Consider the following 48901-nt stretch of genomic DNA (forward strand, 5'->3'; position numbering starts at 1 on the left):
GCGGGGTGGAGCAGCTTGGTAGCTCGTCGGGCTCATAACCCGAAGGTCGTCGGTTCAAATCCGGCCCCCGCAACCAAATACAAGACGATAGATTGAGTACTTATTTAGTATACAATTGTTAAGTCGTCTACGGATGCGCCGCTTGATTCAACGCCTGCTTCTCGCAACCAATCACATCGCTCTTTTCATAATGCTGCGAAGCATGAATCCCCAAAAGCTAAACTTTTATCCGCATCATATGATGTCGGACGATTTCGTTTGTGTTTAAAACACGATATGAATCGGCTGACGTACAAGTATGATGAGGCCTCGCGTGTTTTATCTACTTTAATTAACAGAGTTATCCACATACGTCGTTCTGTGGATAAGTTGGTTGATAAAGTGTTTTTAGCTTGACTTTTTATGATGGGGAAGAAAGATCTTTTCTCTAAAATGAAGTGGAAACAACAAAGAAATACCAATTAACTCTTTGTTATATAAAGAAAAAATAAGTTTTTTGTCGGATCGAGTACGTTAAAATACGATCATTAACTGGTGTTTTTTTGATCCTAGTCATTTCTCCGAGCTGTGTTTAACTTTTTTCTGCTAGCTTGTTTTTCTTGAATCTCAAATTTTTTTCCACATTACAAAATTGAGAACAAGGTCATGAATTGAACATGCAAAAGTACTTTCAATCTCTTGCATATAGACTACGCTCTATGCGTCTCTCGGCAGTCCCTTCTCGACTATCCTTATTAAGCGTTGCTTTTTCGTCTCTATAGATGAATTACTCTCAGTGGGGAGTTGATTCAGTTGCTCTGTCAAAGCCCATTTAATGTGCTCATCAAGTAATTTATTTTCACCTTGCCGACTTTCCAGCGCATCTATGATTCGCTGACTATATTCTGCATTACCAAGTGCGACAGCGATGTTACGTAGCCACTGTATATGACCAATACGACGGATAGCGGAGCCTTCCATATTTTTTAGAAAAGTCGCTTCATCCCAGTTAAACATGTCGACGAGGTCAGGGTTTTTGAAACTGTCACGACGGTGGAAATCATCTTGCTCCGTTATGTCGGCGTAGCGGTTCCATGGGCAAACCAATTGACAGTCGTCACAACCATAAATGCGGTTACCCATTGGCTTTCGAAACTCTTCAGGAATCACGCCATCGAACTCGATGGTGAGATAAGAGATACAACGCCTGGCATCGACAACTTTGTCTTCAACGATGGCTTGTGTTGGACATGATGTAATGCATGCTTTGCATTTACCGCACTGATCAACGCTTGGCTCATCTACGGGTAGTGGTAAGTCGATAAGTAGTTCACCTAAAAAGAACCACGATCCACAGTCTTGATCTAAAATCAGGGAATGTTTCCCGGTCCAACCTAAGCCCGCTTTTTGGGCGAGAGGTCGCTCTAATATTGGTGCGGAATCAACGAAAGGTCGGTAACCATATTGACCAACCTCTTGTTCAATAAGTTTGCCGAGCTTATTTAGCTGCTTTCTGACGAGCTTGTGATAATCGCGCCCTAGTGCGTAGCGGCTAATATAGGCATGACTTTTATTCGCGAGGTTCGAAGCGAATTGAGCCTCTGGTGGCAGATAGTCCATCCGGACGCTGATAACACGAACGGTTCCCGGGAGTAGCTCATGGGGTCTAGCACGCATCATACCGTGACGAGCCATCCAATCCATTGAGCCGTGATAGCCTGCATCAAGCCATTTTTGTAGTGCTGCTTCATGTTCACTCAGATCAACGTCGCAGATCCCAACTTTTTGGAAGCCGAGTTCTTTTCCCCAAACTTTGATTTGTTGTGCGAGTTGTTCGTAGTTCATGTTAACCACCGGAATAAAGGGGGGCGGATCTTAACGGATCTCTGGCTTTGGTGCTACCCAGTTAGGTACGTTTTTGATGTTGTGAATACTGCTTATTGAAGTCATTTGCATATATTCTAAATCTAGGTCGATACTAAGATGATTAAGATACCGTTTATTGGATACTTTTTTCGCACATATGACATTTGAAAGCTTGTCTCTCAAAACCAACACGGTTTACTATTCCTGTTCTTTTGATTTTTATATAGTCAACGATCATTAGTTAGAGAAGCATCAATGAGCACGAAACAATTCAATTTAAAAGATGAGCATGAAACGGTTGCACTAGGCACCGCTTTGGCTCAGCTTTGTTCCCAGCAAACCACAATTTATCTGCATGGTGATTTGGGTGCAGGTAAAACAACCTTTAGTCGTGGTTTTGTCCGTGCTCTTGGTCATCAAGGTAACGTGAAAAGTCCAACTTATACTCTAGTCGAACCGTACCAGTTGGATCAGTGGCAAGTATATCACTTCGACCTTTATCGTCTTGCGGATCCTGAAGAGCTTGAGTTTATGGGGATTCGAGACTATTTCACAGACGATGCGATTTGCTTGGTTGAATGGCCTGAAAAAGGGCATGGCTTACTGCCACAACCGGATCTTGATGTAAACATTCGCTACCAAGGTGAGCAACGTGTAGCCGAACTAACAGCTAATAATGATTATGGTGTGCAGTTACTCAGTCGATTGGAGCTATGTTGAGTTTTTCAAATTTTAGAGTAGTGGCGACGTTTGTCGCCACTTTTCTCCTTCTCATCCCCAATTTAGCATTTGCTAACGTCGTTAAGAGTTTTCGAGTTTGGCCTTCACCTGATGAAACACGTGTTGTCATCGATTTAGGCTCGGAAGCTGACTATTCCTATTTCTCTTTATCAGGGCCGGATCGCCTTGTCGTGGATTTAAAAAGCACGACGATGCAGGCCAAACTGCCTGTTACTGTTACGGATAGCCCTGTTTTAAAACTGGTACGAAAAAGCTCGCCTCCAGAGAAGGGCACTTATCGTTTGGTGTTTGAACTAAAAAAGAGCGTTCAAGCGGAATTATTTAAATTAAGCCCAACACCAGGTGGGCAGTATGGTCACCGCTTGGTGATTGATTTACCGCACGGTAAGAAGGCATCGACCTCTAAACCGAGTAAGCCAGCGGCGGCCAGCAAAGACATGAGTTCAGTTCAACGAGCTCAAGAAGTGTTAATTGTTATCGACCCTGGTCACGGTGGGGAAGACCCTGGCTCTATTGGCCCTTCACGTCGTAAGTACGAGAAAGATGCGGTATTGAGTATCTCAAGAAAAATTGCTGCTCAGCTCGATGCGACTCCTGGTATTAAAACGCGCATGACTCGTACGGGAGATTATTTTGTAAACTTAAACCGTCGTGTCGCGATTGCTCGTGAAAATGATGCGCACTTGCTGATTTCCATTCACGCAGATGCGTTTACTTCACCGAAGCCTCGCGGTGGATCGGTCTTCGTACTAAATACTCGTCGTGCAAATACCGAAATTGCTCGTTGGGTCGAGAACCATGAGAAACAGTCTGAGTTATTGGGCGGCTCGGGTAATGCGTTCTTCACGAAGACAAAAGATCGTAACGTGAACCAAACTTTGTTGGACTTGCAGTTTAGTCATTCACAAAAAGAAGGCTATAAACTGGCAACAGAAATCCTAGGTGAGATGGGACGTGTTGCGCACCTGCATAACACCAAACCGATCAACACCAGCCTTGCGGTTTTACGCTCTCCACAGATTCCGTCTGTGCTAGTGGAAACGGGCTTTATTTCTAACCCAACAGAAGAGCGTTTACTGTTTCAACGAGCGCACCAAGATAAGTTAGCTCAGGCTATCACTAAGGCGGTCGTCAAGTACTTAAAAGATAACCCACCAGAGGGTACGGTGTTCTCGCCTTCAGCGAAGCCAATGGTACATATTGTAAAGCGTGGCGAGTCATTATCGGTGATCGCGAACAAATATGGGCTTAGCTCTAAAGCGCTGATGTCGGCAAACAACTTGAAGTCGACAGGCTTGGCAATTGGTCAGAAGCTCAACATTCCTTCTGCTGGTACGATTAAAGTGCCAAGTAAACCGATTACTGTTGAGACAGAAACCATTACGCACAAGGTTAAGTCTGGTGAGTTCTTAGGTAAGATTGCGAATCACTATAAAGTGAAGGTTTCAGATATCCGCCGAGAGAATAACTTGAAGTCAGATACCTTGTGGGTAGGGCAAAAGTTGAAGATAACGGTCGCGGTAAAAGATAAACCGATTCGTAAGCACAAGGTTTCTCGGGGTGAGTTCCTTGGCAAAATAGCGTCCAAATACGGCGTTAGCGTATCGAGCATTCGTAAAGCGAATAACTTACGCTCTGATCAGCTAGCGGTTGGGCAAGTCCTGATCATTCCAAACAAGTAGGTGAGCTCCTAACTCATTATGACGATTAAAATTTTGCCAGCCAGACTTGCAAACCAAATCGCCGCAGGGGAAGTGGTCGAAAGACCTGCTTCTGTGATTAAAGAGCTGGTTGAAAATAGTCTTGATTCTGGCGCAACTCGAATCGATATCGATATCGAGAAAGGAGGCGCAAAGCTGATTCGTGTTCGTGATAACGGAAAAGGTATCGCGAAAGATGAACTCGGCTTAGCGCTCAGTCGTCATGCGACATCTAAGATACATACCTTAGATGATCTCGAAGCCATTATGAGTCTAGGTTTTCGCGGTGAAGCGTTAGCCAGTATTAGCTCAGTCTCGCGTTTGACGCTCACGTCGCGTCCTGCGGCACAAGAAGAAGCCTGGAGTGCCTACTCCGAAGGGCGTGATATGCAGGTGAAGCTTAAGCCAGCAGCGCACCCGATTGGCACTACCGTTGAGGTGTTGGACTTATTTTTTAATACTCCAGCGCGTCGCAAGTTTCTTCGTACGGAGAAAACCGAATTTGCTCATATTGATGAGTTATTGAAACGCATTGCGTTAAGCCGCTTTGATGTCACCATCAATGTGCGTCATAACGGCAAGATCATCCGTCAATATCGCGCGGCGAAAAATCAGCTTCAAACCGAAAAGCGTATTGCTGCTGTCTGCGGTAATGCGTTTGTGCGGCATATGCTCAGAATCGAGCTTGAGCATCAAGGGTTAAAGTTACATGGGTGGATTACCACACCAGAGGGAGCAAGGCAGCAAAGCGATTTACAATATTGCTATGTGAATGGCCGAATGATGCGTGACAAATTAATCAATCACGCGATTCGTCAAAGCTATGAAATGAGCTTAAAGCCAGATCAGTTTGCTGCGTATGTGCTCTTTATTGAGCTAGATCCGCACCAAGTAGATGTGAATGTTCACCCTGCTAAGCATGAAGTGCGTTTCCACCAAGCTCGTTTGGTGCATGATTTCATCTATCAAGCTTTGACGGATGCACTTTCACAAAGCGCTGTGATTGATAAACCACAGGTGAATGAATCGGCATTTCATCGCGTGGAACCGACTGAATCCGAAGAGATTGAGCATTCGCCAGAGCCTGAAAAAGTACAAGAGCCAGCATCTTCACCGGTGCCAGAGCGGGTTTATCAAGCGATAGAGAGTACACCGGCTTATCCTGGACGCAGTGATTATGAAGTGAAGCCTCGTAATAGCGGTCCTAGTGAGACCTCCGTGCGAGAGGCGCGCGTAGTGGAGTCATTCAAACGTAATGATTGGGTGGAATCCAAACCTGCACCAAAGCCAAGTCACAGTAAAGAGCGCCACGTAGAACCAGCGCCAACTAAACAAGAAGTACGCGCTTATCACGAGCTGTTGAAAACGCCAGAGTTTGAGGCTCAGGCAGTCACTCCAATAGCGCCCCAAACGATAACTTCGCACACATCAATGCCATCGATTACTGCATTAGGCAAAGCGCTGATGGTGGTCGATGAACAATTTGTTTTGATGAGCAGTGACAGTGGGGCCGCGTTAGTCTCGTTACCTAGAGCAGAATTTTATCGTGTAAAAGGCCAGCTCACTCCAAGCGATGGTGCACTTAAGGCACAACCTCTGCTTGTTCCTCTATCTATTAAGTTAGAGGCCGAATTAGTGAGACTGGCCCAAGATTATCAACAAGATTTGGCATTGCTTGGTATTCAATTGAAAGCGAGAAACGAGCACGCCTTAATGGTGATGGGCGTCCCAGCTCCGCTGCGTCAACAAAACTTACAAAATTTAGTACCAGATCTGTTATCTTACGCGCAATCTTGTGTGAACGAAGGTATAGCAGCGGCTCAGATGCTGTCTGAGTTGATAGATTGGCTCGCATTACAGGTCACGACAGTGAAGAGTCACTATACTTTTTCTGAAGCCATTCAAATTATTGCGGAACTTGAACAGCTAAGACATGGTCAATTGCCATTAGAAGATACAAAATTCGTATCCGCTGTTGATTTCTCTGCCACGATAGCCAAATTAAAACCATGACAGATAAACTACCTTTGGCGCTATTTTTAATGGGGCCAACTGCATCAGGCAAAACTGAGCTGGCGATTCGTCTTCGTCAAAAATTTCCGGTTGAGATCATCAGTGTTGATTCTGCTTTGATCTACAAAGGGATGGATATCGGTACGGCGAAACCGGATGAAAAAGAGCTAAGTTTGGCGCCTCATCGCTTGATAGATATTTTGGATCCAAGTGAATCTTACTCTGTCGCCGACTTTCGTCGAGATGCATTGAAAGCGATGGATGATATTGTTGCAGAAGGAAAAATTCCACTTCTTGTGGGTGGAACAATGCTGTATTACAAGGCGTTACTTGAAGGTTTATCACCACTTCCTGCTGCAAATCCTGAAATTCGTCAGCAAATTGAACAAGAGGCATTGACTAAAGGTTGGTCAGTGTTGCACGATGAACTCAAAGAGGTTGATCCTGTGTCAGCCGCGAGAATCCATCCCAATGATCCCCAACGTTTATCTCGGGCATTGGAAGTTTTTCGCATTTCAGGTAAAACTTTGACTGAATTGACTCAAACGAAAGGTGAAAGCCTACCATACCGAGTCAAGCAGTTTGCAATAGCTCCCAAGGATAGGGCAGAACTTCACCGTCGGATTGAACTCCGTTTCGAGAAGATGATGGAAGCGGGCTTTGAAGAAGAAATGAAAGCGTTACATTCGCGAAAAGATCTTCACCCCGATCTTCCTTCCATACGATGCGTCGGTTACCGACAGATGTGGGAGTATTTAGATGGGGAGTGTACACGTGACGAAGCGGTATTTCGTGGCGTATGCGCGACTCGTCAATTGGCCAAGCGTCAAATCACCTGGTTACGCAGCTGGGATGATTTAACTTGGTTGGATAGCGAGAACATTGAACAGGCATTAGAAACGATGTCGGAAGCAATAGCATCTGATTGACATAGCTGTGTATAATGTGATCGTTTTTGCGTGAACGCACTCTCAAAGGATCTGTTGTTGGCGGTTTTTATACTATGCTGCTAATTACTTAGAGTGCATTTTTGATTCGTTTAGCTCAGATGCAAAAGCCGTATCTTTTGCATTGCACCACTAGCTAAATAATTACAACTACAAATTAAATAAGGAAAATAAAAATGGCTAAGGGGCAATCTCTACAAGACCCATTTCTAAACGCGCTACGTCGTGAGCGTATCCCGGTATCTATCTACCTTGTGAATGGTATTAAACTACAAGGTCAGATCGAATCATTCGATCAATTTGTGATCCTGCTGAAGAATACTGTTAACCAAATGGTGTACAAGCACGCGATCTCAACAGTTGTGCCGGCTCGTCCAGTGAGCCATCACAGCGGTGAACGTCCACAAGGTGAGCGTCCACAAGAGAAATCTGAAGATTAATTCTTCATCGAGTATTTTTAAAATAAGGAGTTGATTGCTTGTTTGACCGTTATGAATCCGGTGAGCGAGCCGTACTTGTTCATATCAACTTCACGCAAGAAGGTGAATGGGAAGATCTGGCTGAGTTCGAAATGCTGGTTTCTTCTGCTGGGGTAGAGGCGCTACAAGTGGTAACTGGTAGTCGTCAATCCCCACACCCGAAATACTATGTCGGAGAGGGTAAGGCCCAAGAGATTGCTACAGCGGTACAATCAACTGGTGCCGAAATTGTGATTTTTAATCACGCCCTCTCTCCTGCCCAAGAACGTAACCTCGAAGCACTGTGCCAATGTCGAGTTCTCGACCGCACTGGTCTTATTCTCGATATCTTTGCTCAACGAGCTCGAACACACGAAGGTAAGCTACAGGTAGAGCTGGCTCAACTTCGTCATATCTCTACTCGTTTGATTCGTGGTTGGACACACCTTGAAAGGCAGAAAGGTGGTATCGGTTTACGTGGCCCGGGTGAAACCCAGCTGGAAACCGACCGTCGCTTATTGCGTGACAGAATCAAAGCCATCCTGCGACGCTTAGACAAAGTAGCGAAGCAGCGTGAACAAGGGCGCCGCGCCCGAAATCGAGCTGAAATCCCAACGGTTTCACTTGTGGGTTACACCAACGCGGGTAAGTCGACACTCTTCAACCGTATTACAGAAGCTGGCGTGTACGCGGCTGATCAATTATTTGCTACTTTGGACCCGACTTTACGTAAGATAGAGTTAGCAGATGTTGGTCCTGCCATCTTGGCAGACACGGTTGGTTTTATTCGACATTTGCCACACGACTTGGTTGCGGCCTTCAAGGCAACCTTGCAGGAAACGCAAGAAGCTGACATTTTGTTACATGTTGTTGATGCCAGTGATGAGCGTTTTCGTGAGAATATTCAAGCTGTTCATGAAGTACTAGAAGAGATCGACGCGCATGAAGTGCCGACTCTGGTTGTCATGAACAAAATCGACAATCTAGATTCGCAGAAACCACGTATAGAACGAGACGAGGAAGGCGTACCTCGCGCAGTTTGGGTTTCAGCAATGGATGGGTTGGGCATTGATGTCCTGTTTGAGGCTCTGACGGAACGTCTGGCGTCACAAATGGTCGAGCATCAGTTGCGAATTCCTCCACAGTATCAAGGACGATTCCGTAGTACCTTCTTCCAAATGAAGTGTATTCAACGTGAGGAATATGACCAGGATGGTAACTTGTTGATCGATATTCGAATGCAGCAAGTAGATTGGTCTAGACTTGAAAAAAGAGAAGGGGCAGTTTTGACTGGCTTTATAGTCACTTAAAGGACTGCTACAGTATAACGTCATATCAAATGATGGAGCTTTCTAATGGCGTGGAATGAGCCTGGAAATAACAACGGCAACAATGGCCGCGATAATGACCCTTGGGGTAATAATAATCGTGGTGGCCAGCGTCCTGGTGGCCGAGATCAAGGTCCGCCAGATTTAGATGAAGTGTTCAACAAACTGAGTCAAAAGCTGGGCGGCAAGTTTGGTAAAAAAGGCGGCGGTGGTTCTCCAATCGGCGGCGGTGGTGGTAGTGCAATTGGCTTTGGCGTGATTGCTCTGATTGCTGTTGCAGTTTGGTTCTTCGCTGGTTTTTACACCATCGGTGAAGCAGAGCGTGGTGTTGTACTGCGTTTAGGTAAATACGATCGTATCGTAGACCCAGGTCTTAACTGGCGTCCTCGCTTTATTGATGAGTACGAAGCGGTAAACGTACAAGCGATTCGTTCACTACGTGCATCTGGTCTAATGCTGACCAAAGATGAAAACGTTGTAACAGTTGCGATGGATGTTCAGTACCGAGTGACTGACCCATACAAATACTTGTACCGTGTAACCAATGCAGACGACAGCTTGCGTCAAGCAACGGATTCTGCACTACGTGCAGTAATTGGTGACTCATTGATGGATAGCATTCTAACCAGTGGTCGTCAGCAAATTCGTCAAACTACGCAAGAAACACTGAACCAAATCATTGATAGCTATGATATGGGTCTGGTACTTGTTGATGTGAACTTCCAGTCTGCTCGTCCACCAGAGCAAGTGAAAGATGCGTTTGATGATGCAATCGCAGCACGTGAGGATGAAGAGCGTTTCATTCGTGAAGCTGAAGCATACAAGAACGAAATCTTGCCTAAGGCAACGGGTCGTGCAGAGCGTTTGAAGAAAGAAGCACAAGGTTACAATGAGCGTGTCACTAACGAGGCTCTTGGTCAGGTAGCACAGTTCGAAAAACTACTACCAGAATACCAAGCAGCGCCTGGTGTAACGCGTGATCGTCTGTACATCGACGCAATGGAAGAGGTGTACTCAAGCACTTCGAAAGTGTTGATTGACTCGGAATCAAGCGGCAATCTTCTTTACCTTCCAATCGATAAGTTGGCGGGACAAGAGGGCAAAGCAGATACCAAACGTAAATCGAAGTCATCTTCAACCTATGATCAAATTCAACTTGAGTCTGATCGTACACAAGAAGACACTTCGAACACGCAGTCTCGTTCAACAGGTTCACGTCAAGGGAGATACTAAGAATGCGTAAGTTAATGATCCCTGTACTGGTAATCGCACTGGCATTAATGTTGATGTCTTTGTTTGTGATTCCTGAAGGTGAGCGCGGTATCGTGGTTCGATTTGGTCGTGTCTTGAAAGACAACAACGACATCACTCGAATTTACGAGCCTGGTCTGCATTTCAAGATGCCTTTGTTTGACCGTGTGAAACAACTTGATGCACGTATCCAAACAATGGATGGCCGTGCCGACCGTTTCGTAACGTCCGAGAAAAAAGACGTTATCATTGATACCTACGTGAAGTGGCGTATTGAAGATTTTGGTCGCTACTACCTCGCGACTGGCGGTGGTAACTCGCTAACGGCAGAGGCACTACTTGAGCGTAAAGTGACGGACGTGCTTCGTTCTGAAATCGGTGCTCGTGAAATCAAACAGATCGTATCTGGTCCACGTAACGATGATGTGCTACCAGAAGACGCAAGTGCCGATGTTGTCGCAACTGAAGCGGCTCGTGAGGCGCTTGAGATTGATGGTGAACGCGACCTAATCATGTCTGAAGTATTGAAAGACACGCGTGAAAGCGCAATGAAAGACTTGGGTGTTCGTGTCGTTGATTTCCGAATGAAGAAAATCAACCTGCCTGATGAAATCAGTGAGTCTATCTACCGTCGTATGCGTGCGGAGCGTGAGTCCGTTGCTCGTAAGCACCGTTCTCAAGGTCGTGAAAAAGCGGAAGTTATTCGTGCTCAAGCAGAACTAGAAGTAGCAACTATTCTAGCTGAAGCTGATAAAACTGCGCGTGTGACACGAGGTGAGGCGGATGCTGAAGCTGCGAAGATTTATGCTGAAGCGTACAACAAAGACCCTGAGTTCTTTAGCTTCCTACGCTCGCTACGTGCGTATGAGAAGTCCTTCAGCTCTAAGAGCGATATTCTGGTACTTGATCCGAAGAGTGAGTTCTTCCAATACATGAACCAGTCGAAGGGCAGCATGGAGAAATAATCTCCGCGTCTCATTGAAATAAAAGGCTCCTTAGGGAGCCTTTTTTGTATCTGATGCTAAGTGCTAGCTCATCATGATGGCGATTACGGCTCCAGCAACTACTAGGCAGCCACCGATGCGTCGTAGCTGATTGTTGGGTTGTTCACTTAATTGAGCCACCATATTCCGCCAACCGTTAGGAGCAATCAGTGGCCCAATGCCTTCCACGATCAAGACGAGCCCAATCGCCAACCATATGGATTCAGACATAGCGCTTTCCAGTCGAATAGAGAAAGCTAAATACTATCAGTGATATGCTGATTTCAAAATGAACAAAGCGGCAAGATGACATTCTGGTAGCAACTCTGTGAACAAAAAATGACTGCAAGAAGCGTGATTCGGTGCTAGAATCCATTTTTAACTAGCAATCAGACTTGGAAAGATGGGAAATAACGTAGTCGTTCTAGGCACCCAATGGGGTGACGAAGGTAAAGGTAAAATCGTAGACCTTTTAACTGAAGATGCAAAATACGTGGTACGCTACCAAGGCGGTCACAACGCAGGTCACACTCTCGTAATTGACGGTGAAAAAACCGTTCTTCACTTAATTCCATCAGGTATCCTTCGCGATAACGTAAAATGTGTTATCGGTAACGGTGTTGTACTATCACCTGAAGCTCTACTTAAAGAAATGAAGCCTCTTGAAGAGCGCGGTATTCCAGTACGCGAGCGTCTTTTCATTTCTGAAGCATGTCCGCTAATTCTTCCTTACCACGTTGCAATGGACCAAGCTCGCGAAATCGCTCGCGGTAAAAAAGCTATCGGTACTACTGGTCGTGGTATCGGTCCAGCATACGAAGATAAAGTTGCTCGTCGCGGTCTACGCGTTGGCGACCTATTCGATATGGCGACTTTCGCAGAGAAGCTAAAAGAAGTCATGGAGTTCCATAACTTCCAACTAGTTAACTTCTACAAAGCGGAGCCAGTAAGCTACGAAGAAGTACTTGAGCAAGCTAAAGGCTACGCTGAACTACTAACGTCAATGGTTATCGACGTAACTGACGAACTAGACGCAGCACGTAAGCGCGGCGACAAGATCATGTTCGAAGGTGCACAAGGTACACTACTTGATATCGACCACGGTACTTACCCGTACGTAACGTCTTCTAACACGACTGCTGGTGGTGTTGCTGCAGGTTCTGGTTTTGGTCCTCGTCACATCGGTTACATCTTGGGTATCGCAAAAGCGTACTGTACTCGCGTTGGTGCTGGTCCATTCCCGACTGAACTATACGACGGTTTAGATAAGCAAGATCCAATTGGTAAGCACTTAGGTGAAGTTGGCCACGAGTTCGGTGCGACAACTGGTCGTCTACGTCGTACAGGTTGGTTCGATGCTGTTGCTATGCGTCGTGCAATCCAAATCAACTCTGTATCTGGTTTCTGTCTAACTAAACTAGACGTACTAGATGGTCTAGAAGAGCTAAAAATCTGTACTGGTTACAAGATGGAAGATGGCTCTGTGCTAGAAGTTTCTCCGATGGCTGCTGAAGCATTCGAAAAAGCAACGCCAATCTACGAAACAATGCCTGGTTGGTCTGAGAACACATTTGGTGCTAAGTCACTAGATGCTCTACCACAAGCAGCTCTTGACTACATCAAGCGTATTGAAGAGCTAACTGGCGTTCCAGTAGACATCATCTCTACAGGTCCTGACCGTAACGAAACTATCATCAAAGTTCACCCATTCGAAGCTTAATTGATAGCCGTTAAAGATTGCAAAAGCCGACCTTCTGGTCGGCTTTTTTGTATCTGAACAAAAACAGCGTGACTCTCATATGGCAAGCTTTTGCCGCTGAGCCTAAATCAGAGGCAAAAATTGTCTAAAGCTTAGCTGTTTTTTGCCGATAAGGTTATCAAGCAGAGGAGATCCTTCACCGATCTTTGGTTTCTTAGATACCTTAAGGGTACGTTTATGAAGTTACGAACAGTGGCTGCTTCACTGTTGTTGACCTTGGTTGCTACCACAGTGAAAGCCAATGTTGCTGATGTGGGGACACCAGTTCCGATCTATACCGAAGCAGAGCTGATAAAGCTTATTGAGCAAAATAAGCACTTACAACGTGTGCGCGCTGATAACTGCCAGCTGGTGGAGGATATCGTAGCTCGTGCGACTCGAATTAACTTACCCGCTTATGAATTTCTGTACGGAGATATGTTGGCTTGGGGGGTGTGTGTCGAGCAAGATGTCGAACTGGGTCTTTACTACATCGAAAATGCAGCGCATCAGGGGTTACCTGCTGCACTAGAGCAGATTGGCCGATACTATTCGCGTGGCACTTTAGTACAGCAAGATAAAGAACGTGCAATTCCATATTTGCGAGAAGCTGCGTCAATGGGAAACCTAAACGCGCGTATTCATCTGGCCGAGTTGCTTTTACGTGATTATGGCAGTCCACTCGATTACGAAGATGCGTATCGTTGGTTATATAACTCTGTCACAGCAGATAAGCGGCAGCATAAGCGCATAACTGTATTGAGAAACGGCCTTGAACAGCGCATGCCACAAAACGTTATTGCTCGAGCTAAACGGCGAGACACCTTTTGGTAACGCTTCAATATTGCAAACAACTTCATACAACAAAGCCCACGTCACGTGGGCTTTGTTGTTTTCCCGATAGTTGGTAGCGCTTAAACCACTTTGTGTGGACCGAAGCATTCGTAATGGAATTGCTCTTCTGGTACGCCAAGTTCTAATAGCTGTTTCGCTACGTGCTGCATAAATCCTACAGGACCACAGAAGTATACCTGCACGTTATCTTGCTTTAATGCAGCTTCAATTTCATACAGATTGACAAAGCCCGTGAAGTGGAAGTCTTCACCTAGCTTGTCTTCTGCCGTTGGTTGGTTATACCAAACGAGCGCGTTCATATTTTCTTTTTCTGCAACGAGTTGGTTTACGTGTTGCTTGAAAGCATGCTGTTGGCCATTTTCGGTTGCATGAACCCAAGTTACAGGTGCTTGATGTGCTGAGAGACTTTCTAGCATTGACAGCGTTGGAGTAAGTCCCACACCAGCAGAAATTAGAACAACGGGTGTTTGTGGTTCGGCATCCATAAAGAAATCACCGGCAGGGGCTGCAAGCTGCACTTTTTCGCCAATGTTCAGGCTATCGTGCAGGTAGTTCGACACTTTTCCGCCTTCTTCACGTTTTACTGAGATACGGTAGGTGTTCTCTTGGACCGCAGAAGACAGGCTATATTGGCGAATTTCTTGGTTTTCTAACTGGTCACTGTTGATGTAGATGCCAAGGTATTGTCCCGGTTTATACGGCGCCACTTTTTGGCCATCGGTTGGCTTGAACACAAAGCTGCAAATGTGTTTGCTCTCAATCTTTTTATCGACTAATTCAAATTCGCGTAGACCGCGCCAGCCGCCTTCCAAAGCTTCATTTTGTTGGTAAATATGTTCTTCGCGCTGAATAAATACATTCGCAAGTACGCCGTAAGCCTCAGCCCAAGCATCCAACACCTCTTGACCTGGATTAAAAAGCTCATCGATTGTTGCAAGTAAATGCTTACCAACGATTTGGTACTGATCTTCTGTGATCAAAAAGCTCGTGTGCTTATGCGCAATTTTCTCTACTGCGCCAAGCAGAGCTGGCAAATTTTCAATATTGGCAGCATAGGCACAGATAGCGTTGAATAATGCTTCACGCTGATCGCCGTTACGCTGGTTACTCATGTTAAAAATATCTTTCAACTCAGGGTTATGAGTTAACATACGCTCGTAAAAGTGCGCGGTCAGTTTTGGTCCTGTTTCGGCGATGAGTGGTGCGGTCGCTTTGACGATCTCGATAGTTTGATTGCTGAGCATAAGGGCTTCCTACTTTAAGTTGTATTTATAATGCATGTTTAAAGTTGTATCTCAAATGTATCTTTCGATCAAGAAAAGATTTACACTTTTATCGATAGCTCAAGTTTGGGGTTTTAGCACCACCAGCGGGTTATTGAGTCGCACTTTGGGAGAGAATATGCAGTTAACTAGTTTCACTGATTATGCGTTGAGAACCTTAATTTTCTTGGCTTCGTTGCCGGAAGATGAGTTAACCAGCATTACCGAAGTGACGGATTTATTTGGTGTGTCACGTAACCATATGGTTAAAGTTATCAATCGGTTAGGGCAGTTGGGTTATGTCCATACCGTGCGCGGAAAAAACGGTGGTATCCGGCTGATGAAGCCAGCGTCTGAAATCACAGTCGGTGGTGTTGTGCGCGATTTAGAGCCGTTAGATTTAGTCAACTGTGGTGTGGATTTTTGCCATATTACCCCTGCTTGCCGCCTCAAAGATAAATTGGCGAAAGCAAAAAGTGCCTTCCTGGCGGAGTTGGATGATTGCACGATTGAATCCTTGCTCAGTGACAATTCTGAACTTTTGATCTTGCTGGCTCGTCCTTAACTCATTTGCATGCCTAGAGTCGATCTCGATCATTCTTTTTTCAAAGCAATTCTGTAGCTTATCGAGAGACTCAGATATACTAGCCATATACCTTCCTTGCTAGATAGGCGTGCCTATGTCAGACAATATTCCAAACGATCCTTTTGCAGATCGTGAATCCAAAAATTACGAAAATCCAATTCCAAGCCGAGAGTTTATCATCGAGTTTCTAGAGCAAGCGGGCGTTCCAATGAATCGTAACGACTTGTTTGAGGCACTAAAGCTTGAGGGCGAAGAGCAATACGAAGGGTTGCGTCGTCGGCTACGTGCGATGGAGCGAGATGGCCAACTGGTGTTTACCCGCCGTCAGTGCTATGCATTGCCTGAAAAACTTGAAATGGTGAAAGGTTACGTGATTGGTCATCGTGATGGCCATGGTTGGGTACGTCCAGAAGGCAGCGTCGGCAAGGATGATGATATTCTGTTACCGCACCATCAGATGAAGAACATCATCCACGGTGATTTTGTCTTAGTGCAACCGACAGACAACAGCAAGCGCGGCCGCCGTGAAGGACGTTTGGTGCGTGTGCTAGAGGAGCGCAATGATCAAATCGTTGGTCGTTTCTTCCTTGAATATGGATACTCCTATGTTGTCCCAGATGACTCGCGTATCAGCCAAGATATCCTGATCCCAAATGAGCACAAAGCGGGTGCACGCATGGGTAACGTAGTCGTAATTGAAATTACTGATCGTGGCTCACGCTCACGCGGCATGATGGGTAAAGTGGTTGAAGTCCTTGGTGAAAACATGGCACCAGGTATGGAAACACAAATTGCGATTCGTACACACCAAATCCCTCACGAATGGCCAGAAGCCGTCGATAAACAAATCGAAAACTTAGGCGAAGAAGTACCAGAAGAAGCGAAAGTTGGTCGTGTGGATCTACGTGATTTGCCACTAGTGACCATTGACGGCGAAGACGCACGAGACTTTGATGATGCCGTTTACTGTGAAAAGAACAAAGAAGGTGGTTGGCGTTTATGGGTAGCGATTGCTGACGTCAGTTACTACGTTCGTCCTGACTCTGCGTTGGACAAAGAAGCGATCAATCGTGGTAACTCAGTATATTTCCCGTCGCAAGTTGTGCCGATGTTGCCAGAAGTACTATCGAACGGCCTATGTTCGCTCAACCCGCAAGTAGATCGCTTGTGTATGGTGTGCGAAATGACCATTTCTGATACCGGTAAGCTGTCTGGTTACAAGCATTACGAGGCGGTGATGAACTCGCACGCTCGTCTCACATATAGCAAAGTGAGCGCGATTCTAGAAGGGGATGAAGAACTACGTGAGCGCTACCAGCCGCTTGTTTCTCATCTAGAAGAGTTGCACAAGATGTACAAAGTGCTGAAAGAAGCACGCGATCAACGCGGTGCAATCGAATTTGAAACCGTTGAAACCAAATTTATTTTCAATGCGGAACGTAAAATCGAAAGCATTGAGCCAGTAATTCGTAATGACGCGCATAAGATCATCGAAGAATGTATGATTTTAGCCAACATTGCTTCGGCATCGCTGGTAGAAAAAGCGAAAGAGCCCGCGCTTTATCGTATCCACGAATCTCCAGGTGAATTACGCCTGCAAGGTTTCCGTGACTTCTTAAGTGAACTTGGTCTTGAGCTAAAAGGTGGTTTAGAGCCTTCACCAACGGACTATGCTGATCTCGCACGTCAAATCTCCGGGCGTCAAGATCAAGAGTTGATTCAGACCATGCTGCTACGCTCAATGAAGCAAGCGGTATACAACGCAGATAACGCGGGGCACTTTGGGTTGGCATTGAAACGCTATGCGCACTTTACGTCGCCAATTCGTCGTTACCCTGACTTGTTACTTCACCGTGCAATCAAGTATCTGATTGCTAAAGAAGAAGGTCGTAATCAAGATCGCTGGACACCAACAGGTGGCTATCATTACTCGTTTGACGACATGGATTTTTACGGCGAACAATGTTCGATGACAGAGCGCCGTGCTGATGATGCAACACGTGATGTTGCGGATTGGCTGAAGTGTGAATATATGCAAGACCACGTCGGTGACGAACTAGACGGTGTTATTGCTAATGTCACTAGCTTTGGCTTCTTTGTACGTTTAACGGATTTGCACATCGATGGTTTGGTACATATTTCTACCCTTGCGAACGACTACTATCAATTTGACCCGATTGGTCAACGACTTATTGGTGAAAGTTTCGGTAACATCTACCGCTTAGGTGATGCAGTAAAAGTAAAAGTACTGGCTGTTAACCTCGATGATAAGCAAATTGACTTTGAATTGGTCGAAACAAGTCGTAAGCTACGCGGCGAAGGTAAGACTGCGAAGAAACGCGCAGCGGAAGCAAAACGCAAAGCGAAAGATAAAAAACGCGCTGCGACTCGCTCTTCATCGAAGGAAGGTGGCGCGGCTCGTGCAGTTCCTGCGATAGAGCCAACTAAACGCCCAGAAGAAACGGGCGCAACGAGTAAGCGTAATGGCCCAAAACGTGGTGACGCCGAAGGCAACGAGAAGCCTAAAGTGAAAAAAGCACGTAAAAAGAAGCCGCACAGTAAGCCGAAGAAAACCAAGCGCACTAAAAAAGAAGCGCAGTAGTAGGTTGAAGCGCCAACTTAGTTCAAACTTGGTTGGCGCAGGCAATACGACCAGAACAACAGGTTAAACAATGAGTAACGAATTTATCTACGGCATTCACGCAGTGAAGGCGGTATTGGAGCGCGAACCAGAGCGTTTTATCGAGGCGTACGTTTTAAAAGGTCGTCAAGATGATCGCCTAATGCCAATCCTAAATGATCTTCAGGTTTGTGGTGTTTCTATTCAGCAGATGACACGTAAAACCTTGGATGACAAAGCGCGCGGTGCAAATCACCAAGGCATCATCGCTCGTGTGAAACCAGCGAAGCAGCTGAATGAGAACGATATAGATGACATCCTGGCGCAGCACGAATCACCACTGCTATTAGTGTTAGACGGCGTGACCGATCCACACAATCTTGGTGCGTGTTTACGTAACGCAGATGCGGCAGGTGCTGCGGCGATCATCGTACCGAAAGATCGTTCTGCACCGATGAACGCAACCGTAAGCAAAGTGGCTTGTGGTGCAGCTGAAGTCGTGCCATTGATCCGAGTGACTAACTTGGCTCGTACTATGCGTACACTGCAAGAGCAAGGTATCTGGTTTGTTGGTACGGCGGGCGAAGCAACGCACGACATCTACCAAGCAAAACTGACTGGACCCCTTGCTATCGTAATGGGGGCAGAAGGTGACGGTATGCGTCGTCTGACTCGTGAAACCTGCGACGATTTGATTAAGATCCCAATGGCTGGTAGCGTTTCAAGCTTGAACGTATCTGTGGCATCCGGCATCTGTTTGTTTGAGGCAGTTCGTCAGCGTATTGCTGCAAAGTAACGACGAAACAAACAGTTACTGTCGAATCAGACATAATGATAAAAACAAAGGATGGGGTGCCATCCTTTGTCGTTTTCACCGATTTATAAATAAAAATCCTCAGGGAAGTTATGACTCAACAAGACATTAAATTCATCGCCTTCGATCTAGATGGCACTTTGCTTGATAGCGTGCCAGATCTAGCTGTCGCGGCAGACCAAGCAGTACAGGCGCTTGGCTTTCCATCGGTTTCAGAAGAACAAGTTCGTGATTACGTGGGTAACGGCGCAGACGTGCTTATTGGTCGCTCATTAAGCCAAAGCCTGACCATCAACCCGGAGCTGAGTGAAGAGCTTCGTGCTAAAGCGCGTGTATTGTTTGATGATTACTACGAGCAAAGCGGTCACAAGCTAAGTCATCTTTACCCAACGGTAAAAGAGACACTAGCAGAGCTGCACAAAGCGGGCTTTGTTATGGCGTTGGTGACCAACAAACCTTCAAAGTTTGTGCCTGACGTTTTGGAAAAGCACGACATCGCAAAATACTTCGTTGATGTCCTTGGCGGTGATGCATTCCCAGAGAAAAAACCAAACCCAGTAGCATTGAACTGGCTAATGGAAAAGCACCAAATCCAACCAAGTGAAATGCTGATGGTTGGCGACTCGAAAAACGATATTCTCGCAGCAAAGAATGCAGGCTGTGCCTCATTTGGTCTGACATATGGTTACAACCACGGTGAACCTATTTCAGCATCAAATCCAGATTTCGTCGCTGACAGTTTGGCAGAATTATTGGACGTTGTAGCGGTTTCTGCATAACGGCTACAAAAGAGCTTCCAAAATACTCGTTAATGAGTACACTGAGTAAACCGTGCACCTATTACTGCACGGTTTTTTTCATTTAATTAGATTAAGAAGTCAAAGGAATCATTCTAATGAGCAAACCCATTGTATTGAGTGGTGTTCAACCTTCAGGTGAACTAAGTATCGGTAACTACTTGGGTGCTCTACGTCAATGGCAGCAGATGCAAGACGATTATGATTGCCAATATTGTGTGGTAGACCTTCACGCGATTACGGTTCGTCAGGACCCTAAAGCGCTGCATGAAGCAACTCTAGACGCACTGGCAATTTGTCTGGCAGTTGGTGTTGACCCGAAGAAGAGCACGCTATTTGTTCAGTCACATGTACCAGAGCATGCTCAATTAGGTTGGCTTCTTAACTGCTACACTCAAATGGGTGAGCTGAGCCGTATGACTCAGTTTAAAGACAAATCGGCACGTTACGCGAATGACGTAAACGTCGGTCTATTTGACTACCCGGTGTTGATGGCGGCTGACATTTTGCTTTACGGTGCACACCAAGTACCTGTAGGCAGTGACCAGAAGCAACATCTAGAATTAGCGCGCGATATCGCAACGCGTTTCAACAATATTTACTCGCCAGAGCAGCCAATCTTCCAAGTTCCAGAGCCTTACATTCCGACAGTAAATGCGCGTGTAATGAGCCTTCAAGATGCAACGAAGAAGATGTCTAAATCTGATGACAACCGTAAGAACGTTATCACGCTGCTGGAAGAGCCTAAGTCGATCCTTAAGAAGATCAACAAAGCGCAAACCGATACCGAAACGCCACCAAGTATCCGTCATGATATCGAGAACAAGGCGGGCATTGCTAACCTAATGGGTCTGTACTCCGCGGCGACAGGCATGAGCTTCGAAGAGATTGAAGCGAAGTACCAAGGCGTAGAAATGTATGGCCCATTTAAGAAAGATGTTGGTGAGGCAGTTGTAGCAATGCTTGAGCCAATTCAAGCAGAATATCACCGTATTCGCGCTGATCGTGCTTACATGGACGAGGTAATGCAGCAAGGCGCTGAGAAAGCCTCGGCACGAGCGGCTGAAACGCTTAAGAAAGCATACGAAGCAGTAGGTTTTGTAGCTCGCCCATAGTTGCTAAGAACGAATACGAAAAAGCTCCACTTTGGTGGAGCTTTTTTTATGCCTGTATTACTGAAATGGTGTGTCTTTCATACAGCGTTCCATGTCGTAATATTCAACACGTCCTCGAGCCCCTAGAAAGGCAGACTTCACAACCATGCCTCTATCAATGAAGTAACTAAGCTGTACGCATGATATATCGTAGCTGAGTTCTTTAATTCTCGCTGGAATCCAGTAGGTTCCTGGCGTTCTTAGACGCTGAGTAAAGGTAATAACACCCTCGTCACTGACTTCTAGCTCTTCAATACCATCCAGTTCATTTTTGGCTGATTCGATGATGTCTTGATTCGCCGTAGGTTGAAGTGGCTCACTGGCGGTCAACTGACACCCCGCTATCAAGCCAAGTAGGGAGAGAGCTAGCACACTGCGTTGAATTTTTTTCATTTGTCGTTCCTGGGTTTACAGCTAATGAGATCTTATTGTCTCGCGCAGGTGTTATATCTTTTGTGTATGTTTTTGGCTAGTGAGTAATGAAAAGTTATTGAATAAATCATGAAAACTTTGAAGTATGAGGGGCCTGTATAAGAGAGAACGAAGCGAGTAATAGATTCTTGGGCTGAACAGTGATACAAGTGAAAATTAAAGCATTCTAAATTAGTGACTAATTATATTTTTTATTTGTAACGGAACGGTTGGGTTAATAAGCAACTCAACAAGTGATGTATTTTCTACTCCTTAACATGAAGTGAAAAAGTAAACTGAGTAATCAATCTAAATTCTGACTTGTTTATCAATAGCGCTCTGTATTTATTACAAAAAATGTTTGAATGGGATGCTCTGGCATATTTTCTTATATTCACATGTGATTCATTTCACGGCTTTAATTACTCATTCTTATTTATTTCATAAATAAACCTGATAGTAGACGCAAATGGCAGGCTCTAACCAGAGCTAAGTTTGCATTTACATAAATATCAGGTATGACAATGGACACGTTAATCAAACCCTCAATACTCGCATTAACCATCGCCAGTGCACTTAGTGCAAACGCGAACGCAGAGATTATTATTTCCCAATACGTAGAAGGCGGCGCTTATAATAAAGCGGTAGAGATCGCTAATACGGGTGATACTGCGGTGACACTCACTGGCTACGAGTTGGCGAAATCATCAAACGGTGGTGGTACTTGGGGTAGCACATTCGACCTTAGCCAAGTGACGCTACAAGCTAACCAAGTGTATGTACTGGCGCATGGTGACGCGAGCGATACCATCAAAGCTGTCTCGGATATCACAGATAAAAGCGTTGCGAACTTTAACGGTGACGACCCGATCGCACTGCTTAAAGATGGTGAAGTGCACGACATCATCGGTGTGATGGGTGACGTAGATTTTGGTAAAGACACCACATTAGTTCGTAACAGTGATGCACTAACCCCTTCTGCTACTTATGATGCATCTCAGTGGACGGCATTTGAGAAAGACAACATTGACGGCCTTGGTGAGCTAAATGCGACTGAGCCACCAGCACCATTCGCTTGTGAAGTCGACGGTCAGCAACCTAACTTCACTACCATCCAAGATATTCAAGGTGAAGGCGATACGTCTCCATTCATTGATGGTTACCCATACATTACTGACGAAGATCATTTCGTAACGGGTGTCGTGACTGCTGTTACCACTGGCCTAACCAAAGGTTTCTACCTACAAGCATTAGAAAGCGACAACAACGACAAGACCTCAGAAGGCTTGTTCATTCATACTGACGCGGCAGACACGGAGCTAAAAGCTGGTGACGTTGTTTGTGTTAAAGGTAAAGTTCAAGAGTACTACAGCAATACTCAGCTAGCTTCTGATGCTAACAGCTATGTGAAAACAGGCACATCGGATATTCCTCGAGTTACCGATCTTGTTATCAAAGAAGGTGAAACACTACGTGATGCGCTAGAGCGTCATGAAGGCATGCAAGTTGAACTAACTTCGGCAAGTGACCTGTTTGTAACTCGCAACTTCTCTTACGACTACGATTCACGTCGTAACAACATGATGTTGTCTCATGAAGCGCCATTGTTTAAGCCGACTCAATTGCACGCAGCAGAGAGCGATGCAGCCGTTGAGCTAGCAAAAGACAACGCAGCGAACCGCGTATACCTAGAATCTGATGGCAAAGCACCAAACGGCCAAATCCCTTACTACCCAGATTTTGCGAAAGATGCAGACCAAGATGGCTCTTCTGAGCAGCACATTCGCCTTGGTTCGCGAGTAGAAGGTCTGCAGGGCGTGGTGGCTTACAGCTACAATGAATACCGCCTGATTGCGACCAATGAAGTCGATAACACCAACTTCGTGACTTCAGATGAAGGCTTCGACGTGGCTCGTAAAGATGCTCCAGCGATTGCGGACTCAGATTTGCGTATCGCCAGCTTCAACGTACTGAACTACTTCAACTCTGTGGCTGACAGTGGCCATGAAAACCCAACTGGACAAAACCGTGGTGCGACTAACCTAGATGAGTTCCTGATCCAACAAGCGAAAATCGTTGCGGCGATGAACAAGATGGACGCTGACATCATTGGTTTGATGGAAGTGGAAAACAACGGCTTTGGTGATGGCAGTGCTATCCAAAACTTAGTTGATGCCCTAAATGCTGAGATTGATGACGCTGAAGATCATTACACGTATGTCGAAATCGAAGAGCAAGACAAATACCAAGACGAATACTTTGGCAGTGATGCGATCATGGTGGCGATTTTATATCGTGCTAACGCAGTAACGCCAAAAGACGCTGCAAAAGTGATCATCACGCCAGAGCAGCACATTGCAGAAAACACAATTACTCGTAAAGAGGGCACAGAAAGTAACCCTGCTTACGATAAGTACCAACGCCACAGTCTACTTCAGACCTTTACGGTGAAAGAGACGGGTGAAGATTTGTCTATTGTCGTAAACCACTTTAAGTCGAAAGGCTCTGAGTGTATTGAAGAGTGGATTGCTGGTGTAGAAGATTCTGAGCCAGCGGATCTGCAAGGCAACTGTAACAACTTCCGCGTTTCTGCTGCGCACGCAGTGGGTGAAGCGTTGAAAGAGGTGAAAGGCGATGTATTGCTCATGGGCGACCTCAATGCTTATGGCATGGAAGACCCACTTCTGACACTGACTGATTACTCGAAAGAGAAATACGGCCGTGACATTTATACTGCTGCTTACACAACCATTGGTGATGGTGAACTTCAAGTAGAGAAGACCAAAATTGAAAAAGGTTACGGTCTGCACAACTTAAACACGTTGCTGCACGGCACTGATACGTTTTCTTACACCTATTCGGGCGAGCTGGGTAATTTGGACCACGCATTGGCAAGCAGCAGCCTAGCGCAAAAAGTGGTAGCAATTGAAGATTGGCACATCAACTCACTAGAGAGTAACTTGTTCGAATACAGCAGCAAGTACACAGGTGATATGCCGAAGTACAAAGATGCGTTCTCTGCCTCTGACCACGATCCAGTGATCATCGCGATTGATTTACCAGATGATGACATCGATTTACCGAAAGCAGGTGACAACTTAGCCGTCGATGTCCGTTTACCACCAACGGCGGTTGTGGGCGATATTGTTACGGTGAACTTAACGCCATCCACACAAGCGGCTGCGGCAAGCAGCGATACGAAAGCTTACTCGGCTAGCCAAACTTTAGTTCAAGCTGATATTGATGCGCGTAGCGTGAATATTGAGTTTGAACAAACGCCAGAGCAAGGTAATTATCAGTTAGAAGAGAAAGTGACTGACTCGACAGGTAATATCGTGAAGTTTAGCTCTGTTCGTGATGTTTCAATGACGCAAACTGAAGCTGGAACAGAAGGGTCGAAGGATTCAGATGGTGGTTCGTTTGGTTTTGGTGCTCTATTTGCGCTGCTAGGTCTCGGCTTATTCCGTCGTCGCCGCTAAGCGAATTTACTTCCTGACAAACAGTTCCTAAATAGCTGTAAAGACCAAAGGCCAGCCTATGCTGGCCTTTTTATTCAGCAAAAACTTGCCTTTCTTGCTTGGTATAGCAAAATACCGCCCTTGATTGTCACGAACGTGGCGATTCACTACGTAAGCATTGCCAAAACGGATTGGAGCAACCGACCCTTTATGTTGTTGATCATCGATAACTACGACTCTTTTACCTACAACCTTTACCAATACTTCTGCGAGCTTGGTGCAGACGTAAAGGTGGTGCGTAACGATGAAATCAATATCCAAGGCATTGAGGCGCTCAACCCAACTCATTTGGTGATCTCGCCAGGGCCATGTACGCCGAACGAAGCAGGTATTTCACTGAAAGCGATAGAACACTTCGCTGGTAAGCTTCCAATATTGGGTGTTTGCCTTGGCCATCAAGCGATAGCGCAAGTGTTTGGGGGTGAAGTGGTACGTGCACGACAAGTGATGCACGGTAAGACCTCACCGATTCGTCATAACGGTCGTAGTGTGTTTAAAAATCTGAATAACCCACTCACGGTAACCCGTTATCACTCTCTTGTGGTGAAAAACGGTACTTTACCCGACGTGTTTGAACTGACTGCATGGACAGAACTGCCGGACGGAAGCATGGATGAAATAATGGGTTACCAACATAAAGCCTTGCCAATTGATGCGGTGCAGTTCCACCCAGAATCAATCAAAACTGAGCAAGGTCACGAGTTGCTTGCGAACTTTTTAGCACGCAAAGCGATCTGATCGCGATCACTTTTCTTAACAAATCATTCATCTTTTTGCTGAGGTGAGCGGATTGCAAAACTATGCGATTCTCTCGAGTCTCTTTGTCTATTCATGTCTTTTTAAACCTTCTATCCCCTGTATTACATAACATTTATAAAAAATCACTTCTCTATTTTACTTTCTTGATGCATAAATAGTCATAAGCAGTGATTAATGGAAGTTGCTTTCGAGAACGAAAAGAATAAATCACTATTGAAATGGTTAATTAAATGTAAATACAATGCCGCAATAGCTTAAATGCAAAACATTATTTGCTGGCAAAGAGAGCCGGTTAAATTCGCTTATCTGCTACGCATGCGGTATCAAGAAGGAATGTGCAATGACAACGGAAATTAAAGTAGAGCGCGGTTTATTCGATGAGGTAATGGTACCTTGCTATAACCCGATGGAAATGATCCCTGTTAAAGGTGAAGGTTCACGTGTTTGGGATCAGGAAGGTAATGAATACATCGACTTTGCTGGTGGTATTGCAGTGAGCTGTCTTGGCCATTGTCATCCAGTAATGGTAAACGCACTAACAGAGCAAGCTAACAAGCTTTGGCACTTAAGTAACGTTATGACGAACGAACCAGCCCTTCGTCTGGCGAAAAAGCTAACAGAAGTGAGTTTTGCTGAGCGTGTGTTCTTTGCTAACTCTGGCGCAGAAGCAAACGAAGCCGCTTTGAAGCTGGCACGTCGTTATGCAGCAGACGTTTATGGCACTGAGAAATCTGAAATCATTGCATTCAAACAAGGTTTCCACGGTCGTACATTCTTTACCGTAACGGTTGGTGGCCAAGCGGCATACTCTGACGGCTTCGGTCCTAAGCCAGGCGACGTGACACACCTTCCTTACAACGATATCGAAGCTTTACAAGCGCACATGTCTGATCGTACTTGTGCGGTCATGATGGAGCCACTACAAGGTGAAGGCGGCATCGTGCCACCAACGCCTGAGTTCGCTCAAGCGGTTCGCGAGCTGTGTGACAAACACAACGCCTTACTGATCTTCGATGAAGTGCAAACTGGTAATGGCCGTACAGGTAACTTCTACGCTTACCAAGGTTTAGGTATCACGCCAGATATTCTAAGTACTGCGAAATCACTTGGTGGCGGTTTCCCAATCGGTGCAATGCTAACGACAGCAAAATTGGCAGAGCACATGAAAGTGGGCACTCACGGTTCTACATATGGCGGTAACCCACTAGCGTGTGCGGTTGCAGAAGCGGTTGTAAATGAAGTTACTAAGCCCGAGGTGTTGGCTGGTGTGCTAGAACGCGAAGCAATGTTCCGTGAAGGTCTAGAGAAGATCAACGCGAAGTACAACATCTTCTCAGAAGTGCGCGGTCAAGGCCTATTACTTGGCGCTGCACTAAATGAAGAATGGCAAGGCCGTGCGCGTGACGTGCTGGTTGCTGCAGGTAAACAAGGTCTCATGGTATTGGTTGCGGGTGCCAATGTCGTACGTTTCACACCATCACTCGTTATCACACAACAAGAAATTGAAGAAGGCTTGGCGAAACTGGATAAAGCGATCGCGACTTTAGTTTAAGCGCGATATCAGTTTAAACGTCAACGCAGACACCCCCGTCAAGGATCTCTGATAGGGGGAATTGTTCCTACAATATAGTTAGGATCTTCTTGCATCTGGAGGGAGTATTGATGCTAGTAGTTCGCCCTATCGCGATGTCGGATTACGACGCACTGCACACTTGTGCGGTGGAGTCTGGTCACGGATTTACATCTCTACCGGTTAACGAAGAACTGTTAACCAATCGAATCAAACATTCAGAGTACAGCTTTGGTAAGCCAGATGTGGCAGAACCAGGCGATGAAGGCTACCTGATGGTTGGCTTTGACTCTGAAACGGGTGAGGTTGCGGGTACCACCGGAATCGAAGCATCTATCGGCTGGGATGTCCCATTTTACTCATATCACATTAGTAAAGTCGTGCACTCGTCGCCAAAGCTTGGCGTTAACAACGTCGTTAAACTGCTTACTTTTGGTAATAACTACACGGGTAACAGCGAAATTTGTACCTTGTTCTTGCGTGAGAAATTCCGCCAAGGTCTGAATGGTCGTCTAATGTCGAAGTGTCGTTTCCTAATGATGGCAGAGCACCCAGAGCGCTTCTCTGAAACGATCTTTGCGGAGATGCGTGGCGTTTCAGACGACGAGGGTAATTCACCATTCTGGCAATGGCTTCAAGAGCATTTCTTCTCTATCGATTTCACGCTTGCAGATTACCTGACAGGTATCGGCAAGAAAGGCTTTATCGCCGACTTGATGCCGAAACTGCCTATTTACATCAACCTGCTCAGCCCAGAAGCGCAAGCCGTGATTGGTCAAGTACATGATAACACGCGTCCAGCGCTGAAGCTGCTTGAGCGTGAAGGTTTTACCAACCGAGGCTACGTCGACATCTTCGATGGTGGCCCAACGGTTGAGTGTGATCTGCGTAATATTGAGTCGGTACGTCATTCATTCCGCGCGCAAGTCAAAATCTCTGAACATTCCAGCACACAAGACTTCTTGATGTGTAATTCATCTTTCGAGAACTTCCGTGCGACAGTCACTAAGGCGGCGTATGACGCAGAGACACAGAGCGTAATGATCGCACCAGACGTTGCGGATGCACTTTCGGTTGAAGAAGGGGATTTCGTTCGCCTTCTTCCGCAGTAACAGACGACAGAATTTAAGGATAGAAACAATGACACATTGGATTGCAGGTGAATGGGTACAAGGTCAGGGTGAAGCATTTACGTCTCTGTCGCCGTACAACCAAGAAGTGATCTGGCAAGGCAAAGGTGCAACGGCAGAGCAGGTGAACCAGGCGGTATCTGCAGCGCGTGAAGCGTTTATTGACTGGAAAAAGCGCCCATTTTCAGAGCGTGAGGCAATCGTGTTGGCTTTTGCGGAGAAAGTAAAAGAGAACAGCGAAAAAATCGCCGAAGTCATTGCCAAAGAAACTGGTAAGCCAATTTGGGAAACGCGCACTGAAGCAGCGGCAATGGCAGGTAAAATTGCCATTTCGATTCGCGCTTATCATGACCGCACTGGTGAGGCGAGCCGTGAAGCAGCAGGCAACCAAATCGTATTGCGCCACCGCCCATTGGGCGTGATGGCGGTGTTTGGTCCTTACAACTTCCCAGGCCACCTACCAAATGGTCACATTGTGCCTGCGCTACTGGCTGGTAACACGGTAGTCTTCAAACCGTCTGAGCAAACGCCATGGACGGGTGAATTGGCAATGAAGCTATGGGAAGAAGCCGGTCTGCCGAAAGGCGTGATTAACCTTGTTCAAGGCGCGAAAGAAACTGGTATCGCGCTCGCTGACGCAAAAGGCATCGATGGCGTACTGTTTACGGGTAGCGCAAATACGGGGCATGTATTACACCGTCAATTTGCGGGTCAACCGGGCAAGATGCTCGCACTAGAAATGGGTGGTAATAACCCGATGGTGATCTCTGATAAATATGGTGATTTGGATGCCACGGTTTACACCATCATCCAGTCAGCGTTTATCAGTGCTGGGCAGCGTTGTACGTGTGCTCGTCGTTTGTATGTGCCATTGGGTGAAAAAGGCGATGCGCTTATCACCAAACTCGTTGAAGCGACACGCAATATTCGCGTAGACCAACCATTTGCAGAACCTGCGCCATTTATGGGACCGCAAATTTCGGTCGCGGCAGCCAAGTTTATTCTTGACGCACAAGCTAATCTACAGTCTCTTGGCGGTGAAAGCTTGATTGAAGCGAAAGCAGGAGAGGCGGCGTTTGTTTCTCCTGGCATCATTGATGTAACGAACATTGCTGAGTTACCAGATGAAGAATACTTCGGCCCACTTCTGCAAGTGGTGCGCTACGAAGGATTAGATAAAGCCGTGGCGCTAGCAAACGATACGCGCTTTGGCTTATCTGCTGGTTTGGTTTCAACCGACGACCAAGAGTGGGAATACTTCGTTGACCACATTCGTGCAGGTATCGTGAACCGTAACCGCCAGCTCACTGGTGCAAGCGGTGATGCGCCATTTGGTGGTCCGGGGGCGTCGGGTAACTTGCGCCCAAGCGCTTACTACGCAGCAGATTACTGTGCGTACCCAATGGCATCAATGGAAGGTCAAGAAACTGTCTTGCCTGCAACATTGAGTCCAGGTGTAGCGCTATAAGTTTTTATTATAGAGTCGCAACTATGCATTGCGGCTCACCTTGCCGGCGCATCATTTAGGTATGGGTTGTAGTGATCGTTGGCAGAACACGAAAAGTGAGCAAAGACTCGGAAAAGCGTGTTGACTGACTGGCATTTACCGTCACAGGTTGATGGTTGCTCGTTCATTATTCTGGACAACTCTTGTTGTGAACGAGCAGCCAACTTCCGCTTACCTTTAAACTCTACATCTCGTAACAAGGAGTCGTTATGACGCCCGATGTGTTATTTGAATCGCTATGGCAAGATTACATTCAACGTCTTTGCCCTTCGGCTGCTAAAGTGCATCAGCTGCTTCAAGAAGATGAGCCTCTGATTAATGATCATATAGCTTTACGTACCTTCAATATCGCGCCTCTTGGTATTGAAACTCTAGCTAAGCCATTTGTAGCTATTGGTTACAAGGCGTGTGGTGATTACGTTTTCGAAAGCAAAAAGCTGGTTGCTAAGCACTATGAGCACCCAGATCCGAAGCAACCTAAAGTATTTATTAGTGAGCTAAAAGTTGAAGAGTGCTCGCCTGAGCTACAAGAGATTGTGAAAAATTTGGTGGCACAAGTCGATGCTGACAAGCTGAACGATAGCGCATTCTTACATGGTGGACGCTTGTGGGATTTAAGCTTTGCTGATTACCAAACGTTGGCTAAAGAAAGTGAGTACGCATCTTGGCTTGCGGCGCATGGTTACGGAGCAAACCACTTCACGGTGAGCGTTAACCAGCTCAATGAATATGAAGAAGTGAAGCAGGTAAACAATCATCTGCGTACCGCTGGGTTTACCATTAATGAAAATGGTGGTGAAGTGAAGGGCACTCCTGAGGTGTTGCTAGAGCAGTCATCGACCATGGCAGATAAAGTAGCGGTTCGTTTTAGCGAAGGCACTGAAATTATCCCTGGCGGGTTTTATGAATTTGCTAAGCGCTATCCGATGGAAAATGGTGATTTGTACCCAGGTTTCGTGGCTGCTTCAGCTGACAAAATCTTTGAAAGTACGAATGGCTAAGTTTTAGGGTTAACCTGTTAAGCTTACTCATTAGTGTTCGCTGCACCCTATCTCATTTGGTCATGAGCAAATAAAAAGCCACCAATGTTGCCATTGGTGGCTTTTATAATTTTGTTCGTGTCACTCTAGTTCGAGATTAACGAGTACCGTAAACCACGATGGTTTTACCGTGAGCAGAGATTAGGTTCTGCTCTTCTAGCATCTTCAAGATACGACCTACTGTCTCACGAGAACAGCCAACAATTTGACCGATTTCTTGACGAGTGATCTTTATTTGCATGCCGTCTGGGTGAGTCATTGCGTCTGGTTGTTTTGCAAGGTTCAGAAGCGTCTGAGCGATACGACCAGTTACGTCTAGGAACGCCAGGTCACCCACTTTTTGGCTAGTTACTTGAAGACGACGAGCCATCTGCGCAGAAAGACGCATTAGGATGTCTGGGTTTACTTGGATAAGCTGACGGAACTTCTTGAAAGAAATTTCAGCAACTTCACAAGGAGATTTAGCACGAACCCAAGCTGTGCGCTCTTGGTCTTCCTCGAATAGACCAAGTTCACCAATAAAGTCTCCTTGGTTTAGGTAAGAAAGGATCATCTCCTTACCTTCTTCGTCTTTGATAAGAACCGCAACAGAACCTTTAACGATGTAGTACAAAGTTTCTGCCTTTTCGCCCGCGTGAATTAGCGTGCTCTTTGAAGGGTACTTATGAATATGACAGTGTGAAAGAAACCACTCTAATGTTGGGTCGGTTTGAGGTTTACCTAGAACCATAATATCTCACTTCCTCTGCAGGGTACGCTTGCGCTATCCATATTTTAGCTAAGCCTGAATTAGGCCTACTAGAATAAGAGCACTTTTTATATGCTGCAAGCTCTCTTGTGTTTCGGTAAGAAATAGTATCCTTTTTCGAAAACGATTTCTTGATTTTAATCGTGCCATGATTGAGATTTTGTAAGCAAAACTGTGCACATGATCACGGTATGAAAAGTAAACATCTTCGCAGGCAGGTTTTTAGCCAATTTTCCCTGTTTCGATGAGCTGTTGTAGGATAGGCCGAACTATGAGCTCCATTGCAAAGCTCATCTTACCGCCGGGTACGACAATCGTGTTGTGGCGTGACATGAATGAGCCATCAATCATGGCCAGCAGATATGGGAAGTCGACATTCTTGATACCGCGTAGGCGAATCACCACAAAACTCTCATCCAAACTAGGGATGCCTTTTGCATTAAGTGGGTTGGAAGTATCAACGGTCGGTACGCGCTGGAAGTTGATGTGAGTACGAGAAAACTGCGGAGTGATATAGTTGAGGTAATCGTCCATGGATCGCACGATTGAGTCCATTACCGCTTCACGCGAATGGCCGCGATCGCGAGTGTCACGTACGAATTTTTGGATCCACTCTAAGTTCACAATCGGCACCATGCCAATTAAGAAATCCACATGTTGAGCAACATTAACATCGCCATCGACCACGCCACCATGTAACCCTTCATAAAACAGCACGTCGCTGTTTTCGGGTAAGTCTTGCCACGGTGTAAACGTGCCTGGCATTTGATTGTAGGGAACCGCTTCGTCAAACGTGTGCAGATAACGGCGCACGCTGCCAGTACCATCATGCCCGAACTTACGGAAAAACTCTTCTAATCCCGGGAAGTCATTAGCTTGTGGGCCAAAGTAGCTAATGTGTCGACCTTGCTCGCGGGCTTTGCGAATTTCGATGTCCATTTCTGGGCGAGTAAAGCGATGGAAGCTATCGCCTTCAACCCATGCGGGTTTAACGTTCATCATATTGAACATTTTACGGAAGGCTTCAGATGTAGTGGTCGTGCCGGCACCGGACGAACCAGTAACCGCAATAATTGGGTGTTTAGCTGACATGACAAACCTTGTCGAAAATTACTTACCTGTAATGTGCAGTAGAGTTACTACTGCACGGTCGATATCCCACTATAGCACGTAACAATACCTTGTCATCGAGTGGGATACGGTAAAATGTGAAGGGTCTAAAATTTTGTTTTATGTTGAATATCGACGGTTTCGTGTAGCTCAGAGAACACGATAACCGCTTCACCTTTTTCCAATTGAGCTTTAACTTGATCAATTTTGTCTTGCAAAGAAACCTCAACGGTTCCGTAATCCGTTCCTTCGCGTAAGACGAATTCACGAATTAAGTTTTCCAATGTTTCCGGCGCAATGTCTTGCCATGGAATGATCATAAATACCTCTAACTTTTATGATGAGCGGCTAGTTTACTGCGTTCGTTGCTTGGATACAGCAGAAAGGTAATCTGCGGCGATACTTTCGTAATACGCGGGCAGCGCTTCCTCCAACCAAAACTTAGGTTTTAACGCCGTTCCTGTTAGGAAGCCAACATGGCCACCGTGTTCAAAGAGACGGTAATCAATGTTATCTGGCAAAACAAACTTCGGTATCACATCATCGGTCATGAACGGATCGTCTTTGGCATGGATGATCAGTGTGGGTAGCGTGATTTGCTGTAGTTTACTTAAGCCAGAACATTGATCGTAATAATCTTGTGCGTCTTTAAAACCGTGCAGTGGTGCCGTGATCAAATCATCGAATTCATACAATCTTGTGACACGTTTTATTGAGTTGTAGGACAGCGCAAGCTCACCATGCAGTAGATGATGCTTTTGTAACGCGTTACGTTTCAGTGAAGAAAGCAGGTAACGGCGATACACTTTTGAAAAGCCTTGTTCTATACGGTTCGCACACGCCGCTAGGTCTAAAGGCGCTGAGATAATAGTCGCTGCATTCAAAATAGGGTGGTCTTTATATTGGGCTAAATAATTCGCCAACATGTTACCGCCAAGAGAAATACCAACTGCAACTTTGGGATTATCAGGAAAACGTTGTTCAAGGTGCTCTAGGAAGTAACGAGCATCCATCACTTCTCCCGAGTGATAAGCTCGTGCTTTTTTGTTTGGTTTACCGCTGCAGCCACGAAAATGCATCATCACCGACAGCCATCCAGATTGAGCAAATGCATTCATTAGCCCATTGGCATAAGGGCTATAGAAGCACCCCTCTAACCCATGAAATAAAACAAAAATCGGCTTTTTTTGTGCAGGCTCTTGGGTTGGGTCCTCGCTCCACGCGAGATCGAGAAAGTCGCCATCGGATGTATCGAGGGTTTGCCAAATCGGCGTAAATAACGCTTTTTTGCGAATAAAACGCGGCAAAAGCGTTTGGAGATGCGGGTTTTTGATCCCGGCGGCTGCGAAAAATTGTGTCATACCTAACTGCTCTTATGCGGTCCTTCGGTGTCCGTTGAAGAACTTATTAATATAATCCTTTATAAAGATTATAGGTATTCTACAGATTTATGGGCGTTTTGGTGGTTGAATGTTTGGCACCGGAATAGCAAAGGCTTGCTGCAAATGCTCCCCACCGAGTTGACGACAGTATCTCAACGTCAGTGGGTCACCATCATTTTTGAGTAGTGCAAGTGAGTTAATGCAGTCCACCAAATCCGCTTGTTGCTGCTTTTCTAGTTGCAGCTCAAACTGCAAGGTCTCACGATACAAAGCGTCATTGACTTGAGACTTAAGGTGGCGACGAAGGTCGCGAAAGGAGTGAAGTAAAGTTTCGCTCCTACCTAGACAGTCTTGCACCAAGGGCCAGTCTTTTTCTTGGAAAATGAGTTGCTGCTCATCGAGCCATCTGAGCAGCAGGAGTAGGTTCACGTTACCGTGGTAGTTGTTCTGTAATGATAAACACGCCTCTTTCACTTCTCGCACACCATAAAATTGCAGACTAAACTGCCAAAGGTGTTCTAGGGTGAGTGTGTATTCAGCGTGTTGATTACTCATTGATTAAACTCTAGCTCCATCTGCTCCAACGTTTCTTGAGCAGACATCCATTCCATTTCAATTTCTTCGAGCTCAGCTTTACTGGAAGCTTGAAGTGCCAGCACTTGGTTAAGTTTAGCTTTATTTTCGGCCGCATACAGTGAGTTGTCCGCCAATTGTTCTTCAGCTTCGGCCAGTGCAGCACCTAACTTATCCATTTTATTTTCTAGTTGTGTCAGCGTTTTGCGAATTGGCGCTGTCTGTTTTCGAAACTCTGCATCGCGACGTTTTTGCTCTTTCTTCGCAGCTGCGCTGTTGGCCGTATCTTTGCTTGGCTGCGCAGCCTGCGCTTCTTTGCGTTCCGCTCTTTGTTGTTCGGTTAACCATTTATAATAGTCATTTAAATCACCGTCGAACGGAGCAACTTGTCGATCATGCACTAAATACAAGTCATCGGTCGTAGCGCGCAGTAAATAGCGGTCGTGCGAAACAATCACCATCGCACCTTCGAATGTTTGCAGTGCCATCGTAAGTGCTTGGCGCATGTCCAAGTCTAAGTGGTTGGTCGGTTCATCAAGTAGCAACAGGTTTGGCTTTTGCCACACAATTAAAGCCAATACCAAACGGGCTTTTTCGCCACCAGAAAACGGCGCAACTTTTTCTAGTGCTTTGTCACCTTGGAAGCCAAAGCTACCTAGGTAATCACGTAGCTGCTGTTCGGTTTGATCGGGTGCGATTTGCATCATGTGTTGCAGCGGCGTTTCTTCAGGATGAAGCGTTTCTAACTGGTGCTGAGCGAAGTAACCAATTTTCACGCCTTGTGAGTAAGTTAGGTCACCACCTTGCGCGTTAAGTTCACCAGAGAGCAGCTTGATTAAGGTCGATTTACCCGCACCATTACGGCCGAGTAGACCAATACGACTGCCAGGAACCAAGTTTAAGCGGATCTTCTCTAAGATGAGGTTGTCACCGTAACCTGCAGATACTTCATCCATCATCATGATTGGGTTTGGCAGCGCAGCTGGCTCACGGAATTGAAAGCTAAATGGGTTATCGAATTGAGCTGGCAGTACTTTTTCCATGCGCTCCAAAGCTTTGATACGACTTTGGGCTTGGCGTGCTTTTGATGCTTTGTAACGGAAGCGGTCGATGTAGCTTTGCATGTGCGACATCTGCTTCTGTTGCTTTTCAAACATCGCTTGTTGCAACACCATCTTTTGTGCGCGTTGGTTTTCGAATGACGAGTAGTTACCCGTGTATTCGTTCAGCTGCTGATTCTCGATGTGAATGATGCGACCAACAATTGGATCAAGGAAGTCTCGGTCGTGCGAGATCAGAATCAGCGTGCCAGGGTAGTTTTGTAGCCAACGCTCTAACCACATTACCGCGTCCAAATCCAAGTGGTTGGTTGGTTCGTCGAGTAGCAGTAGATCAGAACGACACAATAGCGCTTGAGCCAAGTTAAGACGCATACGCCAACCACCCGAGAATTGGGTCAAACTCCAACTCATTTGCTCTTGGCTGAACCCTAAACCATCGAGCAGTTCTGCCGCGCGAGCGCGAATGCTGTAACCACCAATGGTTTCAATTTTACCGTGTATCTCGGCAACTAGGGTTCCGTTGTCTTGTGTTTCTGCTTCAGCTAACTGCTTTTCGAGAGCGCGGTACTCGCGATCACCATCAATGACGTATTCCAGTGCAGTGCGCTCTAGCGCAGGCGTTTCCTGTGCGACCCAGGCCAACTCCCAGTGTTGAGGTTGGCTAAATGAGCCAGCATCAATTGACAGTTCATCTTTCAGTAGGGCAAACAGCGTTGATTTACCGCAGCCGTTTTTGCCCACAAGACCGACTTTATCGCCAGGGTGAATAGTCGCAGAAGCTTGGTCTAAAAGAGGTTTACCGCCACGCAGTAACTGAATATCAGAGAAGGTAATCATAAAGTTTTCATTCACTTTGCGCAGTGCGCGTTGCTTGGTTACATAGCGAAGTGGTTTCAATCGTTTTTAAAGCCACTTGGGTATATATCTAGCGGTGAATAGTAGGGGTATTGGCCGGAAAAGTCGATTGATTCGCTTTAATTGCATTATGCTGTACAAAAAAGTATAACAATTTGATAACGGATAAAAATAACCACAAGGACGACCATTTGGCTGTTGCACCGTCTATTCTCCCAAAAGTTCTGGTCATTTATGCTCATCCAGAGCCACATAACTCGATTGCCAATCAAGTGATGATAAAAAAAGCTCAGTCGCTTGATCACGTCACTGTGCACGATCTTTACGGTGTTTACCCTGATTTCTTTATTGATGTGAATTACGAACATGAGTTGTTACTCGCTCACGATGTGATTGTATTTCACCACCCACTTTATATGTATTCATGTCCAGCCCTGTTAAAAGAGTGGCTAGACCGAGTGTTAGGTAAAGGCTTTGCGTTTGGCGGAGGTGCGGCGCTAGAAGGAAAATACTGGCGCAGTGTCATTACAACAGGTGGTAAAGAAGAAGCCTTCAGTGCGAAGGGGTACAACAAATACCCACTTGAGCAAATCTTGCAACCGTTTGAACTGACGGCAGCTCTATGCCAAATGCACTGGATTGAACCTCTGGTGTTGTATTGGTCAAGAAATGTTTCGGATATTGAACGCTACGAACATGCCGAGTTATACCGTGGATGGCTGAGTAACCCACTTGAAAACTGGCAAGCGGCAGATCGAGGAGGTCAGTATGGCGATCACCAGTGAGTTTCTTCAAAGCAGTGTGGTCTTTCTTTCGGCTGCGGTTATTGCGGTGCCGATTGCTCAGCGCCTTGGGCTTGGCTCGGTTTTAGGTTATTTACTCGCTGGTGTGTTGATTGGCCCATGGGGGCTTGGCTTAATTAGCGACGTTGATGCCATTTTGCATTTTGCCGAGCTTGGGGTTGTGTTGTTACTGTTTTTGATAGGGCTGGAATTAAACCCTAAAAAATTGTGGCAGATGCGAGGGCCGATTTTAGGTTTAGGCGGTGCGCAGGTTGTGGTCACGACCGCCGTGATTGGTAGTGTCGTCAGTATGTTTGGCGTAAGCATGCAAGTGAGTTTGGTGATCGGGATGGGGTTGGCGCTGTCCTCGACGGCGATTGCGCTTAAAGTCATTGAAGAGCAAGGGCTTAATGGTACCGAAACGGGGCAATCTGGTTTTGCGGTGCTGCTCTTTCAAGATATTGCAGTGATCCCGATGCTGGCGATGTTGCCCTTGCTAGCAGGCGGGCATAGTGGTGGAAGTTGGTTGGATGTCTTCACTATTTTAGGCAGTGTGGTAGCACTGTTGATTGGTGGTCACTTTTTACTACGTCCGCTATTTCGTTTTGTCGTGATGAGCGGCGTTCGTGAGCTCTTTACCGTTGCTGCACTTTTAGTCGTGCTTGGCATTTCGGTCGTGATGCAAAAGCTCGGCCTTTCGATGGCATTGGGGACTTTTTTAGCAGGCGTTTTGCTTGCAGAGAGTGAGTATCGCCATGAGCTGGAAATCGCTATCGAGCCATTTAAAGGTCTGTTGTTGGGGTTATTCTTTATTGCGGTGGGCATGGCGGTAAACTTGGGGTTATTGGCATTACACCCTTTAGAGATTCTCGGTGCGGTGGTGGCTTTGGTCGTGGTTAAGGGTTTGGTTTTGTATGCATTGGCGAGAGCTGCCCGTGTCGGAGCCAAAGCGAGAAGCCGTATGGCTGCAATTTTGAGCCAAGGCGGTGAGTTTGCCTTTGTCATATTTACCGCGGCGAGCCAAGAGGGCATTTTGTCCAAAGAGCAAGTGGCGTTTCTGTTGGTGGTGGTCAGTCTATCCATGGTGACGACTCCTCTTTTGCTGATGGGACAAAAGAAGTGGTTTGCTCATACCCTGAATCAAGAAGAAGAGGGCATGACCACGAAAGTCGTGGATCGCCGACCACGTGTTATCATTGCAGGCTTTGGACGTTTCGGTCAGATCGTCGGACGTTTAATGTATGCCAATAAAATCAAAGTGACAGTATTAGAAAGTGATGCCAGCCAAATCCACCTATTACGTAAGTATGGTTACAAAGTGTTTTATGGCGATGCTACACAAATTGACCTATTGAGGGCAGCTGGCGCTGATAAAGCGGAAGCATTGGTTATTTGTACTGATTCACCTGATGAGGTGATGGCCATCGTGGACATTTGTCGCGTGCACTTCCCGAAACTTAAGTTGTTAGCTCGAGCAAGAAGCCGTGTCGAGGCTTACCAGTTAATGAGTCATGGTGTAGAGAATTACTCTCGTGAAACATTTTTAGGGGCGCTAGATCTCGGTCGCCAAGCGCTCGTAGAACTGGGTATGCATCCTTATCAAGCAAAGCGGGCAGAAGCACATTTTCGCAAGTTGGATAATGCTATGCTTAAGGACTTATTGCCTCAACACAATGAAGATAAGAAATTAGCTCAAAGGGCGAAAGAGGCCCGCAAAGAGCTAGAAGAAATATTTGGTCGTGAAATGGAGAGCGACCATCAGTCACCTAATCATTGGAAGTAGTACTTGAGCCAAGACTCAAGCTAAGGAAATAGCGTGAAAATCAAGAAACGTTTTATTGCCGGCGCTAGCTGCCCAAATTGCAGCCAGCAAGATACCCTGCGCTGGTGGATTGAAAATAACATCGAATTAGTTGAGTGTGTCGAGTGTGAGTTTACAGAGCAGCGTAAACCACAATCTGTAGAGAAAAATAAACACTCAGATCAGGAAATGATCGGAATTTTTAAGCCGGAGTAATTGAACTTCGATAATTGATCCCCATAATACACCCAGATATCTCAGTACTTAACCCCATTCAGGTTAAGTCAATTAATCTCCCTGGAGTTAGTATGAAAATTGAAAAGAACGTTGTTGCAAGCCTTGCATACAAAGTAATGATGGAAGACGGTGTCGTTGTTGATCAATCAACAGCAGAAGCACCTCTAGATTACCTTCACGGTCACAACAACCTAATCACAGGTCTTGAAAAAGAACTTGAAGGTAAAGTGGCTGGCGACAAGTTCTCAGTAACGGTAGCTCCTGAAGAAGCTTACGGTGAGCACAACGATGCGCTAGTACAGCGCGTTCCTGCGGACGTGTTCCAAGGCGTTGAGCAAATCGAAGTGGGCATGCGCTTCCTAGCTGACACTGACCAAGGTCCAATCCCTGTTGAAGTAACAGAAGTTGACGGCAACGAAGTGGTTGTTGACGGTAACCATATGTTAGCTGGTCAAACACTAACTTTCGAAGTAGAAGTTATGTCTACACGTGAAGCAACAGCAGAAGAGATCGAACACGGTCACATCCACCAAGGTGGTGGCTGTTGTGGTGGTCACGATCATGACCACGATCACGAAGAAGAAGGCGGCTGCTGTGGCGGCGGTAGCTGTGGTTCTCACTAATCATAAGCGCCTTCACTAGATAATCTTATCTAGCAAAGCTTTGAAAAGCGCAAGTTGAGTTTTCAACTTGCGCTTTTTGTTTATCTAAGGTGTAGTGCCAACCATACAAGGAATAACAGTTGGACAAAGTGATGACGAAACCTTTCTCGATTGCCATTCATGGTGGTGCGGGCACCATCTTGCGTGAACAGATGAGCGATGAGCTGCAACAATCCATCTTGGCGGATTTAGAAGCTGCGGTAAAAGCGGGACATCAAATTCTAGACACGGGCGGTGAAGCCTTAGATGCCGTCGTAGCGGCAGTGAAAGTATTGGAAGACTCTCCTAACTTTAATGCGGGTAAAGGCTCAGTGCTGACCAACAACGAAATGGTTGAAATGGACGCTTCTGTGATGGATGGGCGAAACCTTGCAGCAGGTGCGGTCGCAGGTGTTCGTCATATCAGAAACCCAATTGAGCTCGCTCGTGACGTGATGCGAAACAGCAATCATGTGTTGTTGGTGGGTGAGGGCGCAGAGAAGTTTGCTTTTGAGCAAGGCCATGAGTATACCGAGCAAGATTACTTCTTTACTGATCGCCGTTATGAGCAGTTGCTGTCTATGCGTGAGAAAGGACTGTTTGCTTTGTCGGAATCTCGTTACCCAGATGACCGTAAGCACGGTACGGTTGGTGCGGTAGCGTTAGATCAACAAGGCAACTTAGCCGCTGCCACCAGTACGGGTGGCGTGACGAATAAGAAATACAACCGAGTCGGAGATTCGGCTCTGATTGGTTGTGGTACGGTGGCCGAAAATGGCGTTGTGGCAGTTTCCACTACGGGTGTCGGTGAGTTCTTTATTCGTAAACGTGTTGCGGAAGACGTTGCAGCACGTATGCGTTACTTACAAGAAGATATTCATACGGCTTGTGAACACATTATCCAAGGTGCTCTCAAACAGATGGGCGGAGAGGGCGGTTTGATTGCCATTGATGCTAAAGGTGAGATGCACTTTGCGATGAACAGTTCTGGCATGTACCGAGCAGGCATTAATACGCAAGGCGAGCTGAGCGTTAAAATCTACGCCGACGAATAGCTTCCTCTTGAGTACCTTCTTAAGTAATTAATACAACAAAGCCCAGAACATGTTCTGGGCTTTATGCTATTTGAGCCTGCATTTTAATAATGCGGTGGTGGGGTTTCTTCTGACGGATCGGCTAAATTCGACGAGTCCATATTTTTTACTTTACCTACCACATATTTCATCTGATCGAGCATCTTGGTAATTTGCAGTTGTTGCTGCGATAAAGCGCCGTTCAGATCTTCAATAGTCTGTTCTTGGAACGCAAGCTGACATTCTAAGTCATTAATGCGTGCTTCCAATTGCTGAATGGTTTTTTCTGTCATGATCCGTTCTCTAACTGCCAAGCTTGGGCAATACCTGCTGAAGTAGCAGTAATTACGCGTTGTTTTGAATCAAAGGCTGCATCATACACGACCGCACGGGGAGGGCGAGTGTCTTTTTTGGGCTCCACTTCAAATCCACTCATTCGTTTTCCGGTTTGAGTATCCCATATCGACACACGGCCAGAAGGGCTTCCTGTGACTAGTTGAGTCCCGTCGTCAGAAAATCGTGCGGTAGAGAAAATTAATTGGCGTGACCAACTGCTCAACTGTGTGACTTCTTGTCCAGTTTTTAAATTCCAAACAATCGCTTGGTTTCCGCCATCAGATGTCATTGCTAATTTTCCATCTCTTTGCAGGGCCACGCGAACAATTCGTTGTTCATGTTCGAAGGTTCGTAGTACTTGTCCGGTTTCGGTATCCCACAGATACGCTTTATAGTCATTACCTCCGGTTAGGGCGAAGCGCCCATTAGGAGAAATGGCCACGGAATTGACTTTTTCACGATGCGCAAGGAACTCCATGCGACGCCCGGTGACTAAGTTGACATAAATTGCTTTACCGTTGGATAACCCAAGCAGAACTTGTTCACCATTACTGGTGATATCAACGTCGCGAATGAGCGCATCAGAGATAGACCAAAGGCCTTCGGATTGCGTCCAGCCTAGGTCCCAAACTGCGAAGTTCATTTGGCTTGCTGTAATTGCGTAGCGACCATTGTCAGATATGCGGATATGGGAAACCACATTGGCATCGGCATCGAGTTCACCCAGGTTGGCTAGTTGTTCATTTTGCTCTAGGTCCCACAACATCAAATGACGTTGTTGAGAATAGAGCAGAGCAAACCGTCCATCTCTGCTAAGTGCGAAGCTCGTCGCACCTTGAGGTTCTATCGGCCAACGCTGCACTTCACGCTCGGCGAAAAAGCAACCATTTAACGTGGTGATGACAATTAAATATAGGAATAAATGAAAAATTCTTTGCATCACATCTAATAATCCGGTTTGTGTCTTAAGACATATAGCTAGTATATTGGTATAACGATTGTCTTCACTAGTCTCATAGAAGATTTGTGCACAACAACCAATGGCAGAGCCATTATTGGGAGAATTTAATGAAATCAGTTTTAAAAGTGTCGCTACTTGCTGCAACAGTTATGCTAGCGGTAGGTTGTCAGAAAGAAGAAACTAAAACAGAAACCGTACCTCAAGCAGAACAAGTTCAAGCAGAAACCGGTAAAGCGGTTCACTTTAAAACCGACGACGACAAAGCGGCATACGCAATCGGTGTTTCATTTGCTAACTACCTAAGCACAAGCATCGACAAGCCAAGCGAAATCGGCATTAATCTTAACAAAGATTTGGTACTAAAAGGTATCGAAGACGTCTTCAAAGGCAATGCTGAATTGAATGAAGAAGAAACACGTGCAGCACTAGAATCTCTAGACAAGCGTGTTGCAGAAAAGATGCAAGCACAAGCGGCTGAGAAAGCAGCTGAAGCGAAAAAAGCTGGCGATGATTTCCGTGCTGAGTTTGAGAAGCAAGAAGGCGTAGTGAAGACAGATACAGGTCTTCTATACCAAGTAATGACACCAGCTGAAGGTGAGAAGCCAAAAGACACTGATACGGTTCAAGTACACTACAAAGGTACTCTGATCGACGGTACTCAGTTCGACAGCTCATACGATCGTGGTGAACCTGCAACGTTCCCACTTAACCGTGTAATCCCAGGTTGGACAGAGGGTGTTCAGCTAATGCCTGTGGGTTCTAAATTCAAATTCGTTATCCCGCCAGAGCTAGCATACGGTGACCAAGACACACCAAGCATTCCTGCTAACTCAACGCTAGTATTTGAAGTTGAGCTGCTAAAAGTTGAGAACGACAACGCAGAGCAATAACAATAAGCTGCGATAAGTTATTGAAAAAGGTCCGTTTAACGGGCCTTTTTTGTTCTAGGTCACTAGTTGGTGAGTTTGCTAGGTTGCTTTTCAAATTTTCTGATAAACTTACACCAATTTGTTGATTTTTCGCTCGAAGGCTTATGACAACTACAGAAACAATAAACGCGGAGATGTTGCTCGAAATGGAATCCGTTAACGTGATGCCGTTTACCGAGCACGACAAAATCATTTTAAGATCTTATGAGGCGGTCGTGGATGGTATCGCCAGCCTGATAGGTCCATTTTGTGAAATCGTTCTTCACTCTCTAGAAGACTTAAATACCTCTGCAATTAAAATCGCTAACGGTGAAAACACGGGGCGCCAAGTCGGCTCACCAATCACTGATTTAGCGCTTAAGATGCTAAAAGACATCGAAGGCTCGGAGCGCAACTTCTCACGTTCGTACTTTACCCGTGCAAAAGGTGGCGTGTTGATGAAGTCGATTACTGTCGCCATTCGTAATGGCGAAAATCGCGTGATTGGTTTGTTGTGTATCAACGTCAACTTGGATGCGCCTTTCTCGCAAGTTCTTCAGTCTTTCATGCCGACGCAAGAAGCGAAAGAAGCGGCTTCCTCGGTCAACTTTGCTAGTGACGTAGAAGAGCTGGTGGACCAAACTGTTGAACGCACCATCGAAGAGATCAATGCGGATAAATCCGTGTCTAACAACACCAAGAATCGCCAGATCGTGATGGAGTTGTACGACAAAGGTATCTTCGATATTAAAGATGCCATCAACCGTGTCGCGGATCGCCTTAATATTTCAAAACACACCGTTTACTTGTACATTCGTCAACGTAAAACCGAGGATGATGAAAGGTGAGTAAACTGACTTACACGTTAGTGGTGAATGGTCCCGTTTATGGCAGCCAGTCAGCGCGCAGTGCTTATCAGTTCGCCAAAGCGTTGATAGAGCAAGGCCATCAGCTAGTGAGCGTCTTCTTTTATCAAGATGGTGTGACTAATGGTACTGCTTTGAGTGTGCCAGCTAACGATGAATTTGATCTCAATAAGGCGTGGCAGTCTTTGGCTAAAGAGCATGGTGTTCGCCTAGAAACTTGTGTCGCGGCCGCTTTGCGTCGCGGGATTGTAAGTGAAGAAGAAGCGAATCAACATGGTTTGGTTCAGAACAATCTAGCCGATGGTTTTGAACAAGCAGGCTTAGGTAGCCTAGCTGAAGCGATGTTAACCCAAGACAGAGTGGTACAGTTTTGAGTCAGTTAACTTATCTATTTCGTAGTGCGCCACATGGCAGTGCAGCTGGTCGTGAAGGTGTGGATGCACTGTTAGCCGCGTCGGCTTACTGTGAAGATATCAGCGTCATTTTCGTGGGTGACGGGGTATACCAGCTTCTACTCGGACAAAACCCCAACAATATTTTGAGTAAAGATTACGCGCCGATGTTAAAGCTTTTCGATTTATACGACATCGAACAAGTCTTTGTGTGTTCAGAGTCGTTAACCCAGCGAGGTTTGGCGCAAGCGGATTTAGTCATTGAAGCCCAAGCGTTAAGCTCAGAACAGCTCAAAGATAAGTTACAACACGCTGGCAAGCTACTGTCTTTTTGAGGAAGGTATGTTACACATCATAAAAACAGTCTCTGCTCTAGAAGACGCCATGCCCTTATGCAGTGAACAGGATGACATCTTACTTATAGAAGATGCAGTGTACGCTGCTAACTCGCAACATAAAGCATTTTCCCATCTAAAAAACCGCAGCGTATTTGTGTTAGAGAGCGATGCGCAAGCTCGCGGTATTGCAAATCGTATCAGTCCATCGCTGACGATTGTGAATTACTCAGGCTTCGTTGAACTAACAGCAAAACAGGATAAATCCCTAACTTGGGATTGAACAAGATTTGCTGTCGACAAAGCTTTACGGATGAATTGTTCTAATTGAACAAAAAAGATCCGTATATTTCTTGACACACCTCTCACTGCTGCATAGAATTTTGCGTCCCTAACTGCATTGGCAGTTGGGGATAGATTTTTCACAAAGCTTACTTTCAAGTAAATCAGGAGCTAGTTAATGGCAACTATTAACCAGTTGGTACGTAAGCCACGTGCAAAGCAAGTTGTTAAAAGCAACGTGCCTGCACTAGAAGCGTGCCCACAAAAACGTGGTGTATGTACTCGTGTTTACACTACTACACCTAAAAAACCTAACTCAGCACTTCGTAAAGTTTGTCGTGTACGTCTGACAAACGGCTTCGAAGTTACATCGTACATCGGCGGTGAAGGTCACAACCTTCAAGAGCACTCAGTTGTTCTAATCCGTGGTGGTCGTGTTAAAGACCTTCCAGGTGTGCGTTACCACACTGTTCGCGGCGCACTAGACTGTGCTGGCGTAAATGACCGTAAACAAGGTCGTTCTAAGTACGGTGTGAAGCGTCCTAAGTCTTAATGGATTCCGTTAAGTAAGGCCAAACACTAAATTATTTTTAATTTTTTGAAAAAACTGAAAAGTTTTGGATAAAACCTGAAGAAGACAACGGAGATAAATCCATGCCACGTCGTCGCGTCATTGGTCAGCGTAAGATCCTTCCAGATCCAAAATTCAAATCTGAATTGCTGGCAAAATTCGTTAACATCCTAATGGTTGACGGTAAAAAATCTACTGCAGAGAAAATCGTTTACACTGCACTAGATGCTATGGCTGAAAAGTCTGGTAAAGACCACTTAGCTATTTTTGAAGAAGCTCTTGAAAACGTTCGCCCAGCGGTAGAGGTTAAATCTCGCCGTGTTGGTGGTTCAACTTACCAAGTACCTGTAGAAGTACGTCCGGTTCGCCGTAACGCACTTGCTATGCGTTGGTTGGTTGAAGCTGCGCGCAAGCGTGGTGAAAAATCTATGGCTCAACGCCTAGCTGCTGAAATGCTAGACGCGTCTGAGAACAAAGGTACTGCGGTTAAGAAACGTGAAGACGTTCACCGCATGGCTGACGCAAACAAAGCGTTCGCTCATTACCGTTGGTAATACCTTCTGTGCTGCGAGGTTCTCTCGCAGCACTTTTCTATACTCTAAGGTACACCTTAGTAAGAGGATACAATCGTGGCTCGTAAAACTCCTATTGAGCTATACCGTAATATCGGTATCTGTGCTCACGTAGATGCAGGAAAAACAACCACAACTGAGCGTATTCTGTTCTACACTGGCCTTTCTCACAAAATCGGCGAAGTTCACGATGGTGCAGCAACCATGGACTGGATGGAGCAGGAGCAGGAGCGTGGTATCACTATCACATCCGCTGCGACTACTACATTCTGGCGTGGTATGGAAGCACAGTTCCCTGAGCATCGCGTAAACATCATTGATACCCCTGGACACGTTGACTTTACTATCGAAGTAGAGCGTTCTCTTCGTGTACTTGATGGTGCTGTGGTTGTGTTCTGTGGCTCATCTGGTGTTGAACCTCAGTCTGAAACTGTATGGCGTCAAGCAGACAAATACCACGTTCCACGTTTGGTATTTGTAAACAAGATGGACCGTGCGGGCGCAGACTTCCTACGCGTTGTGAACCAAATTAAGAATCGTCTTGGTGCGACTCCTGTTCCAATCCAGCTGAACGTTGGTGCGGAAGATGAGTTCAGAGGTGTCATCGACCTTATCAAGATGAAAATGATCAACTGGAATGATGCCGATCAAGGCACTTCGTTTACTTACGAAGACATCCCAGCTGACATGATTGAACTTGCTGAAGAGTGGCGCAACCACATGGTTGAATCCGCTGCTGAAGCTAGCGAAGAGCTGATGGACAAGTACCTTGAAGAAGGTGAATTGACTGAAGCTGAGCTCAAACAAGCTCTACGTACTCGCACACTAAATAACGAAATCGTACTGGCTACTTGTGGTAGTGCGTTTAAGAACAAAGGTGTTCAAGCGGTACTGGATGCAGTAGTTGAGTTCTTGCCATCGCCTGTTGACGTACCTGCAATTAAAGGTGTCGACGAAAGAGAAAATGAAGTTGAGCGTCATGCTGACGACAACGAACCTTTCTCAGCGCTAGCGTTTAAGATTGCGACTGACCCATTCGTGGGCACGCTAACTTTCATGCGTGTTTACTCCGGTGTTGTAAACTCGGGTGACGCTGTTTACAACTCAGTAAAAGAGAAGAAAGAGCGTTTCGGTCGTATCGTTCAGATGCATGCGAATAAGCGTGAAGAAGTGAAAGAAGTTCGCGCTGGTGATATTGCAGCTGCTATCGGTCTGAAAGACGTAACAACAGGTGACACACTGTGTGATCAGAACCACAAAGTGATTCTAGAGCGCATGGAGTTCCCTGAACCAGTTATTCAGATTGCTGTAGAGCCTCGTTCTAAGGCAGACCAAGAGAAAATGGCTATCGCGCTAGGTAAACTAGCAGCGGAAGATCCATCATTCCGCGTGGAAACGGACGACGAATCAGGTCAGACTCTGATCTCCGGTATGGGTGAACTTCACCTAGACATTATCGTTGATCGTATGAAGCGTGAATTCAGCGTTGATTGTAACGTTGGTAAACCTCAGGTTGCTTACCGTGAAACCATTCGTGGTAAAGCGGAAGTTGAAGGTAAGTTTGTTCGTCAATCAGGTGGTCGTGGTCAATACGGTCATGTTTGGGTCAAACTTGAGCCTTCTGAGCCTGGTGAAGGTTTCGTATTCGTAGACGAAATCGTGGGCGGTGTGATTCCTAAGGAATACATCAGTTCGGTATCGAAAGGTATCGAAGAGCAAATGAATAGTGGTGTTCTAGCGGGTTACCCTGTACTAGATATTAAAGCTACACTATTTGATGGTTCTTACCACGATGTAGACTCAAGCGAGATGGCGTTTAAGATCGCTGGCTCGATGGCATTCAAGAAAGGTGCACTAGAAGCACAACCTGTGATTCTAGAACCTATGATGAATGTCGAAGTAACCACTCCGGAAGACTGGATGGGTGACGTTGTTGGTGACCTAAACCGTCGTCGCGGTATCATTGAAGGCATGGACGAAGGTGTGGCTGGTCTTAAGATCATCCGTGCTCAAGTACCACTATCCGAAATGTTCGGTTACGCAACTGATCTACGTTCTGCAACTCAAGGCCGTGCGTCTTACTCTATGGAGTTTCACGAGTACGCTGAAGTGCCGAAAAACTTCGCAGATAAAATTATTGCAGAGCGTGGTTACTAATTGACGATTGAACTGCAAAAAGTTTACGACTTTTTGCGAGATCAGGGCGTCCAAATATTGCGCTAACGGGCGTTGGCGCATAAAATAACAATTTCTGGCGCGTCGTCGATCAATAATGATCACGACGAATCATAACTAGGAAGGAACACGATCGTGTCTAAAGAAAAATTTGAACGTACGAAACCGCACGTTAACGTTGGTACTATCGGCCACGTTGACCACGGTAAAACA

The 48901-nt window shown here is 46.0% G+C and carries 46 protein-coding genes; 34 read left to right on the plus strand and 12 right to left on the minus strand.

Translation table 11 applies throughout. The features are described from left to right. Positions 1 to 696: 696 nt before the first annotated feature. Positions 697 to 1824, minus strand: coding sequence for a tRNA epoxyqueuosine(34) reductase QueG (gene queG, locus R7Q48_RS21910; RefSeq protein ID WP_005381370.1), 1128 nt, complete (start codon positions 1822 to 1824; stop codon positions 697 to 699). A gap of 276 nt (positions 1825 to 2100) precedes the next feature. Here queG and tsaE point away from each other — a divergent pair, with 276 nt between their 5' ends. The 8 genes from tsaE (at position 2101) to hflC (ending at position 11248) form a co-directional block, all read left to right on the plus strand. Further along, the gene (gene tsaE / locus R7Q48_RS21915) at positions 2101 to 2565 is read left to right on the plus strand and encodes a tRNA (adenosine(37)-N6)-threonylcarbamoyltransferase complex ATPase subunit type 1 TsaE (protein ID WP_005381372.1); all 465 of its coding nucleotides are present in this window, start codon (positions 2101 to 2103) and stop codon (positions 2563 to 2565) included. Beyond that, positions 2559 to 4268 (plus strand): N-acetylmuramoyl-L-alanine amidase, encoded by a 1710-nt coding sequence (locus R7Q48_RS21920; protein ID WP_005381374.1) that lies wholly within the window; start codon positions 2559 to 2561, stop codon positions 4266 to 4268. Before tsaE ends, R7Q48_RS21920 begins: the two co-directional genes overlap by 7 nt. 18 nt (positions 4269 to 4286) lie before the next feature. Beyond that, a complete protein-coding gene (gene mutL, locus R7Q48_RS21925) occupies positions 4287 to 6299 on the plus strand; it encodes a DNA mismatch repair endonuclease MutL (RefSeq protein WP_171343383.1) in 2013 nt (670 codons plus the stop codon). After that, on the plus strand, positions 6296 to 7228 hold the full coding sequence (gene miaA, locus R7Q48_RS21930; protein ID WP_005395375.1) for a tRNA (adenosine(37)-N6)-dimethylallyltransferase MiaA: 933 nt from the start codon (positions 6296 to 6298) through the stop codon (positions 7226 to 7228). The genes mutL and miaA overlap by 4 nt, the downstream gene beginning before the upstream one ends. Positions 7229 to 7422: 194 nt before the next feature. After that, positions 7423 to 7686, plus strand: coding sequence for an RNA chaperone Hfq (gene hfq, locus R7Q48_RS21935; protein WP_005381379.1), 264 nt, complete (start codon positions 7423 to 7425; stop codon positions 7684 to 7686). 38 nt (positions 7687 to 7724) lie between these two features. After that, a complete protein-coding gene (gene hflX, locus R7Q48_RS21940; protein WP_005381380.1) occupies positions 7725 to 9014 on the plus strand; it encodes a ribosome rescue GTPase HflX in 1290 nt (429 codons plus the stop codon). 45 nt (positions 9015 to 9059) lie between these two features. After that, positions 9060 to 10265 (plus strand): FtsH protease activity modulator HflK, encoded by a 1206-nt coding sequence (hflK, locus tag R7Q48_RS21945; protein ID WP_017633728.1) that lies wholly within the window; start codon positions 9060 to 9062, stop codon positions 10263 to 10265. A gap of 2 nt (positions 10266 to 10267) precedes the next feature. Further along, complete coding sequence (gene hflC, locus R7Q48_RS21950) at positions 10268 to 11248, plus strand: protease modulator HflC (RefSeq protein WP_005381382.1); 981 nt, start codon at positions 10268 to 10270, stop codon at positions 11246 to 11248. A 63-nt stretch (positions 11249 to 11311) separates the two neighbouring features. Here hflC and R7Q48_RS21955 read toward each other — a convergent pair whose 3' ends face one another. Next, positions 11312 to 11497 (minus strand): DUF2065 domain-containing protein, encoded by a 186-nt coding sequence (locus R7Q48_RS21955; protein WP_005381383.1) that lies wholly within the window; start codon positions 11495 to 11497, stop codon positions 11312 to 11314. A 172-nt stretch (positions 11498 to 11669) separates the two neighbouring features. On the opposite strand from R7Q48_RS21955, the gene R7Q48_RS21960 reads away from it, so the two are divergent. After that, the gene (locus R7Q48_RS21960; protein WP_005381385.1) at positions 11670 to 12986 is read left to right on the plus strand and encodes an adenylosuccinate synthase; all 1317 of its coding nucleotides are present in this window, start codon (positions 11670 to 11672) and stop codon (positions 12984 to 12986) included. A 216-nt stretch (positions 12987 to 13202) separates the two neighbouring features. Continuing rightward, positions 13203 to 13838: a flagellar protein MotX gene (gene motX / locus R7Q48_RS21965; protein ID WP_167415495.1), complete on the plus strand. Its 636-nt coding sequence runs from the start codon at positions 13203 to 13205 to the stop codon at positions 13836 to 13838. Between the two features lie 80 nt (positions 13839 to 13918). Here the strand turns inward: motX and hmpA are convergent, their stop codons facing one another. Continuing rightward, positions 13919 to 15103 carry an NO-inducible flavohemoprotein gene (hmpA, locus tag R7Q48_RS21970; protein ID WP_318132439.1) on the minus strand — a complete coding sequence of 395 codons (1185 nt, stop codon included), beginning with the start codon at positions 15101 to 15103 and terminating at the stop codon, positions 13919 to 13921. Between the two features lie 157 nt (positions 15104 to 15260). Here hmpA and nsrR point away from each other — a divergent pair, with 157 nt between their 5' ends. From nsrR to trpS, 5 genes are all read left to right on the plus strand, one after another. Next, entirely contained in the window at positions 15261 to 15686 is a 426-nt protein-coding gene (gene nsrR / locus R7Q48_RS21975) for a nitric oxide-sensing transcriptional repressor NsrR (protein WP_005381392.1), read from the plus strand. 115 nt (positions 15687 to 15801) lie between these two features. Further along, positions 15802 to 18309, plus strand: a complete 2508-nt coding sequence (rnr, locus tag R7Q48_RS21980) for a ribonuclease R (protein WP_017821742.1) — start codon at positions 15802 to 15804, stop codon at positions 18307 to 18309. A 70-nt stretch (positions 18310 to 18379) separates the two neighbouring features. Continuing rightward, positions 18380 to 19123 carry a 23S rRNA (guanosine(2251)-2'-O)-methyltransferase RlmB gene (gene rlmB, locus R7Q48_RS21985; RefSeq protein ID WP_017633733.1) on the plus strand — a complete coding sequence of 248 codons (744 nt, stop codon included), beginning with the start codon at positions 18380 to 18382 and terminating at the stop codon, positions 19121 to 19123. A 110-nt stretch (positions 19124 to 19233) separates the two neighbouring features. Then, a complete protein-coding gene (locus R7Q48_RS21990; RefSeq protein ID WP_005382834.1) occupies positions 19234 to 19920 on the plus strand; it encodes a phosphoglycolate phosphatase in 687 nt (228 codons plus the stop codon). A gap of 116 nt (positions 19921 to 20036) precedes the next feature. Further along, positions 20037 to 21053: a tryptophan--tRNA ligase gene (trpS, locus tag R7Q48_RS21995; protein ID WP_005381398.1), complete on the plus strand. Its 1017-nt coding sequence runs from the start codon at positions 20037 to 20039 to the stop codon at positions 21051 to 21053. 57 nt (positions 21054 to 21110) lie between these two features. On the opposite strand, the gene R7Q48_RS22000 is transcribed toward trpS, so the two are convergent. Next, a complete protein-coding gene (locus tag R7Q48_RS22000; RefSeq protein WP_005381401.1) occupies positions 21111 to 21485 on the minus strand; it encodes a hypothetical protein in 375 nt (124 codons plus the stop codon). A gap of 542 nt (positions 21486 to 22027) precedes the next feature. Here R7Q48_RS22000 and R7Q48_RS22005 point away from each other — a divergent pair. The 6 genes from R7Q48_RS22005 (at position 22028) to R7Q48_RS22030 (ending at position 30988) form a co-directional block, all read left to right on the plus strand. Beyond that, positions 22028 to 24982: an ExeM/NucH family extracellular endonuclease gene (locus R7Q48_RS22005; RefSeq protein ID WP_318132440.1), complete on the plus strand. Its 2955-nt coding sequence runs from the start codon at positions 22028 to 22030 to the stop codon at positions 24980 to 24982. Positions 24983 to 25171: 189 nt separating this feature from the next. Continuing rightward, positions 25172 to 25759 (plus strand): aminodeoxychorismate/anthranilate synthase component II, encoded by a 588-nt coding sequence (locus R7Q48_RS22010; RefSeq protein ID WP_213973489.1) that lies wholly within the window; start codon positions 25172 to 25174, stop codon positions 25757 to 25759. A 361-nt stretch (positions 25760 to 26120) separates the two neighbouring features. Then, positions 26121 to 27332 (plus strand): aspartate aminotransferase family protein, encoded by a 1212-nt coding sequence (locus tag R7Q48_RS22015; RefSeq protein ID WP_213973474.1) that lies wholly within the window; start codon positions 26121 to 26123, stop codon positions 27330 to 27332. 110 nt (positions 27333 to 27442) lie between these two features. After that, positions 27443 to 28462, plus strand: a complete 1020-nt coding sequence (gene astA / locus R7Q48_RS22020; protein ID WP_005381422.1) for an arginine N-succinyltransferase — start codon at positions 27443 to 27445, stop codon at positions 28460 to 28462. 28 nt (positions 28463 to 28490) lie between these two features. Further along, positions 28491 to 29948, plus strand: coding sequence for a succinylglutamate-semialdehyde dehydrogenase (gene astD, locus R7Q48_RS22025; protein WP_005381424.1), 1458 nt, complete (start codon positions 28491 to 28493; stop codon positions 29946 to 29948). A 248-nt stretch (positions 29949 to 30196) separates the two neighbouring features. Continuing rightward, entirely contained in the window at positions 30197 to 30988 is a 792-nt protein-coding gene (locus R7Q48_RS22030; RefSeq protein ID WP_213898828.1) for a DUF1338 domain-containing protein, read from the plus strand. 136 nt (positions 30989 to 31124) lie between these two features. Here the strand turns inward: R7Q48_RS22030 and crp are convergent, their stop codons facing one another. The 6 genes from crp to R7Q48_RS22060 form a co-directional block, all read right to left on the minus strand. Continuing rightward, positions 31125 to 31757: a cAMP-activated global transcriptional regulator CRP gene (crp, locus tag R7Q48_RS22035; protein ID WP_005381432.1), complete on the minus strand. Its 633-nt coding sequence runs from the start codon at positions 31755 to 31757 to the stop codon at positions 31125 to 31127. Positions 31758 to 31997: 240 nt separating this feature from the next. Beyond that, positions 31998 to 32867 (minus strand): phosphoribulokinase, encoded by an 870-nt coding sequence (locus R7Q48_RS22040; protein ID WP_005381434.1) that lies wholly within the window; start codon positions 32865 to 32867, stop codon positions 31998 to 32000. Positions 32868 to 32992: 125 nt separating this feature from the next. Further along, positions 32993 to 33205, minus strand: a complete 213-nt coding sequence (locus R7Q48_RS22045) for a YheU family protein (RefSeq protein ID WP_005382815.1) — start codon at positions 33203 to 33205, stop codon at positions 32993 to 32995. A gap of 33 nt (positions 33206 to 33238) precedes the next feature. After that, positions 33239 to 34246 carry a hydrolase gene (locus tag R7Q48_RS22050; RefSeq protein ID WP_064377067.1) on the minus strand — a complete coding sequence of 336 codons (1008 nt, stop codon included), beginning with the start codon at positions 34244 to 34246 and terminating at the stop codon, positions 33239 to 33241. A gap of 87 nt (positions 34247 to 34333) precedes the next feature. Further along, on the minus strand, positions 34334 to 34822 hold the full coding sequence (locus R7Q48_RS22055; protein WP_033907158.1) for a TIGR02444 family protein: 489 nt from the start codon (positions 34820 to 34822) through the stop codon (positions 34334 to 34336). Continuing rightward, on the minus strand, positions 34819 to 36738 hold the full coding sequence (locus R7Q48_RS22060) for an ABC transporter ATP-binding protein (protein ID WP_042523641.1): 1920 nt from the start codon (positions 36736 to 36738) through the stop codon (positions 34819 to 34821). The genes R7Q48_RS22055 and R7Q48_RS22060 overlap by 4 nt, the downstream gene beginning before the upstream one ends. 209 nt (positions 36739 to 36947) lie before the next feature. Here R7Q48_RS22060 and kefG point away from each other — a divergent pair, with 209 nt between their 5' ends. The 5 genes from kefG to R7Q48_RS22085 all read left to right on the plus strand — a co-directional run bounded on the left by kefG (position 36948) and on the right by R7Q48_RS22085 (position 41272). Beyond that, positions 36948 to 37541, plus strand: a complete 594-nt coding sequence (kefG, locus tag R7Q48_RS22065) for a glutathione-regulated potassium-efflux system ancillary protein KefG (RefSeq protein WP_005381444.1) — start codon at positions 36948 to 36950, stop codon at positions 37539 to 37541. Next, on the plus strand, positions 37525 to 39321 hold the full coding sequence (gene kefB / locus R7Q48_RS22070; protein ID WP_005382809.1) for a glutathione-regulated potassium-efflux system protein KefB: 1797 nt from the start codon (positions 37525 to 37527) through the stop codon (positions 39319 to 39321). The genes kefG and kefB overlap by 17 nt, the downstream gene beginning before the upstream one ends. 33 nt (positions 39322 to 39354) lie before the next feature. Next, positions 39355 to 39555, plus strand: a complete 201-nt coding sequence (locus R7Q48_RS22075) for a YheV family putative zinc ribbon protein (RefSeq protein WP_005381449.1) — start codon at positions 39355 to 39357, stop codon at positions 39553 to 39555. A gap of 92 nt (positions 39556 to 39647) precedes the next feature. Then, on the plus strand, positions 39648 to 40199 hold the full coding sequence (gene slyD, locus R7Q48_RS22080; protein WP_005381451.1) for a peptidylprolyl isomerase: 552 nt from the start codon (positions 39648 to 39650) through the stop codon (positions 40197 to 40199). A 131-nt stretch (positions 40200 to 40330) separates the two neighbouring features. Next, a complete protein-coding gene (locus R7Q48_RS22085; protein WP_318132441.1) occupies positions 40331 to 41272 on the plus strand; it encodes an isoaspartyl peptidase/L-asparaginase in 942 nt (313 codons plus the stop codon). A gap of 83 nt (positions 41273 to 41355) precedes the next feature. Here R7Q48_RS22085 and R7Q48_RS22090 read toward each other — a convergent pair whose 3' ends face one another. Continuing rightward, positions 41356 to 41583, minus strand: coding sequence for a SlyX family protein (locus tag R7Q48_RS22090; protein WP_193837600.1), 228 nt, complete (start codon positions 41581 to 41583; stop codon positions 41356 to 41358). Beyond that, positions 41580 to 42566: a WD40 repeat domain-containing protein gene (locus R7Q48_RS22095; protein WP_017633742.1), complete on the minus strand. Its 987-nt coding sequence runs from the start codon at positions 42564 to 42566 to the stop codon at positions 41580 to 41582. Before R7Q48_RS22095 ends, R7Q48_RS22090 begins: the two co-directional genes overlap by 4 nt. A gap of 128 nt (positions 42567 to 42694) precedes the next feature. Here R7Q48_RS22095 and fkpA point away from each other — a divergent pair, with 128 nt between their 5' ends. From fkpA to fusA, 8 genes are all read left to right on the plus strand, one after another. Then, positions 42695 to 43477, plus strand: coding sequence for an FKBP-type peptidyl-prolyl cis-trans isomerase (gene fkpA, locus R7Q48_RS22100; protein ID WP_238843916.1), 783 nt, complete (start codon positions 42695 to 42697; stop codon positions 43475 to 43477). 143 nt (positions 43478 to 43620) lie between these two features. Continuing rightward, the gene (locus tag R7Q48_RS22105; protein WP_005382804.1) at positions 43621 to 44343 is read left to right on the plus strand and encodes a transcriptional regulator; all 723 of its coding nucleotides are present in this window, start codon (positions 43621 to 43623) and stop codon (positions 44341 to 44343) included. Next, a complete protein-coding gene (gene tusD / locus R7Q48_RS22110; protein ID WP_017633744.1) occupies positions 44340 to 44735 on the plus strand; it encodes a sulfurtransferase complex subunit TusD in 396 nt (131 codons plus the stop codon). Before R7Q48_RS22105 ends, tusD begins: the two co-directional genes overlap by 4 nt. Further along, a complete protein-coding gene (tusC, locus tag R7Q48_RS22115) occupies positions 44732 to 45088 on the plus strand; it encodes a sulfurtransferase complex subunit TusC (protein ID WP_213898832.1) in 357 nt (118 codons plus the stop codon). The genes tusD and tusC overlap by 4 nt, the downstream gene beginning before the upstream one ends. A 7-nt stretch (positions 45089 to 45095) precedes the next feature. Then, a complete protein-coding gene (tusB, locus tag R7Q48_RS22120) occupies positions 45096 to 45371 on the plus strand; it encodes a sulfurtransferase complex subunit TusB (RefSeq protein WP_005382799.1) in 276 nt (91 codons plus the stop codon). 177 nt (positions 45372 to 45548) lie between these two features. Next, positions 45549 to 45923 carry a 30S ribosomal protein S12 gene (gene rpsL / locus R7Q48_RS22125; RefSeq protein WP_004399892.1) on the plus strand — a complete coding sequence of 125 codons (375 nt, stop codon included), beginning with the start codon at positions 45549 to 45551 and terminating at the stop codon, positions 45921 to 45923. A 101-nt stretch (positions 45924 to 46024) separates the two neighbouring features. Next, on the plus strand, positions 46025 to 46495 hold the full coding sequence (rpsG, locus tag R7Q48_RS22130) for a 30S ribosomal protein S7 (protein ID WP_005382796.1): 471 nt from the start codon (positions 46025 to 46027) through the stop codon (positions 46493 to 46495). A gap of 75 nt (positions 46496 to 46570) precedes the next feature. Then, positions 46571 to 48670, plus strand: coding sequence for an elongation factor G (fusA, locus tag R7Q48_RS22135; RefSeq protein WP_005382794.1), 2100 nt, complete (start codon positions 46571 to 46573; stop codon positions 48668 to 48670). Positions 48671 to 48901 lie beyond the last annotated feature (231 nt).

This window comes from Vibrio sp. 378 (assembly GCF_033339435.1).

What these genes read in the sequence shown, in the direction of transcription:
- queG (WP_005381370.1), bottom strand. Translation starts at nt 1,824, where the DNA reads ATGAACTACGAACAACTCGCACAACAAATCAAAGTTTGGGGAAAAGAA.
- tsaE (WP_005381372.1), top strand. Translation starts at nt 2,101, where the DNA reads ATGAGCACGAAACAATTCAATTTAAAAGATGAGCATGAAACGGTTGCA.
- R7Q48_RS21920 (WP_005381374.1), top strand. Translation starts at nt 2,559, where the DNA reads ATGTTGAGTTTTTCAAATTTTAGAGTAGTGGCGACGTTTGTCGCCACT.
- mutL (WP_171343383.1), top strand. Translation starts at nt 4,287, where the DNA reads ATGACGATTAAAATTTTGCCAGCCAGACTTGCAAACCAAATCGCCGCA.
- miaA (WP_005395375.1), top strand. Translation starts at nt 6,296, where the DNA reads ATGACAGATAAACTACCTTTGGCGCTATTTTTAATGGGGCCAACTGCA.
- hfq (WP_005381379.1), top strand. Translation starts at nt 7,423, where the DNA reads ATGGCTAAGGGGCAATCTCTACAAGACCCATTTCTAAACGCGCTACGT.
- hflK (WP_017633728.1), top strand. Translation starts at nt 9,060, where the DNA reads ATGGCGTGGAATGAGCCTGGAAATAACAACGGCAACAATGGCCGCGAT.
- hflC (WP_005381382.1), top strand. Translation starts at nt 10,268, where the DNA reads ATGCGTAAGTTAATGATCCCTGTACTGGTAATCGCACTGGCATTAATG.
- R7Q48_RS21955 (WP_005381383.1), bottom strand. Translation starts at nt 11,497, where the DNA reads ATGTCTGAATCCATATGGTTGGCGATTGGGCTCGTCTTGATCGTGGAA.
- R7Q48_RS21960 (WP_005381385.1), top strand. Translation starts at nt 11,670, where the DNA reads ATGGGAAATAACGTAGTCGTTCTAGGCACCCAATGGGGTGACGAAGGT.
- motX (WP_167415495.1), top strand. Translation starts at nt 13,203, where the DNA reads ATGAAGTTACGAACAGTGGCTGCTTCACTGTTGTTGACCTTGGTTGCT.
- hmpA (WP_318132439.1), bottom strand. Translation starts at nt 15,103, where the DNA reads ATGCTCAGCAATCAAACTATCGAGATCGTCAAAGCGACCGCACCACTC.
- nsrR (WP_005381392.1), top strand. Translation starts at nt 15,261, where the DNA reads ATGCAGTTAACTAGTTTCACTGATTATGCGTTGAGAACCTTAATTTTC.
- rnr (WP_017821742.1), top strand. Translation starts at nt 15,802, where the DNA reads ATGTCAGACAATATTCCAAACGATCCTTTTGCAGATCGTGAATCCAAA.
- rlmB (WP_017633733.1), top strand. Translation starts at nt 18,380, where the DNA reads ATGAGTAACGAATTTATCTACGGCATTCACGCAGTGAAGGCGGTATTG.
- R7Q48_RS21990 (WP_005382834.1), top strand. Translation starts at nt 19,234, where the DNA reads ATGACTCAACAAGACATTAAATTCATCGCCTTCGATCTAGATGGCACT.
- trpS (WP_005381398.1), top strand. Translation starts at nt 20,037, where the DNA reads ATGAGCAAACCCATTGTATTGAGTGGTGTTCAACCTTCAGGTGAACTA.
- R7Q48_RS22000 (WP_005381401.1), bottom strand. Translation starts at nt 21,485, where the DNA reads ATGAAAAAAATTCAACGCAGTGTGCTAGCTCTCTCCCTACTTGGCTTG.
- R7Q48_RS22005 (WP_318132440.1), top strand. Translation starts at nt 22,028, where the DNA reads ATGGACACGTTAATCAAACCCTCAATACTCGCATTAACCATCGCCAGT.
- R7Q48_RS22010 (WP_213973489.1), top strand. Translation starts at nt 25,172, where the DNA reads ATGTTGTTGATCATCGATAACTACGACTCTTTTACCTACAACCTTTAC.
- R7Q48_RS22015 (WP_213973474.1), top strand. Translation starts at nt 26,121, where the DNA reads ATGACAACGGAAATTAAAGTAGAGCGCGGTTTATTCGATGAGGTAATG.
- astA (WP_005381422.1), top strand. Translation starts at nt 27,443, where the DNA reads ATGCTAGTAGTTCGCCCTATCGCGATGTCGGATTACGACGCACTGCAC.
- astD (WP_005381424.1), top strand. Translation starts at nt 28,491, where the DNA reads ATGACACATTGGATTGCAGGTGAATGGGTACAAGGTCAGGGTGAAGCA.
- R7Q48_RS22030 (WP_213898828.1), top strand. Translation starts at nt 30,197, where the DNA reads ATGACGCCCGATGTGTTATTTGAATCGCTATGGCAAGATTACATTCAA.
- crp (WP_005381432.1), bottom strand. Translation starts at nt 31,757, where the DNA reads ATGGTTCTAGGTAAACCTCAAACCGACCCAACATTAGAGTGGTTTCTT.
- R7Q48_RS22040 (WP_005381434.1), bottom strand. Translation starts at nt 32,867, where the DNA reads ATGTCAGCTAAACACCCAATTATTGCGGTTACTGGTTCGTCCGGTGCC.
- R7Q48_RS22045 (WP_005382815.1), bottom strand. Translation starts at nt 33,205, where the DNA reads ATGATCATTCCATGGCAAGACATTGCGCCGGAAACATTGGAAAACTTA.
- R7Q48_RS22050 (WP_064377067.1), bottom strand. Translation starts at nt 34,246, where the DNA reads ATGACACAATTTTTCGCAGCCGCCGGGATCAAAAACCCGCATCTCCAA.
- R7Q48_RS22055 (WP_033907158.1), bottom strand. Translation starts at nt 34,822, where the DNA reads ATGAGTAATCAACACGCTGAATACACACTCACCCTAGAACACCTTTGG.
- R7Q48_RS22060 (WP_042523641.1), bottom strand. Translation starts at nt 36,738, where the DNA reads ATGATTACCTTCTCTGATATTCAGTTACTGCGTGGCGGTAAACCTCTT.
- kefB (WP_005382809.1), top strand. Translation starts at nt 37,525, where the DNA reads ATGGCGATCACCAGTGAGTTTCTTCAAAGCAGTGTGGTCTTTCTTTCG.
- slyD (WP_005381451.1), top strand. Translation starts at nt 39,648, where the DNA reads ATGAAAATTGAAAAGAACGTTGTTGCAAGCCTTGCATACAAAGTAATG.
- R7Q48_RS22085 (WP_318132441.1), top strand. Translation starts at nt 40,331, where the DNA reads ATGACGAAACCTTTCTCGATTGCCATTCATGGTGGTGCGGGCACCATC.
- R7Q48_RS22090 (WP_193837600.1), bottom strand. Translation starts at nt 41,583, where the DNA reads ATGACAGAAAAAACCATTCAGCAATTGGAAGCACGCATTAATGACTTA.
- R7Q48_RS22095 (WP_017633742.1), bottom strand. Translation starts at nt 42,566, where the DNA reads ATGCAAAGAATTTTTCATTTATTCCTATATTTAATTGTCATCACCACG.
- fkpA (WP_238843916.1), top strand. Translation starts at nt 42,695, where the DNA reads ATGAAATCAGTTTTAAAAGTGTCGCTACTTGCTGCAACAGTTATGCTA.
- R7Q48_RS22105 (WP_005382804.1), top strand. Translation starts at nt 43,621, where the DNA reads ATGACAACTACAGAAACAATAAACGCGGAGATGTTGCTCGAAATGGAA.
- tusB (WP_005382799.1), top strand. Translation starts at nt 45,096, where the DNA reads ATGTTACACATCATAAAAACAGTCTCTGCTCTAGAAGACGCCATGCCC.
- rpsL (WP_004399892.1), top strand. Translation starts at nt 45,549, where the DNA reads ATGGCAACTATTAACCAGTTGGTACGTAAGCCACGTGCAAAGCAAGTT.
- rpsG (WP_005382796.1), top strand. Translation starts at nt 46,025, where the DNA reads ATGCCACGTCGTCGCGTCATTGGTCAGCGTAAGATCCTTCCAGATCCA.